General features: G+C 65.1%; 43 protein-coding genes, 1 tRNA gene and 1 pseudogene (1 of these 45 running past the window's edge). 21 read left to right on the plus strand and 24 right to left on the minus strand.

What is annotated here, in order from left to right; genetic code table 11:
- Together HL671_RS28215 and chpT are read right to left on the minus strand one after the other, a co-directional pair.
- Positions 1-657, minus strand: a 657-nt coding sequence (locus HL671_RS28215) for an Hpt domain-containing protein (RefSeq protein ID WP_172240804.1), incomplete at its 3' end; no start/stop codon positions are given.
- Positions 658-905: 248 nt separating this feature from the next.
- Positions 906-1,568, minus strand: a complete 663-nt coding sequence (gene chpT, locus HL671_RS28220) for a histidine phosphotransferase ChpT (RefSeq protein WP_012046407.1) — start codon at positions 1,566-1,568, stop codon at positions 906-908.
- 227 nt (positions 1,569-1,795) lie between these two features.
- On the opposite strand from chpT, the gene cysQ reads away from it, so the two are divergent.
- The gene (cysQ, locus tag HL671_RS28225) at positions 1,796-2,632 is read left to right on the plus strand and encodes a 3'(2'),5'-bisphosphate nucleotidase CysQ (protein ID WP_172240964.1); all 837 of its coding nucleotides are present in this window, start codon (positions 1,796-1,798) and stop codon (positions 2,630-2,632) included.
- An 18-nt stretch (positions 2,633-2,650) separates the two neighbouring features.
- Here cysQ and HL671_RS28230 read toward each other — a convergent pair whose 3' ends face one another.
- Entirely contained in the window at positions 2,651-3,163 is a 513-nt protein-coding gene (locus tag HL671_RS28230) for a YHS domain-containing (seleno)protein (RefSeq protein WP_246579688.1), read from the minus strand.
- Between the two features lie 119 nt (positions 3,164-3,282).
- On the opposite strand from HL671_RS28230, the gene HL671_RS28235 reads away from it, so the two are divergent.
- The 3 genes from HL671_RS28235 to HL671_RS28245 all read left to right on the plus strand — a co-directional run bounded on the left by HL671_RS28235 (position 3,283) and on the right by HL671_RS28245 (position 5,664).
- The gene (locus tag HL671_RS28235; protein ID WP_041750983.1) at positions 3,283-3,948 is read left to right on the plus strand and encodes a DUF1134 domain-containing protein; all 666 of its coding nucleotides are present in this window, start codon (positions 3,283-3,285) and stop codon (positions 3,946-3,948) included.
- 132 nt (positions 3,949-4,080) lie between these two features.
- Positions 4,081-5,355 carry a coiled-coil domain-containing protein gene (locus HL671_RS28240; protein WP_012046411.1) on the plus strand — a complete coding sequence of 425 codons (1,275 nt, stop codon included), beginning with the start codon at positions 4,081-4,083 and terminating at the stop codon, positions 5,353-5,355.
- 234 nt (positions 5,356-5,589) lie between these two features.
- Positions 5,590-5,664, plus strand: a tRNA-Val gene (locus HL671_RS28245).
- A gap of 827 nt (positions 5,665-6,491) precedes the next feature.
- Here the strand turns inward: HL671_RS28245 and HL671_RS28250 are convergent.
- The 7 genes and pseudogenes from HL671_RS28250 to boxC form a co-directional block, all read right to left on the minus strand.
- A complete protein-coding gene (locus tag HL671_RS28250) occupies positions 6,492-7,367 on the minus strand; it encodes a hypothetical protein (protein ID WP_307769041.1) in 876 nt (291 codons plus the stop codon).
- A 94-nt stretch (positions 7,368-7,461) separates the two neighbouring features.
- A pseudogene (locus HL671_RS28255) lies at positions 7,462-8,097 on the minus strand (SphA family protein); the annotation flags it as partial.
- A gap of 219 nt (positions 8,098-8,316) precedes the next feature.
- Positions 8,317-10,014: a methyl-accepting chemotaxis protein gene (locus tag HL671_RS28260; RefSeq protein WP_172240810.1), complete on the minus strand. Its 1,698-nt coding sequence runs from the start codon at positions 10,012-10,014 to the stop codon at positions 8,317-8,319.
- A 435-nt stretch (positions 10,015-10,449) separates the two neighbouring features.
- The gene (locus HL671_RS28265; RefSeq protein WP_172240813.1) at positions 10,450-12,051 is read right to left on the minus strand and encodes a benzoate-CoA ligase family protein; all 1,602 of its coding nucleotides are present in this window, start codon (positions 12,049-12,051) and stop codon (positions 10,450-10,452) included.
- A 59-nt stretch (positions 12,052-12,110) separates the two neighbouring features.
- Positions 12,111-13,292: a benzoyl-CoA 2,3-epoxidase subunit BoxA gene (gene boxA / locus HL671_RS28270; protein WP_012046477.1), complete on the minus strand. Its 1,182-nt coding sequence runs from the start codon at positions 13,290-13,292 to the stop codon at positions 12,111-12,113.
- Positions 13,293-13,355: 63 nt separating this feature from the next.
- Positions 13,356-14,792: a benzoyl-CoA 2,3-epoxidase subunit BoxB gene (gene boxB / locus HL671_RS28275; RefSeq protein ID WP_041751700.1), complete on the minus strand. Its 1,437-nt coding sequence runs from the start codon at positions 14,790-14,792 to the stop codon at positions 13,356-13,358.
- A 50-nt stretch (positions 14,793-14,842) separates the two neighbouring features.
- Positions 14,843-16,531, minus strand: a complete 1,689-nt coding sequence (boxC, locus tag HL671_RS28280) for a 2,3-epoxybenzoyl-CoA dihydrolase (protein ID WP_012046479.1) — start codon at positions 16,529-16,531, stop codon at positions 14,843-14,845.
- A gap of 147 nt (positions 16,532-16,678) precedes the next feature.
- On the opposite strand from boxC, the gene HL671_RS28285 reads away from it, so the two are divergent.
- Positions 16,679-17,707, plus strand: coding sequence for a helix-turn-helix transcriptional regulator (locus HL671_RS28285; RefSeq protein ID WP_172240816.1), 1,029 nt, complete (start codon positions 16,679-16,681; stop codon positions 17,705-17,707).
- A 30-nt stretch (positions 17,708-17,737) separates the two neighbouring features.
- Here HL671_RS28285 and HL671_RS28290 read toward each other — a convergent pair whose 3' ends face one another.
- The 4 genes from HL671_RS28290 to HL671_RS28305 form a co-directional block, all read right to left on the minus strand.
- A complete protein-coding gene (locus tag HL671_RS28290) occupies positions 17,738-18,625 on the minus strand; it encodes a helix-turn-helix transcriptional regulator (protein WP_063719767.1) in 888 nt (295 codons plus the stop codon).
- A gap of 176 nt (positions 18,626-18,801) precedes the next feature.
- Positions 18,802-19,746, minus strand: a complete 945-nt coding sequence (locus HL671_RS28295; RefSeq protein ID WP_172240819.1) for an alpha/beta fold hydrolase — start codon at positions 19,744-19,746, stop codon at positions 18,802-18,804.
- A gap of 135 nt (positions 19,747-19,881) precedes the next feature.
- The gene (locus tag HL671_RS28300; RefSeq protein WP_172240822.1) at positions 19,882-20,982 is read right to left on the minus strand and encodes an NAD(P)-dependent alcohol dehydrogenase; all 1,101 of its coding nucleotides are present in this window, start codon (positions 20,980-20,982) and stop codon (positions 19,882-19,884) included.
- An 80-nt stretch (positions 20,983-21,062) separates the two neighbouring features.
- The gene (locus HL671_RS28305) at positions 21,063-22,535 is read right to left on the minus strand and encodes a benzaldehyde dehydrogenase (RefSeq protein ID WP_012046484.1); all 1,473 of its coding nucleotides are present in this window, start codon (positions 22,533-22,535) and stop codon (positions 21,063-21,065) included.
- 353 nt (positions 22,536-22,888) lie between these two features.
- Here HL671_RS28305 and HL671_RS28310 point away from each other — a divergent pair, with 353 nt between their 5' ends.
- Complete coding sequence (locus HL671_RS28310; RefSeq protein ID WP_172240825.1) at positions 22,889-24,652, plus strand: sigma-54-dependent Fis family transcriptional regulator; 1,764 nt, start codon at positions 22,889-22,891, stop codon at positions 24,650-24,652.
- A 65-nt stretch (positions 24,653-24,717) separates the two neighbouring features.
- Here the strand turns inward: HL671_RS28310 and HL671_RS28315 are convergent, their stop codons facing one another.
- Together HL671_RS28315 and HL671_RS28320 are read right to left on the minus strand one after the other, a co-directional pair.
- Positions 24,718-25,551 (minus strand): protein-L-isoaspartate O-methyltransferase family protein, encoded by an 834-nt coding sequence (locus HL671_RS28315; RefSeq protein ID WP_012046486.1) that lies wholly within the window; start codon positions 25,549-25,551, stop codon positions 24,718-24,720.
- Between the two features lie 16 nt (positions 25,552-25,567).
- On the minus strand, positions 25,568-29,005 hold the full coding sequence (locus tag HL671_RS28320) for an AAA family ATPase (RefSeq protein WP_172240828.1): 3,438 nt from the start codon (positions 29,003-29,005) through the stop codon (positions 25,568-25,570).
- 816 nt (positions 29,006-29,821) lie between these two features.
- On the opposite strand from HL671_RS28320, the gene HL671_RS28325 reads away from it, so the two are divergent.
- Both HL671_RS28325 and HL671_RS38535 read left to right on the plus strand, forming a co-directional pair.
- Positions 29,822-30,268: a hypothetical protein gene (locus tag HL671_RS28325; RefSeq protein WP_172240831.1), complete on the plus strand. Its 447-nt coding sequence runs from the start codon at positions 29,822-29,824 to the stop codon at positions 30,266-30,268.
- 705 nt (positions 30,269-30,973) lie between these two features.
- The gene (locus HL671_RS38535; RefSeq protein ID WP_244424211.1) at positions 30,974-31,318 is read left to right on the plus strand and encodes a hypothetical protein; all 345 of its coding nucleotides are present in this window, start codon (positions 30,974-30,976) and stop codon (positions 31,316-31,318) included.
- Positions 31,319-31,551: 233 nt separating this feature from the next.
- Here the strand turns inward: HL671_RS38535 and HL671_RS28335 are convergent, their stop codons facing one another.
- Together HL671_RS28335 and HL671_RS28340 are read right to left on the minus strand one after the other, a co-directional pair.
- Positions 31,552-32,067, minus strand: coding sequence for a hypothetical protein (locus HL671_RS28335; protein ID WP_172240834.1), 516 nt, complete (start codon positions 32,065-32,067; stop codon positions 31,552-31,554).
- Between the two features lie 137 nt (positions 32,068-32,204).
- Positions 32,205-33,752: an acetolactate synthase large subunit gene (locus tag HL671_RS28340; RefSeq protein ID WP_172240837.1), complete on the minus strand. Its 1,548-nt coding sequence runs from the start codon at positions 33,750-33,752 to the stop codon at positions 32,205-32,207.
- Between the two features lie 271 nt (positions 33,753-34,023).
- Here HL671_RS28340 and HL671_RS28345 point away from each other — a divergent pair, with 271 nt between their 5' ends.
- Together HL671_RS28345 and HL671_RS28350 are read left to right on the plus strand one after the other, a co-directional pair.
- Positions 34,024-34,596: a L,D-transpeptidase gene (locus tag HL671_RS28345; RefSeq protein WP_012046493.1), complete on the plus strand. Its 573-nt coding sequence runs from the start codon at positions 34,024-34,026 to the stop codon at positions 34,594-34,596.
- A 121-nt stretch (positions 34,597-34,717) separates the two neighbouring features.
- Positions 34,718-35,455 carry a DUF2927 domain-containing protein gene (locus HL671_RS28350; protein ID WP_083780801.1) on the plus strand — a complete coding sequence of 246 codons (738 nt, stop codon included), beginning with the start codon at positions 34,718-34,720 and terminating at the stop codon, positions 35,453-35,455.
- A 135-nt stretch (positions 35,456-35,590) separates the two neighbouring features.
- Here the strand turns inward: HL671_RS28350 and HL671_RS28355 are convergent, their stop codons facing one another.
- The 3 genes from HL671_RS28355 to HL671_RS28365 form a co-directional block, all read right to left on the minus strand.
- Positions 35,591-36,742, minus strand: a complete 1,152-nt coding sequence (locus HL671_RS28355) for a M48 family metallopeptidase (RefSeq protein WP_172240840.1) — start codon at positions 36,740-36,742, stop codon at positions 35,591-35,593.
- Positions 36,717-37,850 carry a DUF898 family protein gene (locus tag HL671_RS28360; RefSeq protein ID WP_172240970.1) on the minus strand — a complete coding sequence of 378 codons (1,134 nt, stop codon included), beginning with the start codon at positions 37,848-37,850 and terminating at the stop codon, positions 36,717-36,719. Before HL671_RS28360 ends, HL671_RS28355 begins: the two co-directional genes overlap by 26 nt.
- A gap of 216 nt (positions 37,851-38,066) precedes the next feature.
- Complete coding sequence (locus HL671_RS28365) at positions 38,067-39,239, minus strand: isovaleryl-CoA dehydrogenase (RefSeq protein WP_012046497.1); 1,173 nt, start codon at positions 39,237-39,239, stop codon at positions 38,067-38,069.
- A 223-nt stretch (positions 39,240-39,462) separates the two neighbouring features.
- Here HL671_RS28365 and HL671_RS28370 point away from each other — a divergent pair, with 223 nt between their 5' ends.
- The 9 genes from HL671_RS28370 to HL671_RS28410 all read left to right on the plus strand — a co-directional run bounded on the left by HL671_RS28370 (position 39,463) and on the right by HL671_RS28410 (position 51,018).
- On the plus strand, positions 39,463-40,758 hold the full coding sequence (locus HL671_RS28370) for a cytochrome P450 (protein ID WP_012046498.1): 1,296 nt from the start codon (positions 39,463-39,465) through the stop codon (positions 40,756-40,758).
- A gap of 222 nt (positions 40,759-40,980) precedes the next feature.
- Positions 40,981-42,252: a cytochrome P450 gene (locus HL671_RS28375; protein WP_172240843.1), complete on the plus strand. Its 1,272-nt coding sequence runs from the start codon at positions 40,981-40,983 to the stop codon at positions 42,250-42,252.
- Between the two features lie 340 nt (positions 42,253-42,592).
- Complete coding sequence (locus tag HL671_RS28380; protein ID WP_172240846.1) at positions 42,593-43,138, plus strand: thiamine pyrophosphate-binding protein; 546 nt, start codon at positions 42,593-42,595, stop codon at positions 43,136-43,138.
- Positions 43,138-43,719 (plus strand): thiamine pyrophosphate-dependent enzyme, encoded by a 582-nt coding sequence (locus HL671_RS28385; RefSeq protein ID WP_172240849.1) that lies wholly within the window; start codon positions 43,138-43,140, stop codon positions 43,717-43,719. The genes HL671_RS28380 and HL671_RS28385 overlap by 1 nt, the downstream gene beginning before the upstream one ends.
- A 162-nt stretch (positions 43,720-43,881) precedes the next feature.
- Positions 43,882-45,048: an acyl-CoA dehydrogenase family protein gene (locus HL671_RS28390; RefSeq protein WP_012046502.1), complete on the plus strand. Its 1,167-nt coding sequence runs from the start codon at positions 43,882-43,884 to the stop codon at positions 45,046-45,048.
- A gap of 9 nt (positions 45,049-45,057) precedes the next feature.
- The gene (locus tag HL671_RS28395) at positions 45,058-46,170 is read left to right on the plus strand and encodes a CaiB/BaiF CoA transferase family protein (RefSeq protein WP_012046503.1); all 1,113 of its coding nucleotides are present in this window, start codon (positions 45,058-45,060) and stop codon (positions 46,168-46,170) included.
- Positions 46,171-46,172: 2 nt separating this feature from the next.
- Positions 46,173-47,018 carry an HTD2 family dehydratase gene (locus HL671_RS28400; protein WP_085972736.1) on the plus strand — a complete coding sequence of 282 codons (846 nt, stop codon included), beginning with the start codon at positions 46,173-46,175 and terminating at the stop codon, positions 47,016-47,018.
- A 152-nt stretch (positions 47,019-47,170) separates the two neighbouring features.
- Positions 47,171-48,793, plus strand: a complete 1,623-nt coding sequence (gene mdlC / locus HL671_RS28405; RefSeq protein WP_172240852.1) for a benzoylformate decarboxylase — start codon at positions 47,171-47,173, stop codon at positions 48,791-48,793.
- A gap of 329 nt (positions 48,794-49,122) precedes the next feature.
- Complete coding sequence (locus HL671_RS28410; RefSeq protein WP_172240855.1) at positions 49,123-51,018, plus strand: hypothetical protein; 1,896 nt, start codon at positions 49,123-49,125, stop codon at positions 51,016-51,018.
- A 376-nt stretch (positions 51,019-51,394) separates the two neighbouring features.
- Here HL671_RS28410 and HL671_RS28415 read toward each other — a convergent pair whose 3' ends face one another.
- From HL671_RS28415 to trhA, 3 genes are all read right to left on the minus strand, one after another.
- Positions 51,395-53,110, minus strand: a complete 1,716-nt coding sequence (locus HL671_RS28415; RefSeq protein ID WP_210264139.1) for an outer membrane beta-barrel protein — start codon at positions 53,108-53,110, stop codon at positions 51,395-51,397.
- A gap of 479 nt (positions 53,111-53,589) precedes the next feature.
- Positions 53,590-54,384 (minus strand): SDR family oxidoreductase, encoded by a 795-nt coding sequence (locus HL671_RS28420; RefSeq protein ID WP_172240861.1) that lies wholly within the window; start codon positions 54,382-54,384, stop codon positions 53,590-53,592.
- Between the two features lie 23 nt (positions 54,385-54,407).
- Positions 54,408-55,103 carry a PAQR family membrane homeostasis protein TrhA gene (gene trhA, locus HL671_RS28425; protein WP_012046510.1) on the minus strand — a complete coding sequence of 232 codons (696 nt, stop codon included), beginning with the start codon at positions 55,101-55,103 and terminating at the stop codon, positions 54,408-54,410.
- A gap of 191 nt (positions 55,104-55,294) precedes the next feature.
- Between trhA and HL671_RS28430 the strand changes: the two genes are divergently transcribed.
- On the plus strand, positions 55,295-56,758 hold the full coding sequence (locus HL671_RS28430; protein ID WP_172240864.1) for a YcjX family GTP-binding protein: 1,464 nt from the start codon (positions 55,295-55,297) through the stop codon (positions 56,756-56,758).
- Positions 56,755-57,671, plus strand: the 5' portion of a protein-coding gene (locus tag HL671_RS28435; protein WP_172240867.1) for a YcjF family protein. It continues 112 nt past the right edge of the window; the window shows 917 of its 1,029 coding nt (coding positions 1-917); the start codon lies at positions 56,755-56,757; its stop codon lies beyond the right edge, outside the window. Before HL671_RS28430 ends, HL671_RS28435 begins: the two co-directional genes overlap by 4 nt.

Consider the following 57,671-nt stretch of genomic DNA (forward strand, 5'->3'; position numbering starts at 1 on the left):
GGCTTTGGGCTCCGCCTTTGCCTCGACCTTGGCCGGCTCGGCCTTCGGCGCGGGCGCGGCCGCTTTGGGCTCCGGCGCCTTCTCATGCGCGGGCGGCGTCTCGATCGCAGTCTCGCGGAAGGCGCGCTCCAGCTCGTCGAGCGACACCTCGCCCGGACGCAGCGGACGCTCCAGGGTCTGGTCGATCAAGGAGCCCTGCGTCACCGCGGGCGCGGCCGGCGGCGCTGCGGGCGCGGCCGGCACGAGCGGCGGCGCAGCCTCGCCAGCGGCCATCGCGGCCATGCCACGCTCGACCATCGCCTCGAGCTCGCTGATCAGATCGCGGTCCTCGCCTTCCGGCTCGGACTCATTGGCCTCGAGCTGCGCCAGCAGGTCCTTGATGCGGTCGATGGTGGTGAGGATCAGCGTCACGGCCTCGCCGGTCACCGGCATGCCGTCACGGAATTTGCCCATCAGGGTCTCGGCGGCGTGCGCCAGCGCTTCGAGCCGCGGCAGGCCGAGGAAGCCGCAGGTCCCCTTGATCGTGTGCACCAGGCGGAAGATGTTATCGAGGATCTTGGCGTTGTTCGGCTCCTGCTCGAACCGCACCAACTGATTGTCGACGGTGTCCAGGCTCTCGCTGGTCTCCGTCAGAAACTCACGCAACAGGTCATCCATGAAACTGGCCTTCGCACGCAACGGTACGCGACATGACGCGACCTTCAAACCGTGGCCAGTTTCGGTGCAAAGCGTTTAATATTAGTTGAGTAAGCGCAAATGAACGGACTCAACAAAGAGATAAGGCGTATCCGGACAAGTCCGGATACATCGGCAAGAGTTCATTAACCATGAAGAACGGTTCTGGCGCCTGACCGCACCGCTGCGATCGCAGCCAGGACGCGATCGCAGCCAAGACGGCCCGTCGATCAAGCGGCCTGCACGACCATCGCTTCGCCATCGGCCGCGAGCGTCACCTTGAGGCCGCAGGCATCGGCAAGCAGGCGCGTGTAATAAGGCTGCACGGCGTGGGCATCGATGGTCGACTGCTGCGCACCGGCGAGCAGGTTGACGATGTTCTGCGGCAGCCGGGCATTGAGCCCGGTCGCGGCGACGCGGAAGCTCATCGTCTCGCCCTCGCCGATCGGATCGACCGTGAGGACGCCGCCGCGCGGAATCGTCTGCTGCGCCACCACCATCATGTTGAGCAGCAGCTTGACCCTGTTCTTGGGCAGCAGCAGCCGTGGCAGGTTCCAGGTGATCGAGGTCTTGGCGTCCTCGATATGGCCGCGCGCCATGGTCTGCGCATCGCCGAGATCGATCTGCGCGCCGGCCGAGCCGGCGGCCCCGAAGGCGAGCCGGCAGAACTGCAGGCGGGCCGAGGCCGTCTTGGCGCTCTTGCGGATCAGCTCGAGCGCGAAGTCGCGATCCTCGGGCTTCGGATTGTCGTCCAGCACCTCGAGCCCATTGACGATCGCGCCGACCGGACTAATCAGATCGTGGCAAACCTTCGAGCAGAGCAGCGCGGCAAGTTCGAGGGTGTCGGGAGCGGGAATCGGATCTGCGATCTCTGAAGACGAGGTGCCGGACATTCGGTGTTCCTGAAATCCGCGAACTTTGACGAATCATGCTTGCCTGTTGGCTTGATACACTGCGACAGCATGAACCGCCACCGAGCTTAGAGCATGCCACGGGAAAGTACGTAGCGGTTTTCCAGGCAGTCACCGCTCAATAGAACGTCAGATGGCAGTATCCGGATGCGCCCCATGGGCGGTCCCAGACGAGGAATTCGACCATGCAAGCTGCTTATGGCACGGCGATGACGGCGGGTCCCACGCCAGGAACCGTCGACGTCGCGGCGGCCGCCGCCCTGATGACGCCCTTGACCGAGCTCGTGGTCCAGGCGGCGCATGCGATCATGGCCATCAACCGCCGCGCAATGGCGGTGACGGACAAATCCGACGGTTCGCCGGTCACCGAGGCCGATCTCGCGGCCGATCGCGTCATCGCCGACGGCCTGGCGCGGCTGGCGCCGGACATCCCCGCTCTGTCGGAGGAGCGGGTCGGGGCGAGCGCGCCGCCGTTCAAGGGCAGCTTCTTCCTGATCGATCCGCTGGACGGCACCAAGGAGTTCGTGGCCGGCCGCGGCGAGTTCACGGTCAATCTGGCGCTGGTGAGCAACGGCCGTCCGCTGCTCGGCATTGTCTGCGCCCCGGCGCTGGGCCTGATCTGGCGCGGCCTGGTGGGACGCGGCGCCGTGCGGCTGTCTTACGACGACACCGGACTGAGCGCCGCCGTGCCGATTCGCACCCGCCCGCTCCCAGTGGCGGGCGAGGCCTGGGTGGCGGCGGTCAGCCGGTCGCATGGCGATGCCCGCACCGAGGCCTTCATCGCAGCGCGCCCCGGCGCGGTGCGGCTGCCGCTCGGCTCCGCCGTGAAATTCGGCCGGCTGGCCGAAGGCATGGCCGACATCTATCCGCGGCTCGGCCCGACCTCGGAATGGGACGTGGCGGCGGGGCATGCCGTGGTGACGGCCGCCGGCGGCACGGTGACCAGCGACACCGGCGCGCCGCTGCGCTTCGGCGAGCGCAAGGACGATTTCATCGTGCCCGCTTTCATTGCCTGGGGCGACCCTGCGGCCGTGCCCAAGCCCTGAGGGGGCTGCCTTGCCGTGTCATTGCGGCAGATCCTGCTCGAGCGTCGGCCAGCGCGCCTCGGCGCGGGGCAGATAGCGCGCCGGATCGGCCACGAAGGCATCCCGGCTGTCCTCGCGGTTGAACAGGAACAGCCGGTCCTCGATGACGGCAAAGAAGCGCGGATTGCCGGCCACGGTGACGCCGCGGGCGACATCGGTCGGGTCATAGCCGCCGAATTGCGGACCGTAGACCTCGGGATGAGCCAGGAACGAGGCGCGGTTGCCCTCGTTGCGGAACCGCCAGACCACGCCCCCCTGCGCCGCCTCGAAATCGGGCAGCCCGATCAGGGCCTGGCCGTCGACGAAATAGGAGACCGGGTCAAAGCCGTCGATCGCCAGCCCGCTGAAGCGGTTGGCGATGATTCGCTGGGTCGTGGCCGCGGGCGCCGCGAGCGGCGCCAACAGCAGCGGCGCGAGCGCGATGACGGCGATGGCACGGCGAAACAGCGGCTTTGACCAGCTCCAGTTCCATTGTTGCCGTTGTGCCGTCATAGTTGGTGCCGATAACATGGGAGTCCAAGGGGCTGAGGCCCTTTCCCGACAATCGCCCGATGTGGTTGGCGTCAGGTTAAGGCGATGGTCGGACAGCCGTTAGCAGGGGATTTCCATCGATGAGTTTCGCATCACGCCTCGCCGCCACGACGCTCGCGGCCGTCCTGGCCATGACCGCGTCGGTCGCCGCGCAGCAGGCGCCCCCGCCCGCGGCGCCGCCCTACCAGGCTGCGCCGCCCTATCAGCAGCCGGCCCCGCCCTACCAGCAGCCGGCGCCCCCGCCGCGCCCTGCTCCGAGCCCCGACAGCTTCAATCCGGACGAGCTCGTCAATGCCGGCCACCGCTTCTTCGGCAACGTGTCGCGCGGCCTTGCTTCGGTGATCGAGCGCGCGGTCAGCCAATGGGGCCTGCCGAACGGTTACGTTCTCGGCGAGGAGGGCGCCGGCGCCTTCGTCGCCGGCCTGCGCTATGGCGAAGGCACGCTCTACACCAAGAATGCCGGTGATCTCCGGGTCTATTGGCAGGGCCCGTCGCTCGGCTTCGATTGGGGCGGCGACGGCGCGCGCACCATGACCCTGGTCTACAACCTGCCCGCCACGAGCGCGATCTATCAGCGCTTCGTCGGCATCGACGGCTCCGCCTACATCGTCGGCGGCTTCGGCATGACGGCGCTGACCGCCAACAACATCGTGCTGGTGCCGATTCGCTCGGGGATCGGCCTGCGCCTCGGCGCCAATGTCGGCTATCTCAAATTCACGCCGACGGCGACCTGGAACCCGTTCTGAGACCGCCAGCTGATACCGCGGCGCCACGTTCTCCCGCGACGGATCAAGGTTAACACGGCAATGGGCTGGCTTTGAGCCAGCCCGCCGTGGCATTGTGATTCTGTTAATCATTCTGACCGGGAGTTGTGCGTCATGGTCGAGCCGATCATGTATTTCGCGATCGGTTTTCTGATCGCCATGCTCTGCGCCCTGATGGTCGTGCCGCTGGTGCACAATCGCGCGGTGCGGCTGACGACGCGCCGGTTGGAGGCGGCCACGCCGCTGTCGATGGCCGAGATCCAGGCCGACAAGGACCAGCTGCGCGCCGAATTTGCGATGTCCGCGCGGCGGCTCGAGCTGAGCGTCGATGCACTCAAGAACAAGGCCACCAGCCAGCTCGCCGATCTCGGCAAGAAGACCGACGCCATCAACCGCATGAAGATCGAGCTCGGCGAGAAGAACGCCGCGATCTTCGCGCTGGAGGCGCGCGAGAAGGCGCTGAAGGACCAGCTGCGCGCCACGGAAGAAGAATTCGCCGCCAAGACCGAGGCGCTGCGCGCCGCCGAGCAGGCGCTGAAGGACAAGCAGGCCGAACTGGTCCGCCTCACCACCGAGCTGAACGACAAGTCGCTGCTGGCCGACAGCCGCCAGGTCGAGCTGGTGTCGGTGCGCGCCCAGGTCGAGGAGTTGCGGACCCGCGTGGCCGAGGCGGAGAAGGAATTCGCCGCAACCCAGGCCCGCCTGGCGCTGGAGCGCGACGAATCGGACACCGCGACCAAGGCGCTCAACGATGCCCGCGCGCGGGTCGAGAATCTCAGCCAGCGCGTCACCGAGCTCGATCGCCAGCTGATCGTCCAGGTCAAGGAAGCCGAGATGCTGGCCACCCGCGTGGCCGACCTCGAAGGCCGGCTGGCGACCCAGGGCAAGCTGCTCGCCGAGCGGGAGTTCGAGAACAATCAGCTGCGCGAGGCCAATGCCGCCGCCGACCGCGCGCTCAAGGAGCTGCGCGACGAGATCGCCGGGTTCGGCAGCGGCAAGTCGGCCGCGCTGGAACGGCTCAAATCGGAGAAGGCGGCACTCGAAGAGCAGCTGCAGGCGGCGCGCGATGAGCGCACCAAGCTGCAGCGCGAGATGAATGCGATCCAGCAGCAGGCCGAAAGCACCTGGGCCCAGGAGCGCATGGAGAACGCGCTGCTGCGTGAGCGCATCAACGACATCGCCGCCGAGGTCGCCAAGCTGGCGATGCAGATCGAGGGCCCCAACTCGACCATCGAGGCCATGCTGGCCGCCGAGCCGGTCTCCGCCAAGCCGGCCAACGCCAATGGCGCGCCGGCCCCCGCCGCGGCGGGCGCGCAAGGCGGCACGCTGGCCGACCGCATCCGCGCGCTGCAGTCCCACGCCTCGCGCGCCCGGCAGATCGGGGCTTGAAGTGCGACCGATCGCGGCCGGACCTGCCTGTCGTCCCTCGGCAGGTAGGAGACGGACCGGAAAAGGCACCGATTTCCGCCGCGATCGAGGCTTTGCGGCCATCCGCAGCAGTTTTCCTCGCCCGGAACGCCGCAAATCCTTGACACCCCCTGCCCGCGCTTCGTAAATCGCGGGCTCCGACGGACTGCTTCGGTGGCTGCCTCCAAGCCTCACGGCCAGCAGCCCCCAGGATCCGGGCGCATAGCTCAGCGGGAGAGCGTTCCCTTCACACGGGAGAGGTCCAAGGTTCGATCCCTTGTGCGCCCACCATTAAGTCCGACAATTCAGTGACTTATACTAACCGCTCCCTTACGGTGTGCCCCAACTCAGCCGGGGCATTCTGGGCACACGATAATTTTAGCGATCGACGTCGTTTTCGCCGGCCCCATGCCACAAGTGCGTTGCCTGCTGCACGAGCGAGGGGATTGGCTCGACAAGACGTCGAAGCAAGCGATTTGGGCGCTGGGTTCAGGGTGAACTTCGTCGAATTTTCACGTCGACGGCGACGAGAGTGGGATTCGAACTCCCGCTCAATTTTCGAATCTGGACCTAACCTTTTCGCTAGGAGCGACACCGTCCACAGCCACGTGGCGTACCCAAATCGTTTGAAAAACCGGCGGTGCGATCCGCGTCGACCAAGGCTCGGAGTTCGTTTCGCGCGATCTCGACATCTAGACTTACCAGAAAGGCGTCGTGCTGGACTTCTCGCCGCCCGGCAAGCGGGATGAAGGCATTCTGGGTCGGTTTGCCGGGCGCGATGTAGTGCCACTCGATCTCACTTTCCTGAAGCGCGCAGCATGGCCATGCCGGTCAGCTAGGTGCCGCCGTCGGGCAAGGGGAGCCGAGTCACCTTCAACCAGCGAGCTTCGCTTGCAAAGTCCGGAAATGGTCCTTCGCGACGTATCTCGCTGCTGCACGAGTTTTGGCCGCCCTGGGAGCATGGCGGGCAGTGCGTGGCACCCCAGCCGATACCAAAAGATGAGAAACGTGGTCGGGTTGCAAGTCGGCCGGCTGGGTGCCTACAAGGCCAAAATATGAGGCGAGAGGACTTTCTTCGTAGACACCGCGCAAAGTCGGAGAGCCGCCAACAACGGATTTCACGGCCTCGATAGGAAAATCGGCGTCCGCAAGGTCAAAGTGTAAGCCGGCTTTGGAACCCACGATACTTCGGCTGTGACCCCAAACAGCCGATTGTCGTCGTCGTCCATGCGATCGAGATCCAGCCGAACGACCGGCTGCGTGAAGGGGCGAACCACGCTTGCGTTGAGTAAGGTCGCCCCTTCGAAATGCTGGATGCCGATGCGCCCAGTGAACTTCCAGTTGTTGGGCCACTGGTAGTAACCTCCGACATACCCGATCGAGTAGGAGCGGATGCTGGCGAGGTCGCTGGCAACGACGGTCTGGTTGTTCTGGAATCCCGTAAGGAGTCCGCGGGTGGCGTCCTCGTCGAGGGCATAGTCGAATTCGAGGATCGAACTGAAAGATGTCGTCGCCAGGGGGCCTGGAGGAAGCGACTGCGTCAATGTCGTCTGCAATGTCACGGACGGCAGAAAGCCGCCGTTCTGGTCGTAGAGTTGCGCCTGCAAGCCGATGTTCCAGCTCGACGTGACGAAGTCCGACCAGCCTCCACCGTCGAACCGGGTCGAGTTGCCGGATACCCCGCCGTAGATCGAAAGGCTGTCCGTGACATCGACCGTCAAGGGCAGATCGACGCTGACGGCCGTGGCCGCCGGGATGCTGATGGATGCGGCCGGCAGCAGTCTGCTCAGGAGAGAGGCCGGGCCGAACCCCAGTCCCAGCGATCCCGCGGGGATGCGGGCATAGCTGGTGCGCATGTCCAGGTAGATTGCGGGCGATGTGGAATGATCCGCGGGGTCAGCCCCGGCTGCCTGACGAACGGCGAGAACCGAGAGCGCGAGAGCTCCGCCCACCGCGAGCTTCGCACGATCACCCCTGCTGCCCCTCACGATCACCTCTCCCGGCTCAGACCGGAAACTCGCTGCCGGTTCATCAGCGACGGTCGGGCGACACAGGGCGCGAGCATACCGCCGGGGTTCATCCGGTCAATTATCTTCGACGGGCTTGCCCCTTCTGAGATGATGTCGTCGCCGGCGCGACCTCGGATATCGAGAACGTCAGCCAGGTGTTCCAGCCGGACGGCCGGTTCGCGGCGTCGAACTCGCCATATCCTTTCAACCCGAGGAAACCCTGGTTGGCTCCAATCGGGAACACGTATCCGATCTGGGATCCTATACCGATTACGCGAGAGCGGAAACCTCCGAGCACCGGGGGCTGGCCCACGTCGTCGGTCACCTGCTGATAAGCATAGCCGACAAGGCCGACGAAAAGCTGCTTGGAGAGAAATTGCGAAACGCCCCAGTCAAAGTGAAAATCTATGCCGCTCTGATACTGAGTGTCGACGTTCTTGAAATTGTAGGTGAAGCCGGCAACGCCCGACAGCTCCATCGCAGTGGCGGGGTTCATGTATGTGTAGCCACCACCGACATCGAATGCGCCATGACCAAGGCCGATGTTCGCAAGTCGAGACGGACTGTAGTCACCCACGGGACGGTTTCCGGTTGCGTACACCATGTAGTTGTTGACGCCTTCGCTCCACTTCAGTTTCAGCGTTGGATAAAGGTCGCCGTAAGATGTGAGTGCGTCCTGGAGGTTTCCTTCGCGCGAGATCACGTTAGGCCCTGCTGCGATGCCCCGTGGGCTGCATCGCCAGTATGCCTGAAGTGCTCCCCATTCAAGTCCGCTGATTTCAGACGTTTCTCTTTTGCTCGACGACTTGGCTGTCCCAGGCCGGCCAGTGCCTAAGCTCGGCTCTGCCGCATCTCTCCATTCGTCCGGAACAAGCCCCGTGCGTCTGTCTCGCGGGAGCCGGGCAAAGACCCGGCTCCGCCTGACCTTCGCACCTTAGGCAGCCCGCACCGTCGACAGGAAACGGCCAATCTCGACCTTGAGTCGCTCGCTGTCGCGCGAGAGCGACTTCGCCGCCGCAAGCACTTGGCTCGACGCAGACCCGGTTTCAGAAGCGCCGCGTTGCACATCGACGACATTGGTCGATACCTGCTGCGTGCCCGCGGCAGCTTGCTGGACGTTGCGGGAGATTTCCTGCGTTGCGGCGCCCTGTTCTTCCACCGCGGCGGCGATGGTGGACGCAATCTCCGACAACTTTTCGATCGTCGTCGAGATCGCCTTGATCGCATCGACCGACTCGTTGGTCGCGGCCTGGATGCTGCCGATCTGCTGACCGATTTCTCCTGTTGCCTTTGCAGTCTGCTCCGCCAGGGCCTTGACCTCGGTTGCAACGACCGCGAATCCGCGGCCCGCTTCGCCGGCCCGAGCCGCCTCGATGGTCGCGTTCAGCGCGAGGAGATTGGTCTGGCCCGCGATCGTGTTGATCAGTTCAACGACGTCGCCAATACGGCCTGCGGCCTTGGACAGTTCGGCGACTTGATCATTCGTCTTTCGCGCCTGATTGACCGCATCGTTGGCCATACGGGCGGACTCCTGCACCTGCCGGCTGATCTCCGTGACGGAGGATGACAATTCCTCGGTGGCCGAAGCCACTGACTGGACATTGGTCGAGGCTTCTTCCGAGGCTGCAGCAACCGTCGTCGACAGTTCCTGAGAGCGCGAGGCGGTCGTGCTCAAACTGCCGGCAGAGGCTTCCAGCTCGGTTGATGCCGAGGAGACCGTATCCACGATTTCACCGACAGCGTGCTCGAAGCGGTCCGCGAGATCGAGCATGTCGCGGCGGCGCTGTTCTGATGCCTTCCGTTCCGCCTCCTCTTGTGCCTGCTTCAGCCGAGCCACTTCAAGCCCGTTGGTCTTGAACACCTCCACGGTCTTGGCCATCTCGCCGATCTCGTCACGGCGCGCGATCTCGGGCACCTCCGTCGTCAGATCGTTATTGGCGAGCCGCCCCATGGCCTCCTTGAGCCTTGCAACGGGTCCTGACAATGACTTCAGTCCAATGAACAAGGCGGCGAGAACGCCGATGAGGAGACCTGCCCCGCCAACCAGCAGAACGTTGCGAGTGGTTGCGGCAGCCTCCGCTCTGAGCGCCGCACGCTGCTTGTTCACCCGGTCAACTGTCGCCAAGGAGAACTTCTGAAGCTCATCAAGCAATCGATCGATCGATGGGTCACATTCCTTGTGTGCCCGCTCGCCCACTTTGGCATTTTCTTGAGCTGTCGTCGATTTCGCGGCCGCTAGCAGAATCGGATCGCACGCGGCAAATGTGGCCTGAAACCGTGAGGCGAAGTTTCGGATTTCATTCGCTTGAATCGCGCTATCTTTGGCGGCCGCCTGCAACAGTCCCGCGATCCCGTCACGTGCCTCCACTGCGGTCTTCATCCGACTCGCATTCGCCTCGTCTGTCGTTTCCGTGAGGAGCGCGTAGAGAGCCGCATGATACGTCTCGGCGCGGCGCTGAGCCCGGACGAGACCGATATTGGCTGACTGGTCCGAGATCAGCTCGGAAAAGTCCTCGACCGTGCCAGCCAGCTGGACGGTACTATAGGCAACGATCCCCACAAGTGCCGAACCAAGCACCGCGACGATGAGACCGAGTTTCCAGACGATTTTGAGATTATCTAAGAGCTTCATTGCCCTTCACTCCGCATCCTTGCGACGATATGTCACGTAGACCCGGCACGACTTAAGGACAGCAAGCTTAACATGTACCAAATTCCGAAACCGTAGTGCTACGGACCCGCGAGCGTTTCAGGCGGTGATTTCGCGCTCTCCGTAGATTCACGGAGAACATTGGTGTGTAGGTAGGCCAACTACACGGTCCGTGGCTTACTACTCCTGGTCGAAAATCGACGAACCGTCCGGGCGCTACGATTGAAACAGTTTCGGTCGCCTGGCCGTTGGCTCTCGTCCGGTGACGAGGATTGGATCCTCGTCGCGATCAAGTCGGCTCTGATCAAGCCGAAGCGCACGGGTCTGGCCTGATCCCTGAACCTCATCAGCAAATCGGACCGCCGCCGGTCGATCGGGACCCGCCGACAGTCCGTTGCGCCCTGCGGGCTCGAAACCTCAGCCTGCGGCCTGCTGCTCCAACGCGCGCAGCTTGAAGCGCTGGATTTTTCCGGTGGCGGTCTTCGGCAGCTCGTCGACATATTCGATCATGCGGGGATATTTATACGGCGCCAGCCGATCCTTGACGAACGCCTTGAGCTCGGCGTCGTTGGTGGTCGCGCCGTGCTTGAGCACCACGAACGCCTTGGTCTTGGTCAAGCCTTCGGCATCGGGCACGCCGATCACGGCCGCCTCGAGGATCGCGGGATGCTGGACCAGCGTCGCCTCGACCTCGAACGGGCTGACATAGATGCCGGAGACCTTGAGCATGTCGTCGCTGCGGCCGGAATAGGTGTAGGTCCCGTCGGCGTTGCGCACATATTTGTCGCCGCTCTTGGTCCAGCCGCCCTGGAAGGTCTCGCGCGTCTTGGCGCGGTTGCCCCAATACATCATCGCTGCCGACGGACCGCGGATATACAGATCGCCGGGCTCGCCATCCGGCACCGCCCCGCCATCGTCGCCGCGCAGCTCGATATCATAGCCCGGCACCGGCCAGCCGGTGGTGCCGTAACGAACGTCATCGGGGCGGTTCGAGATGAAGATGTGCAGCATCTCGGTCGAGCCGATGCCGTCGACGATGTCGACGCCGAAATGCGCCTTGAAGCGCTTGCCGATCTCGGCCGGAAGCGCCTCGCCCGCCGAAGACACCAGCCGCAGCGCCACCTGCTCGCGTGACGGCAGCGCCGGTGACGCCAGCATGCCGGCGAACCCAGTGGGCGCGCCATAGAACACGGTCGGCCTGAAGCCGCCGACCGCGCCGGTCCAGCGCTTGAACACCTCGTCCGGCGAAGCGCGGTCGGGCATCAGCAGCGTGGTGGCGCCGACCGACATCGGGAAAGTCAGCGCATTGCCGAGACCATAGGCGAAGAACAGCTTGGCCGCGGAGAAGCAGATGTCTGTCTCGGTCAGATGGAGCACCGCCTTGCCGTAGAGTTCGGCGGTGAAATACGGGTTGGCGTGCGAATGCACCGTGCCTTTCGGACGCCCGGTCGAGCCCGAGGAGTACAGCCAGAACGCCGGATCATCGCAATGCGTGCGGGCCGGACGCGCCATCGGCGCCTGGGTTTCGACCACGGTTTCAAGCGCGATCTCGCCGAAATCGAGCGAGGCGATCGGATGCGACACGATCACCTTGCGGACCTCGTGATCGCTCTTGGTCAGAGCGCCCTTGATCGCCGGCAAGACGTCGCCGCTGGTCAGCACGGCCTGAGCGCGCGAATGTTCGAGCATGTAGGCGTAGTCGTCCGCGGTCAGCAGCGTATTGACTGCGACCGGCACGATGCCGGCATAGATCGCGCCCAGAAACGCCGCCGGCCAGTCGGTGCAGTCCTGCATCGCCAGCAGCACGCGTTCCTCGCGCTTGATGCCGAGATCGCGCAAGGCGGAGGCGATGCGGCGGACGCGATCCTCCAGATCGCCGTAGCTCAACGTCCCGCGGTTATCGACGAACGCCGCCTTCGTTCCGCGGCTGCTGTTGAGCGCCAAGAGATGCGCGGAAAAATTGAATGCCTCCGGCGGCACCGGCACGTGCGGCGAGGACTTCTCCGAGATCTGATCCATGTTCCTCCCCCTGAGGCGGCGACTTTGCCGCTTGCGATCCCCGCTCTTGCCGGCGGTTACTAATAGGTTTCGACGTGATAGCGCCCCTCGGCGCGCATCTGGCTGCGCAGCTCATGCCAGCGCAGTTCGGAGCCGCGGCAGATGTCGTCGAGCGCCGCATCGACCCCCTGCTCCATGCCCTTGAGGCCGCAGACATAGATATGGGTGGCGGCGGACGCCAGCAGGCCCGAGACGGCCGCCTCCTCGCGCCGCAGAAGATCCTGCACATAGACCTTCTTCTCGCCCGGCACGCGCGAATAGGCGAAATGCTTGCGGAGCAGACTCTCCGGCACCTTCTGCAGCGGCCCGAAATAAGGCAGGTCCTGCGGCCTTCGCGCGCCGAAGAACAGCATCATGCGGCCGGAGGCGCCGGGCATCGCCCGCCGCCGCCATTCGGTGAAGCCGCGGAACGGTGCCGACCCGGTGCCGGTGCAGATCATGATGATGTTGGCCGCCGGATCGTTCGGCATCAGGAAGGTGGCGCCGAACGGGCCGGTGACCTGCACCTTGTCGCCCTTCTTCAGATCACAGATGTAGTTCGAGCATACACCATTCGGCTCGCGCTTGACCGTGAGCGCGAGGTTGTTGGTGTTGGGCCGCTCGCCGTGGCGCGGGCTTGCGATCGAGTAGAGCCGGATCCGATGCGGCTTGCCGTCGGCGTCGAGGCCCGGCGGCACGATGCCGATCGACTGGCCCTCCAGCACCGGAAACGGCTGGTCGGCGAAATCGAGGATGACGTGATGAACGTCGACATCGGATTCGTCGTGCGTCAGCCGGTAGTTGCCGGTGACGGTGGCGACCGCCGCGGCGTCGCGGTTGTAGAGGTTGATCGCGGGCTTGGCCGCCGAAGCCGGTGCGACGGACTTGCCGCCGGCGCCGGTATGGGCGGCATCGATCAGCGCCAGCACCTCGGCATCGACCGCCTCGCCCTCCGCGCCCGACGCGAGCTCCGCCTGTTTCGGCAACTCGTTCCAGGAGTACTGATCGTCGATCGAATAGGCCTGTGCCACGATCCGCCAATTGTCGATCGATCCGGTCGGACAGGGCTGAATGCAATCCATGCAGAAATTGCACTTGGTCGCATCGACAACATAGTTGTTGTTGTCATGCGTGATCGCATCCTCCGGACAGGTCTCCTCGCACGTATTGCAGCGGATGCAGATTTCCGGGTCGATCAGGTGCTGCTTGAGGGGCGCGTTCATGGCTCACACCGCAGGGAAAAGGCGGCCGTCCCACGGAAGGTGGGACGGCCTGATGTCGCGAGATCAGGCGGCGATCTGGACGTATTCGAAATCGCCGGGCTTGTTGTCGATGCCGACCTTCGGCGCGGCGATCCAGCTCGCATAGCGGCCGGGCTCGAAGCAGGGCTTCATCAGCGAGGTGATGTACTCGCCGTCGGCCAGCGACGGCAGGTATTGATCGCGGACCTTGGCCCAGTCGGAATCGGACAGGATGATGCCCTTCGGCGACACGTTGACGTTGCGGAATTCGCCGATCTTGCGGTGGAACGCGACATGCGGCAGGTCGAGGCGGAACTTGATGCCTTCCTTCTCGATGATCTTGTTCCAGCGCTCGACGCCGCGCGCGCAATCCTCCGAATAGTCGTCACGCAGCCGCATGTTCAATGCGGTCAGCGCAGGCTCGTCGACCTTGACGATCTGGCCGTCGACCAGCTTGAGTACCGGATAGGTCGCGTTGGTGAGCTCGTGGTCGTCGTCGATCTTGGTCTCCTGGAAGCGTCCCTTCAGGCCGGCATTGTAGAAATTGGCCGAATTGGTCGAGATCTCCGCACCGAACAGATCGAGCGTGAGCGAATAATGCAGGTTGAGCTTCTTCTGGATCGTCGGCAGGTCGATGACCCCGAGCGCGCGGATCTTCTCGATCGCATAGGGATCCTCGATGCCGGCCGCCTTCATCGCCTCGCAAGTGCGCTGCAGGGTGCGGCCGACGCCGGTCTCGCCGACGAACATGTGGTGCGCTTCCTCTGTCAGCATGAAGCGGCAGGTCCGCGACAGCGGATCGAAGCCGGACTGCGCCAGGCTTTCGAGCTGCATCTTGCCGTCGCGGTCGGTGAAGAAGGTGAACATGAAGAACGACAGCCAGTCCGGCGTCGCCTCGTTGAAGGCGCCGAGCATGCGCGGCGAATCCGCATCGCCCGAGCGACGGCGCAGCAGCTCGTCCGCCTCGTCGCGGCCGTCGCGGCCGAAATATTTGTGCAGCAGATAGACCATGGCCCAGAGGTGGCGGCCCTCCTCGACATTGACCTGGAACAGGTTGCGCATGTCGTAGAGCGACGGCGCGGTGGCGCCGAGATGGCGCTGCTGCTCGACCGAGGCCGGCTCGGTGTCGCCCTGGATCACGATCAGGCGGCGCAGCATCGCGCGGTATTCACCCGGAACGTCCTGCCAGGCGGGCTCGCCCTTGTGCTTGCCGAAATTCACCTTGCGGCCTTCCTCCTGCGGCGCGAGCAGCACGCCCCAGCGATATTCCGGCATCTTGACGTAATCGAACTTGGCCCATCCCTTCGGATCGACGGAGACGGCGGTGCGGAGATAGACCCGCGACTCCTGGAAGCCGATCGGTCCCATGTCCTTCCACCAGTCGATGTAGCCGGGGTGCCAGCCTTCGAGCGCGCGCAGCACCGTGCGGTCCTCGGCGAGCCCGACATTGTTGGGAATCCGCGTCGAGTAGTCGACATTCATGGTGTCCAGCATGGGTCCTCTCCCTCTCCGATATTGTCAAACCGCGCGCGTCAGACGCGCCTCAGATCGTAGGTCGGGCGTTGCCCGGTGCCGTAGCGCGCCAGCGCGCCCTCCTCGCCGACCGCATTAGGCCGCTGGAAGATCCAGTTCTGCCAGGCGGTGAGCCGCGCGAAGATCTTGGACTCCATCGTCTCGGGCCCGGCGAAGCGCAGATTGGCTTCGAGACCGGTCATCGCATCGGGCGAGAAGCTCGCGCGCTCTTCGAGGAACACGCGCACCTCGTCCGCCCAGTCGATGTCGTCCAATGCGAAGGTGACGAGCCCCAGCGCCTCGGCCTCGTCGGCGTCCAGCGCCGTTGCGATCTTGGCTTCGAGCTGCGCCGGCTTGTCGGGCGTGGCCAGGAAGCGCGACTGCAAGCGGGTGAGGCCATGCGACATCGGATAGGCGCCGAAATTGGCGCGCGTCAGCTCGATCGTCGCTGCCGGGCGATTGTCGCCCTGGAACTGGCCGAGCAGCATGTAGCTGCGGTCAGCGGCGAAAGCGAGCTCGGCGAGCGTGCCGACGAAGCAGGAGCCGGGCTCGATCAGCGCCACCAGGGTCCGCGAGGTCACATCGATGCGCTTCAGGACGCGCTTCCAGTAATGGCGGATCTCGTGCACGAACCAATTGTCGCGATGCGCTTCGAGCAGATCATCATAGGCGCGGGCGACCTCGGGATCGCCCTCGGTCTTGAAGATGACCGTTCCGATCTCATAGGCATTGTTGCGCAAGTGAAGAATGGCGTCGTCGAGCTCGCGGGCGCATTGCAACGGCCAGAACGCAGCTCCGAGCGCCACGATCTCCGCGGCGGACTTGGCTGACGCCGCCTCGGCCACACGCACCGTGATGGTGGCGAGCCGCTGCGCCGCCTCGATGTCGAGCCGGACGAAGCCGTAGTCGATGCCGTCGGCGCGGAATTTGCGATCGAGCTGCGTGAGCTTCACGCCCTCGGCGGGACCGCTGCGCGGCGACTTGGTCGCCAGATCGGACGCCGTCGCCTTGACACGCTCTTCGAGCTTCGACGGAGGCACCAGTTCGTCGATCAGGCGCCATTGCACGGCGCGGCGCCCCTTGATCCCCTCTTCGATGGTGCAGAACACGTCGGCGTGGTCGCGGCGCACCATCCGCTTGTCGACGACGCGCGTCAGGCCTCCGGTGCCCGGCAGCACGGCGAGCAACGGCACTTCGGGCAGCGACACCGCGGTGGAGCCATCATCGACCATCATGATGTGGTCGGTCGCCAGCGCCAGTTCGTAGCCGCCGCCGGCAGCCGTGCCGTTCACCACCGTGACGAAGCGCTGGCCGGAATATTGGCTCGCATCCTCCATCGCGTTGCGCGTCTCATTGGTGAACTTGCAGAAGTTGACCTTGTGCGGATGTTCCGAACCGGCCAGCATGCGGATGTTGGCGCCCGCGCAGAACACGCGGTCTTTGGCCGAGCGCAGCAGCACGACCTTGACGTTGGGATGCTCGAAGCGGAGCCGCATCAACGCGTCGGCAAGCTCGATGTCGACGCCGAGATCGTAGGAGTTCAGCTTGAGCTGATAGCCCTCGAACAGCCCGGCATTCTCGTCGACATCCATCGCGAGCGTCGCGGTCTCGCCCTGGACCGACAGCTTCCAGTGGCGGTAGCGCGACGGTTCCGTCTGGAAATCGATGAACGCTTTTCCGTTTGCGAGCTTCCGCGGTGCGCCAGCCATGGCCGTTTCCCCTGCATGATTTTGCATGTCTGGGTCGCTCTTATAGTGCATTATTTTGCATTGTCTAGCTCTAATCTGCAGGAATATGCAGAATAGCGCTGAACTTTTAGTCGACGAGCTTTCGATTGTGTATTATTATGCATTTTTATGAGCAGGATCAGACCCCTTCAGCGCCGCTCGGCGCCGCCGCAGGACCAGCGCCAGGACAGCTTCCGCGTGGCAGGCGAGGCGGTCCCCGATCGATTCCTCAGCGAGCTCGGCGCGCGCGTGCGCACGATGCGCGCGGTGCGAGGGATGTCCCGCAAGGTGCTGGCCCAGACCTCCGGCGTGTCAGAGCGCTACATCGCCCAGCTCGAAAGTGGCCAGGGCAATGTCTCGATCATGCTGCTGCGCCGGCTCGCCGAGGTCGCCGGCGTCCAGCTCGAGGATCTCGTTGCCGATCCCGCCGGCCGGCCGAAGGATTGGGTGCTGATCCGCGAACTGCTGATGCAGGCGCCGCCGGTCGTGATCGACGACGTCAAGGCGCTGCTGACGGGCCGCCCGCTCGATCGGCCGACCCAGGCTGCCAACATCCAGGTCGATCGCGTCGCGCTGATCGGGCTGCGCGGCGCCGGCAAATCGACGCTCGGACGATTGCTGGCCGAGCAGCTCGGCTGGCGCTTTGTCGAGCTCAACCGCGAAATCGAGCGGGACGCCGGCTTCTCCGTCAGCGAGGTGTTCTCGCTCTACGGCCAGGACGCCTATCGCCGGTTCGAGCAGGCCGCGCTGGCGCGCATCGTCGCGGAGCCCGGGCCCATGGTGCTCGCCGTGGGCGGCGGCATCGTGTCAGATCCGGTCACCTTCGAGCGCCTGCTCGCCGAGTACTTCTGTATCTGGATCAAGGCCAGCCCGACCGAGCACATGGAGCGGGTCCGTGCGCAGGGCGATGTCCGGCCAATGGCCGACGACAGCAGCGCGATGAGCGAGCTCGTCACCATCCTGAAGAGCCGCGAGGCCCTGTACGCGCGGGCCCGCGCCTCGCTCGATACGTCGGGCGCCCGCGTCGAGGACTCGGTGCAGGCGCTGCTCCGGATGGTCCGCAATTATTGCGCAGCCGGCTGCCCCTATGTGGCCCGCAATCGCATCGCGGCAGCGGGCGCGAACGGGCCGGTATGCGAGGCGGCCGCGGAGCGCTAGATCACGCGTGTCTGTGGAAACGCAGCATGATTAGACGATGCCGAGCTTGGCGATGCTGTCGACCAGATCGCGCGTGGTTTCGTCGGGGGTCCGGCCGCTGGTATCCACCATGAGCTCCGCCTGCGCGTAAAGCTCCTCGCGGCTTGCGAGGATCGACTTCAGCTCGTCCATCGCCTGCGGATTGCCGCTCATCGGACGCAGATCGCCCTGGGCGCGGACCCGCTCCATGTGCTCGTCGGCGCGGGCCTTCAGCCAGATCGTATGGAAGTGCCGCAGCAGGAAGGCGAAGGTCTCGGGCTCCGCCACGATGCCGCCGGCCACCGCCAGCACGACCTCGTCGGCGGTCGCCACGACACGCTCGAGCGCGCGCCGCTCCAGATGGCGATATCCCTCCTGGCCATACAGCGCCAGGACCTCGTTGACGGGGATGCCGCTGACCTCCTCGATCTCCCTGTTCAGCTCGACGAAGGGCAGTGCCAGCGCCTGGCCCAGCCGCTTCCCCAATGTCGTCTTGCCGGCGCCGCGCAGACCGATCAGGCATAGCCGCTTCTGCCGCAGCTGCGCCGGCTGGCTCGGATCGAGGATCCGCATCACCTGCCGACGCTGCTCGCGCTTGGCCTCGCGGAACAGCTCGGCGCAGCGGACCACCTCGGAGGTCCAGGGATCGTCGGATCCCACCAGCCATTCCATGCGGTGATCGAGCGCTTCGGAGATCCGCCACAACAGCGCAATCGAGATGTTGCCGCTTCCGCTCTCGAGCTGAGCGAGGTAGCGCAGCGACACGCGCGACAATTCGGCCAGCTTGTTCCGGGAGATGCCGCGGCGTTCCCGCGCCTTCCGCACCCGTTCTCCGACCAACGACAAGAATGCAGCCGCACGTCCGGACGTATCGGGTGGCTTGTCGTCGGGGCTATTCACCGTTCCTCGGCTCGAGACGTCAGCAATCGCTGCGACACTAAGCCTTTATCCAGCCCATGTGAACCTTGCAGGGGCTCGCGGCCGGCGTCCTCAACAAGCGCGCTTCAGACGTGATCGTCCGCCACCCCACCCGGGTGCGGCGGAACCGGCGGCGGCTGACGAGGTCTCCGGAGCCTTCAGCGTCCAGTCGCCTCCTGCGATTGCCGGAAGGCCAGATAGTCGCTCGCGCAGCGGTCGACCGCCTCCATCTGCGGGACATGCCCGACATTCTTCAGCAGGATCGAACGCGAGTTGGGGATCAGCCGCTTGAACGTCCGCAGCGCGGACGGCGGAACAAGCCGATCGGAATCCCCGAACACGATGAGGGTCGGCGCCGTGATCTTGGGAAGCCGCTCTTCGAGATTGTAGCCGGAGATGTCCTGCATGATCCGGGCAAAGATACGCGTGTGGAGCGCATAATTCGCCGCGGCGCGGCGCCCCAGGGCCTGCCAGACACAATACGGAAGCCTCGGCAGCTTGAACATCGCGAGGTGCATGACACCACGCAGCTCCGACGGCGAGCGGCAACAGAGGACATATTCACCGCGCCTGAACGCCTCCATCGGCAGAGAGTGATCGAGCTCAGACGTTCCCGCGGCGGAGATCAGCCACAGGCTCTCGACCATCTCAGGGCTGGATGCGGCGACCCCGGCACTGATCCAGCCTCCCATGGAGTGGCCGCCGAGATGCACCCGATGCAGGCCAAGGGCCTTGATGATCTCGCGGAGATTGTCGACCTGAGCCGAGATGCCGTAGTCGGCCCGCTCCGGCTTGTCGCTGTCGCCAAACCCTGGGAGATCCGGAAGGATGACGCGGTAATGCCCCGTCAGCTTGCCGGCGACGTCCAGAAGCGTGCCGCGGTCGACGCCCATTCCGTGAAGCAGAACGAGCGGTTCCCCGCTGCCGGCCTCCCAATATGCGATGTTGATTCCGCGTATGCTCAGCCGCTTGTCGGCAAATCCCATGATCCGCAAACGCAATGCGAGGAGCTGTCTGGCGGTGAATTCGGGGACAATGAAATCAAGAAACGCGATGGCAAGCAAAATCCCCGCAACGGCAGCAACGAAGACAACGATGAGCAATCTATTCTCCTGAATGGGTCATGGTGTTGTAATCGCCGGCCCGGCAGCAGCGTGGATGACGTAGTCGTCAGCTCGCCATTCACGCGATGGTCTGCAGCCGAGCCCGATGGCACCGCGCCGAAGATGACGATCCGATCAGCTCATGCGCACGATCGGCTTGATGGTCTTGCCCGTCTCGGAGTCGTGAATGGCCTCGTTGATCTGGTCGAGGCTGTAGAACTTCACCAGCCGGTCGAACGGGAAGCGTCCTTGCGCGTTCAGCTCCGCCAGCATCGGGATGAAGACCTCAGGCACGCTCTCACCTTCCACGATGCCCATCAGGCGGCGACCGCCGCTCATGAAGTGCACCTCGTCGAGCGTGATTTCAGTTCCCATCGCCGAAGCGCCGAGAATGCCGCACGTGCCCATCGGAGCGAGGCTCATCACAGCTCCGCGAATGACTGCAGCCATGCCGGTCGTATCCAGCGCGAAGTTGACGCCATAGCCGGTGATCTTCGTGATCTCTTCGGTGGCGTCGACCCTGGTCGGATTGATGGTGTGGGTGGCGCCGAGCTCGCGGGCCATGGCCAGGCGATCATCATTGGTATCGACAGCGACGATCGTCGCTGCACCCACCACCCGTGCCGCCATCAGTGCCGACAGGCCGACTGAGCCCGCCCCGAACACGGCAAAGGATTTTCCGGCCGAGATCTTCAGCGCGTTCATCACGGCCCCGGCGCCGGTCTGGATGCCGCATGCCAGCGGCCCCAGCAATTCCAGATCGAACTTCGCATCGACCTTCACCACATTGGCCTCGTGACAGATGGCGTGGCAGGCGAACGACGACTGGCCGAAGAAGTTGCCGTTGATGCGCTCGCCCTGCTTGGAAAGGGCACTCGTGCCATCGGCACGGGCAGCAAAGAAGTTGCGCGGAAAGAACTCGTGGCAATAGCTCACATGATGGTCCTGACAGCTCGGGCAGCGGCCGCAGGAGTTGAAGGTCATGACGACGTGATCACCGACATCGACCTTGGAAATCGCGCGGCCGACCTTGGTCACGATGCCGGCGCCTTCATGGCCGAGCACCACGGGCAGCGGCGTCGGCAACATGCCGTCGCGGACGACCAGGTCGGTGTGGCACACCCCGGTGGCCACGACCTTGACGAGAATTTCGTTGTCGCGGGGATCTTCGATGTCGAGCGCTTCGATGCTCAGGGGAGCGCCCTGAACGCGGGCGACGGCGGCTTTGATCTGCATGATGGACTCCAAGACAGGAAACGGGACACGTCTCGCCAGCCGGTCCGGAACGCCCCGGACCGGCAGTTGATCGTTCAAGGTCAGAATGGATAGGCTGAGGCCTGCGCCTTGGTGGAAATCCACTGCCACTGCGTGAATTCCTCGATGTCGGCCGGCCCGCCGATCCGACTGCCATTGCCGGACTTGCCGCGTCCGCCGAAGGGCGCAAACGGACCACCATTGACCGTCTGATCATTGATATGGAGCTGGCCCACATTGAGCTGCTCGCCAATCGCCATGGCGCGCCCGAGATCCGACGAGATCACGCCCGCTGCCAGCCCGTAGTCGGATGCGTTGGCGAGTGCGACGGCCTCCGCGTCGGAGGAGAACGAGACGACGCACGCGACCGGACCGAAGATCTCCTCCTCGAAGGCCAGCATGCCCGGCTTCACGCCTGCCAGCACGGTCGCCGCGTAGAACCGTCCCTGATGGGTGCCGCCGGCCAGCAGCTTCGCTCCCTTGGCAACGGCATCGTCAACGATCTTCTGGATCGACGCGACCTGATTGTCGCTGATGATGGGACCAAGCGCGACCTGTCCCGTGGACGGGTCACCGACGGGCAGGTGCGCCGCCTTGGTGACCAGCCGCTCCGTCAACGCATCCGCCACGCTGTGATGGGCGAGGATGAGGCCCGTCGCCATGCAGATCTGTCCCTGGTGCAAGAAGGCTCCCCAGGCGGCGTTCGACGCGGCGATATCCAGGTCGGCGTCATCGAGCACGATCAGCGCATTCTTGCCGCCCAGTTCGAGCTGCACCTTCTTGAGATGACGTCCTGCCACTTCACCGACTTTCGCGCCGGCAACGGCCGAGCCCGTGAAGGAGATCATGGCGATGTTCGGATCCCTGCACATCGCCTCGCCGGCCTCGGCCCCGCCAGGCACGACCTGCAGCACGCCTTTCGGAAGTCCCGCATCTTCGAAGATGCGGGCGATGATGATGCCGCCGGCGATGGGCGTGCGCGGATCCGGCTTGTGCAGCACCGCGTTGCCGCATGCGAGCGCGGCCGCGATCGCGCGCACCGACAGCACCAGAGGGAAGTTGAAGGGAGAGATGACGCCGACCACGCCATGCGGCACACGCCGCGCATGATTGCTGCGGCCGTCCATGGCCGGCAGCATCACCCCCATGGGCTGCGTCGCCAGCGTCGCCGCATGACGAATGAACAGCGCGCCGTGCTCGATCTCGATCCCGGCCTTGGGCTGGATCGAGCCGGATTCGCGCATGATCCAAGGAATGAGTTCAGCGCTGTTGGCCTCCAGCAGGTCCGCGGCCTTGTTGAGAATACGGGCTCGCTCGGCGGGCAGCGTCCTGGCCCAGGCCGGCTGGGCGGCGCGCGCCTGCTGCGCCGCGCGGGCAATGTCGTCCGCGCCGCCGACGCCGACCATGGCGATCACGGCGTCCGTTGCCGGATCGCGGACGTCGATGACGCCCGCGGATGTCCCGGCCCAGTCGGCAAAGAACGCCCGGCCTTCCCAGCGGCCCGCATCAAGAAAGGTGTCAGTCTGAATGCTCAACGTCCCATCCTCCGTTAGCTCGCGAACGATCATGGGGCACGCGAGAACGGAGAGGACGGAGCTGTTCAACCAGGCACAACGTCGGTTCGACGCCGCGCCGGTGCCATCGCCAGGCCCGAGCCTCTGACTTCCTCCCGCGTCCGCTGTCGTCGCAGATCGCAAAACGTAGCTCGCAAGGACCGTGCCAGGCCGCCGGGACGTTGTGGCGCACGTCGTCAAAACCGAAATTCTTTTCTTATCTTCAAAGGCTTCCCGGCACGCTTTCGCGGACAGGAGGGCCTGGTTGCCTCCGCTGTGGATTCATGAAAACATGAATCCGGAGTTGGTTGGTTAAGAAAATGATGAAACTTTAGATGGCGGGAAGACGTCAGGATCGGAAGATCTCACTCGCGGAAGCCGCTCAACAACAGGGGCAACGGCCGGACCGAGGCACCAGCCGCGCGCTTGAAGATGGCGCCAGTCCGACGCTGCGGGACCTGACCGAGGTGCTGCATTTTGCACTCGGGGATGGTCGCATCTGGCTGAACGATCAACGCATGGTGCTGATGCAGTCGCTGGTGCTCGGACGCCTTCGCGCCGAGATCATCGATGCGTTCGGCTTCGAAACGGCGCGCGCTATCTTCATGCGGGTGGGCTTCATGCAAGGCGTCCGCGACGCCGAACTGATCAGCCAACGATTTCCGCAGGACGACCTGACCCGCGCGCTCGCTGCAGGCCCCCGCGTTCATACACTGGAAGGCTTCGTCAAGGTGACGACGAAGCATTTCGAGTTCGACCGGACCAAGGGCACCTATTACGGCGAATTCCACTGGGACGATTCCTCCGAGGCCGCCGAGCATGTTGCGGGCTACGGACTGGCGTCCGAGCCGGTGTGCTGGATGCAGACCGGCTATCCCTCGGGCTACACGTCCAAGCTGCTCGGCCGCACCGTCATCTTTCGCGAGATGGAATGTGCCGGAATGGGTGCGCCGCGCTGCCTTGTAATCGGGCGGGAGGCGGAGGCGTGGGGCAAGGACGCTCCGGAGCGCGAATATCTCGGACTCGAGTGGCGCGCACGCCGTCGATCACCGGCGCCACCCCGAGTTCCGTCCCGGGCAAGTCGGCCGGCGCCAGCAATGGACGGCGGCGTCGCCGTAGGCGTGTCGACAGGCTTTCTGCGCACACGGCTGATGATGGAAAAGGTGGCGCCGACCGACGCCACGGTGCTCGTCATCGGCGAATCCGGCGTCGGCAAGGAGCTGTTTGCGAACCAGCTCCACGACATGAGCGCCCGGCGAAGCGGCCCCTTCATCCCGATCAACTGTGCGGCAATCCCCGAAACGCTGGTGGAATCGGAATTGTTCGGCGTCGAACGCGGCGCCTTCACCGGCGCAATCGCGTCCCGGCCCGGCTATTTCGAGCGCGCCTCGGGCGGCACGCTGTTTCTCGACGAGATCTCCTCGCTTGCCTATTCCGCGCAAGGCAAGCTGCTGCGCGCATTGCAGGAGCGCAAGATCGAGCGGGTCGGCGGAGGCAAGACGATCCCGGTCAATGTGCGCGTCGTGGCCGCGGCGAACGTGGATTTGTCCGAGGAGGTTCAGGCCGGACGCTTCCGCCAGGATCTGTATTTCCGGCTCAGCGTGTTTCCGATCCTGATTCCGCCGCTGCGCGAGCGTCGCGACGACATTCCGCTGCTGATGTCGCATTTCCTGCGGCTGTTCAACGCGAAACACGGGCGCAAGGTCCTCGGCTTCACCAGGGCTGCGACCGACGCGTTGCTCGGCTACGGCTTTCCAGGCAATATCCGTGAATTGCAGAACCTCGTCGAACGCGGTGTCATCTTCGCCGATGACGAGCGCCAGATCGACCAGCATCATCTGTTCATCGGCAATGAGCGCCTGTCATCGGCATTGCGGCTGACGGACATGGGACGCGTCGAGCAGGTTCCCGAGTCCGCAGCCGACGCAGGGCGACGTCAACCGTCGTCGCCAGGATCGGAGGTGGAGGCGCTCCGCCACGCGGAGCACGCGCTCTATGCGAGAGCGCTCGCCGCGGCCGACGGCAACGTCTCAGCTGCGGCACGCGCGCTCGGAATGAGTCGTGCCAAGCTCGAATATCGCCTCAGAAAACAGCGGTGAACCGCAATCGCCTGTGGATCAAAGCCCCTTCTCGGCGAGCGATCCCGGCGTAATCCACCAGTCGCTCACGACGATCTGCGGGTCTTTCTCCGGAGCGGCGTTGTCGAAACCTGCGAGGGCAAGCCGCGTTCAATGTCACGACAAAACAGCGGCGAGAGAGCGGAGGCCTGCGCCCACCACGCTGTCAACTGCGCGTCGCCGTCCGGATCGCCGCGCCCTGCGCACGGAAAGATCTCGATCCCGCAGATCGTATCTGCTCGATATCCGCCTGGCGACCGTGCGATCTTGACCACCCGCCCCTGCCTGTCCGGCCCCGTCAACGGCACCAGAAGACGACCGGTCCGTCCGAGCGAATCGATCCACGATTGATGTGGATAGCCGAACCCGGCGTGGACGACGACGACATCGGCCGGCCCGGGTATCGCCTCGAACCCGTCGCCATGCACGACCTCGACATTTCGCCAATCGCGCAGATTGGCTTCGGCGCGCGCGACGAACGCCTCTTCACAGTCGATCGCAATGACCGTTCCACGCCTGCCGACCAGCTCGGACAAGATCGCCGCGTAGTAGCCCAGCCCACATCCGATCTGCACGACGCGCTCGCCTTCCTTGATGTCGAGCACGTCGAACACATGCGCCCACAGGCTCGGCAGCCCCGTATCGAGCTGGCGGCTCTCATCGATGGCGACGAGCACATCCGAATACAGATGGATCGGATCCGCGCTTTGCGTGCTCCAATAGTCGCGCACCGTGCCGCTCCGGATGCGCCACGGTCCCTGGTCCAGGAAGCGCTCGCGGGGAACGGTGGCCAAGGCCTGCACCAAGCGCGGCGATGTGATCTTCTCGTTGCGCGCAATTTCATCGGCGTAACGCCGGCGGGCCGCCGCAACATCGCTCATCGAGCCGGTCTCCTGATCACATCGACCTCAGCTCGGCCAGCAATGTCGACGCCTTTGTGACGTCGGCGGTGCTGACTCCTTCGTCGATCTTGCCGACGATCGGCGCGAGCAAGTCGAGCGCCAGCTGATGCTTGCCGATGTCGCGCCAAAGCATCGCCTGGCTCACGGCGGTTCGGAGCTCCCACGCCACCGCGTTCTGCTTGCGGGCGATATCGAGCGCGAGCGCGTAACAATCCTCCGCATCCTGCAACGCCGTCGGGCTATCGAGGGTCTGGGTAATCTCGCCTTGCAGACGATAGACCTCGGCGAGGAAAAATCTCTCTTCGTTCCGCTTCGCGATTGAGAGCGCATCATCCAAGGCTCTCAATGCAGCGTCTGGACGGCCGGCGCCAAAATACGCACTCGCGAGCATACTCTCGAACCATGATGTCGCAAGCCAGGAACCTGTCGCCTTATAGGCATCAAGGCCCGAGCGTATGAGGTTCAATCCCTCATCGATCTGACCGAATTGAGCGAGCGCCCAGCCCTGCAGGATGGTCGCCTGGTGCCTCCAATGCAGAAATCCGTGTTCGGACGAGACCACCAGGGCCCTCTTGGCATAGTCCATCGTTCCTTGGACGTCCTTGAGGTGCTGGCACAGATAGGCGCCGAACTCCCACGCGAACGCGAGCGAGAATGGATGCCGCTTCTGCTCCGCATAGGAGATCGCCTGCTCGATGGCGCGGCGCGCCGTCTCCGGGCGACCGAGAAACCACTCGACATATCCGCGATAGGCCAACAGGACGATGCCGGGATCGATCGCGTGGATCTCGGCCAGGTGATTATGCAGATTGGCGTCATAGAGACGAATGCCCTGGTCGACGTGATGTCGCGCTTCGGCGAACCGACCTTGGTAGAGCATGGTTTGCGCGGTCGCTCGTTGGGCCTCGATCAGATAACCCGTCTTCTCAAGAGCTTCCTCCGCGGTCTCGTCCGGGTCCGTGCGCGTCGCGAAGGCCAGCAGATCACCACTCAGATTGTCAGCTCTCGCCAAATTGGCGCGAATAAAATGATAGACCCAGAGGCCGCGCATCGAGGCGAAGATGGTGGGCTTGTCGTTGCACTGCTGACCAAGCGCGAGCGCCCTTGTATAATTGTCCTCGACCTCCTGCACCGAATAGCCCTTGCCTGCGATCAAGGCCGCTCCCAACGCCACGCGCAGAGCGAGCTCGGATTCGTCGCGCTCCTGCATCTGCGGACTGCTCCGCACCACTTCGAGACCGCGTCGGAGGTGGCCGATCGCTTCAAGATTGGCGCCGGCCTTCGCAGCCTGCCTGCCGGCCTTCAACCACAGACCGACCGCGACCTCGCTCTGCCCCGATTCCGTGAAGTGATAGGCCAGAAGCTCGGGTTCGCGCTCGGAACGCTCCGGGTACATCTCGGCAAGCACGACCGCGATCTTCGCGTGAAGCTTCTTCTTCTCGCTGTGCAACAGGCTCGAATGGGCCGCATTCTGAATCATCACATGCTTGAAGAGGTAGACCGAGTCCGGCGCCTGGGCCCGGCGCACGATCAGACCGGCATCTTCGAGGTGAACCAGCGCGGCGTTGAGCTGCTCCTCGGCCAGATCCGCCACGGCGCGGATGATGCTGTATGAGAACTCCCGGCCGATTGTTGCGCCGATTTGCGCGACGCGCTTGAACGGCCCCATGCGATCGAGCCGGGCCATCAGGGAGTCGGTCAGCGTGGCGGGAATGGCGAGCTGACGAAACGCACCGGAAGCGAACTGCTGCCCGTCCTTCTCGCCCTCGGCACTCGACTCCAGCACCGCCTTTGTCAGCTCCTCGACGAACAGCGGGACCCCGTCGGTCTTGACGATGATTTCGTCGACGAGCTCCTTTGGCAGCGTCTTCGGACCGGCGACCCGCTCCACCAGGATCGTCCGCAGCTGCAGACTGAGCCGGTTGAGCGTCAATGTCGTAATGTGGGAATGCGCGGTCCAAGCCGGCTGAAACTCGGGCCGGGATGTGATGACGATCAGAACGGGTTCGTTCTGAATGCGATCGGCGAGCAGCTCGAGCGCTTCATGAGACGTCGGATCGATCCAATGCGCATCTTCGAGGACAACCAACAGCGGCTTGTCACGGGCCAGCCCGATAAAGTAGTCCGCCAGCGCACCGACCGTCGCGTCTCGCTGCTGCTGGGGAGAGAGCACGAGGGGCGGGTAGCGATGATGCGTAGGGATCGACAATAAGGCCGCAAGCAACGGGGTCACCCGAACCGCCTCAGTACCGCAAGCGAGGATTGCCGCTTCGAGCCGGGTCAGGACGTTCTCCGACGAATCGTCGTGATCGAGTCCGATCGCAAGCTTCAGGTGCTCAGCGAAAGGATAGAGCGCCGTGCTGGTGTAATAGGGAGAGCACTGAAACGAGACCTGCCCATGCGGCTCGCCGGCGATCTGCTCCCGCAACTCCTGCACGATGCGCGATTTTCCGATTCCCGCTTCGCCCGACAGAATGACGACCTGACCACCGCCCCTTCTGGCCTCCTGCCAGCGCATGAGCAGCAGCGCGATTTCTTCCTCACGGTTCACGAGCGGCGTCAGCTTGGCTCCGACCGCCGCAGCGAACCGGCTCTCTACGCGCGACGGGCCGACCACTTTCCAAGCCTGGATTCGCTCCGAGATCCCCTTGAGCAGATGCCCACCGAGGCTTTCATAGTGAAACCTTGCATTCACGAGAGACTTGGTCGACGAGGCGATGATGACGCCGTTGGGCGGCGCCAGTCCCTGCAATCGGGCGGCGAGGTTGGGCGTTTCCCCGACCGCGGAATCGCGCTCCTCGGTGCCCTTGCCGATCAGATCGCCGACGACGACCGGGCCGGTCGCGATCCCGATCCGGACGGCAAGCGCTCCCGTGAAGACGCGGTTCGGCTCCTCGGACTGCGCTGAAATCGCGCGCACGATCTCGAGCCCGGCGCGAACGCCGCGCTCGGCATCGTCCTCATGCGCATTCGGGTAGCCGAAATAGACGAGAATGCCATCTCCGATGTAGCGGGCGACGAACCCCTCATAACGTCCCAACACGGCGACACAAGTCTCGCGGTAGGCGGCGATGATGTCGCGGACATCTTCGGGATCGAACCGTTCCGAAAGCGACGTCGACCCCACGAGGTCGCAGAACATCACGGTCAGCTGCCGCCGTTCAGCGCCGGACGTGACGCCGGAGGCTCTACGGCCATTGACCACAAGAGTGCTGCCGGCGCCGTTGTTGAGAGCCGCGATCGCGCGCTGGAGTCGCCGGCGGTCCCCGATGGGCAGGCCAAGTTGTGCCAGATCGGATTCGGTGAGATCGGCAACGACATCCAGGTCGATGCACTGCCGCTCGAACAGGCCGACATATTGGCCAAGGCCAATACTCTCGAGCCAGTTTTTCAGACCGCTCTGGACTTCAACGCTTGGTTCTTCCTCAGCCATTACCAATCCGTGCGGCCGTATGATCGGACACCAAAAGATAGCACCGCAAGTACATTATGCAAAAGTTCAGAACTGTTTCTGTCTCGGACAGACTTCAGCGCTAGTGGACAGTCTGCGCGCCGCACTTGATCTTGGATGCATTTGGCAACACCAGGCAGGTTACGCCATCCTATCGGATCACGCCGTCGAGGTCTTGGATTTCGGGCCGATGACAGAGCTTTTGGCCCGCCTGGCGCGACCATGAGGGGACAGCACGCCCCGGCCCGGCGCCATGCCTTCACGGCCACGCGATGGCTCGGTGGCCGGACGGACATCTCGCTCCAGACACTTATATAATTCACTCAGCGAAAGTCGCCGCGCCCCGGCTCGCCCGCCGCGACCCGGCAACTACAGCCGTGTTGCCACGTCACCAGCTCAGATCGAGCTGATAGATTCCCACTCCGCGCGCTCAAAGACTGAGCAGAACAGCACACACGCTGAGGAGCGGTGCCGAGCCGCTGCCCAGCCAGGGGAGCTCGACCATATCACAGCGGCCGCGACCGCCCGACCTCCATCTGCAGGTCGTGCGATCGCGGCGGCATCGTCCGCCCGCCTCTCGTTCTTTGTTCGTTCTTGATAGCGATCGGCGCTCCCCGTCCAGAGGCCGCCAGTCTTAGCGGGACCCGACAGAGATCCTCCGTGACACGCGGCCGCCGACGCTCAGCGCGGCAGCGATCCGTTGGCTTGCCGGATCTGTCTCTCCGACAATGCACCCCATGCCTGCACCGTCGACCGGTCGGACTTCGATGCGCTGCACCTCCATTTCTGATGCAGCCCATGACCACCACCGATGTACTGACAACATCCGCATTCGGTGTTGGACCCCCTGTCGCCATCGACGATCATGGCGGGACAGAACTCGCTGGCCGCGCCAGCAAAGACAGCTTGCAGCAGCGTCCGTTCGCAAAGGCCCGACGCGATATCGCGCCCAAACTTCAACGGCCGATGATGCCCGGCAATCCAACGCAGATCAGTCAATCTCGTCTTGATTCTTTCCTCGCCAGCAAGCAACGTCCCGGGGTTCATTTGGCTAGAATCAGTTCAAAGGGAATTGCAATGGCCCTCAAATACCTAGACCCCAAACTTTTGAGCGAGAAGCAGAAGGCGGAGTTGAGGAAAGTCCTCAACACGCAACTCAAGGAGATCCAGGACAAGCTGAACGAAATCGATCAGCTGAGCGACAAGCCGAAAGCACCCAAGAAGACCAAGAAGACCAAACGGTAAGGCCCAGCACAGGGCGAGAGGCGGCGCGGCTAGACCGGCGCGGGTGGGCATTCGGAGCTGAGCGGCTCATCCCGACAAATCTTGTTTGCTGAGGATGATGTTTGCTGAGGATGGCATTCGTTGCCGGACACCCATCCTCGTCGGCTTTGGTTCAGCCCGTCCATGTTGTTCGCGCGCGGTCAGGCCGCGTGTCGGCAAGTCAACCGCAAACCTCCTACCTCCCCCGGCCTCGCTCTCGCTTTGTTCATGACTGGGCTCCGGCCCTCGCCTCGAGGCCGAACTGCTGATCGCCAACGCGCTTGGTGGCCATCGGTGAGCGCCGCACGTCCTTTTTTCGGCTTCATCAAACCGAGCTCCCACGACCTCCTCGTCGAACCGTTCGCCATCACCTGATCGCATCAATTGTCGGGCTGGACCTCGCGAGCGGCCGCTTGTCGCAAATGCGTCATCTGATCCGGCAGCGGGCCGTCATCGAGCTCGCGGATGGGCCTGCCGGGCATCGGCGGGGCTCATGATCGCCCGGTGAGGCCATGATGACGTGATCGGCATCCTGCTTCCGGTTTGCCGGCGGGCCGGTGCGCAGCGCAAATCGCGAGCGACGGCTTCGGCCCTGACCATCGAACGGCCCCGCGAGGGTCGAACACCCGGCGGCATCACGCGAATTCATGTGCATAAGCCCCCTGCGTCCACCGCAGGCGCCACAGAATGCGCCTGCTGCTGTCCGTGGCGGCGGCGCAAGGCGGCTTTTGCAGGGCGGAACTCTCACGTTTTCCTGATTCCCGCGTCAGAACGCCGCGGGACGAATTCGCCTATGGTCCCGCGCGTTTCCAACCCACGGAGGTTTTCCGCATGCGTAAACTGATCATCGCCACCGCCGCGCTCGCATTCGTCTCGTCGGCTGCTCTTGCCCAGTCGACCGAGAAGCCGATGACGACCACCGGCCAGGCGGCCAAGGGTGGCGACGCCATGAGCGGCGGCGACGACATGAAGATGAGCAAGACGAAGAAGAAGGCGGCCAAGAAGACGTCCGGCGACGGCATGTCGAAGTAGCCCCTCAGCGCGGGCGTGCCTCTCTTGGGCACGCCCGGCGCCCGCCGCCCCGCGCGGCAGATGCGTCGCCCCTCGCTCCTCTTCCATCCAATCCAGGCCGCGCTCGATCCGCCACCGGCCGCAGCACCACCGACTGATCCGGCCAGATCATCACGCGCAGGCGCGTCATGACGTGAGCTGTTGTTGCAGCGAGATCGTGCCGAAATCCGGTTGTCGCTTTCCCGGATCACGCTCTATGAAGCGGTCAGTCCGAGCTGCTGCAATCGCCCGGCGAACCAGGCCGACAGCGGCGGATCGATCCGCGCGCCGACATAGACCTCGGGTGTCAGCACGCTGCGGCGGTCGAGAATCAGCAGCACGCCGATCCAATAGGCAAACCAGAGGTGCGGATCGGTGAGCGCCATCAGCTTGTGACGGTCATGCGCCAGTGGCTGATGATTGCCGGCCTTGCGCACCTCGACCGCGAGCAGATTGTCGGGGACGCCCCGCTTGTGCACCACGACGTCTGGGTAGATCGACTTGGCCAGGTCGTCGTCGGTCGAGACGATCGACCCCCTCGGCAGCAGCATGGCGCGATCGCCGAGGCGATTGTAGTCACAGTCGACATCCCAGCCCAGGAAGTTGCGCTCGATATGCACCGCCAGGCGGTGCGTCAGGGTGCGTTCGCCGAGATCCCGATCGAGGATAAAGCGCTCGCGCGCGTAGAACTCCTGCAGCGCAGATATCAGCCGGTTCAATTCGCTGTGCATGCCGCCCAAACAGAACAAACGATGGAGACGCCCCCATCAACACGTGATCGGGCTGAGTCGCCAACCATCAAAATGCGGCAATGACGCTGCCATCAACCGGCGGCCGATTTGCGGCCGCCGGTTGCGGGCGAGGACGCTTACATCTGCACTTCGATCAGGCGCGGGCCAAATTCCGCATTCGCCTCGGCCAGCGCCGCATTGAACTCGTCGGCCGTGGTGACGGCGCGGCCGGGAACACCCATGCCCTTGGCCATGGCGACGAAGTCCAGCGTCGGTCGGTCGATCTTGAGCATGTCCTGGGCGCGCTGGCCGGGTTGGCCGGCCCCGACGCCGTCGAACTCGCCGCGCAGGATCTGGTAGATCCTGTTGGCGAACACCACCGTCACGACGTTGAGGTTCTCGCGCGCCTGGGTCCACAGCGACTGGATCGTGTACATCGCACTGCCATCGCCGACCAGGCACATGACCTTCCGATCCGGACAGGCGACCGCGGCGCCGGTCGCGACCGGGGTCGAGAAGCCGATCGAGCCGCCCATGTTCTGCAGCCAGTCATGCGGCTTGGCGGCTGCGGTCGGCGGGAAGAAGCCGCGCCCGGTGGTGATGGATTCATCGACGATGATCGCATTCTCCGGGATCGCATAGGCGATCGCCTGGGCGATCGTCGTGTGATTGAGCGCCCCGGTCGGCTTGATCAGCTCGGCGAGCTGCTGCGGCTTCACGTCCTGGGCCTTGGCGCCGAGATGGTCGGCGAGCGCCTCCAGCGCGGCGGCGGAATTCTCGCCCCAAGCGGTCATGCGGTGCACCTCGGTGCCCTCGGCCTTCAGCACGCTCGGCTTGTTCGGATAGGCGAAGAAGGCGACGGGATCGTTGGCCTCGACCAGCACGATGTGCTTATAGTTTTTCAGGATCGGCAGCGCCTGCTCGATGACATAGGGAATGCGGTCGATCGAGAACCGTCCCGCCCCGCGTGCCATCCGCGGATGATAGGTCTGCCCCATCACCCGGCAACCGGTCTTGCCGGCGATGCGCTGGGCGAAGGCGAGACCCTGCTCGGTCAGCGCGCCGGCGGTCATCAGCACCAGCGTCTCCGGACCGTGGGCGTGCAGGATCCTGGCCGCCTTCTCGACGGCGTCGGCCGAATAGCTCGGGCGCTGCGTCTCCGCCGGCACGTCGGCGATGCCGTCAGCGTCGTTCCAGGCGGTGTCGGCGGGCAGGATCAGGGTCGCGATCTGCGGCGGCGCACTCCGGGCGGCGGCGATCGCGGCGGCGCCGTCGGCGGCCACCGCCTTGGCGCTTGGCGACGTCCGCACCCAGTCGGACATCGGCCGCGCCAGGCCCTCGATATCGGAGGTCAGCGGCGCATTGAAGCCGATATGGTAGGTCGCGTGCTGGCCAACGATGTTGACGATGCCGGAACGTGCCTTCTTGGCATTGTGCAGATTGGCAAGACCGTTGGCCAAGCCCGGGCCGAGATGGAGCAAGGTGGAGGCCGGCGTTCCCTTCATGCGGAAATAGCCGTCGGCGGCGCCGGTGACCACGCCCTCGAACAGGCCGAGCACACAGCGCATGCCCTCGACCCGGTCGAGCGCCGCGACGAAATGCATCTCGGAGGTACCCGGATTGGTAAAGCAGACGTCAACGCCCCCCGCGACCAGGGTCCGCACCAGGCTTTCCGCACCGTTCATCATGTTCTCCCGTTGATCCCGCGCGTTGTCTTGCAAGGTGAGGCAGATCAATCATTGTTCGCCTGCGGCGTCAAAGGGCGCAGCCGCATTGCAGCCATCGCGGCCATGCCGATGCCGGGCGTCGCAGGCCGGAGCAGGCAGGACCGGGATCGCCGTGGGATTTGGGCCACGGGACCAGCACCGCCGGCCAGCCTCACGGCGCCGTGGGTTGCGAAACACGGACGTTTATGGCCTGTCTGCGATGCAATTGGATTGATCTCAGGGGATGGAAATGAAGCGGTCTATTGCTTTTGGAATTGCTGCGGTCGCGTCGCTCGCGAGCACCGCAATGGCGCGTGCGGAGTTCTTCGATTCGCGTGACGTCTTCGGCGGCGGGCCGAACTTCTTCCAGGGCGGCGTCAGCCCGATTCCACGGGAGACGGTAATGTTCCAGGGCCAGTATGCGCCCGGCACCATCGTTGTGAGCACGTCAGAGCGCCGGCTCTATCTGGTGCTGGGGAACGGCCAGGCGCTGCGCTACGGCATCGGCGTCGGCCGTGACGGGTTCCGCTGGAGCGGCGTGCATCGCATCACCGCCAAGAAGGAGTGGCCGGCCTGGACCCCGCCGGCACAGATGCTGCGCCGCCGTCCCGATCTGCCGCGTCACATGGCGGGCGGCATCGAAAACCCGCTCGGCGCCCGCGCGATGTATCTCGGCTCCACGCTGTACCGCATCCACGGCTCCAACGAGCCGGAGACGATCGGCCAGGCGGTGTCGTCGGGCTGCTTCCGCATGACCAACGAGGACGTCGCTGACCTCTATGATCGCGTGGCGGTCGGCACGACCGTGATCGTCAAGAACTGAGAGCTGGACCCACCCGATGCCGCGCCGGCGGACCGCTGATGCCGACCACGGACCCGCCCGCACCGGGCGGGCGTTCCTGCGGCTGGCGGCCGCCGCGCTGAGCCTGCTTGCGGTGACGACGATGCCGCTGCCGGCCTCGACGGCGGAGATTCCGGCGATCGCGGCCCGCCAGCGTGCCGAGAAGAAGAGCTTCACCGACGCCGAGATCACCGACGGCTTCTTCAAGACCGCGTTCGGCGCCGAATATCACCTCGCCGGACGGGTCGACCGCATCAGGAAGTACAGCACTCCGGTCCGGGTGTTTGCCGATGGCCGCCGCGCCGACCGCAAGGCACAGCTCGCCAGGGTGATCGGCGACATCGCCGCGCGCGTGCGCCATCTCGACATCGCGATGACCGAGACCGACGGCGACGCCAATGTCCGCGTCAAGCTGGTGCGCGACCGCGACCTCTACCACACGATCAGCCAGTCTTATGGCAGCGAGCGCGCGCGCGAGATCAAGAGTTCACTCGACCCGCAATGCCTCTCCGGCTTCCGCAAGAACGAGGCCTTCGAGATCGAGCATTCCGACGTCATTCTGACGGTCGACAACGGCGATTTCGTCTTTCTCGACTGCGCCTATGAGGAGCTGTTGCAGTCGCTCGGGCCGATCAACGACACCGCGAGCGTGCCCTGGACGATGTTCAATGACAACGTCTCGATGGGCTATTTCGACGTCTACGACCAGTACATCCTCAACCTCCTCTATGATCCGCGCGTCAAGGCCGGCATGACGCTCGCCGAAGTCAAGGCGGTGCTGCCGGACGTGCTCACCGACGTCCGCGTCTGGGTGAAGAAGGTCAACAATCTCCCGGAATGAGGAGCGCAGGAGTTTGGGGTGGAAGCGATCGGTTGTGAGGCCGGACAGCACCTCGATCCACCATTGTCGTCCCGGGGAAGTCCGGACTCGCGATCCGGCAGGCTGAGTGACAGCTTCTTCCAGCGCAGCGCCAACTCAGGACGGCCTGCAAATCCCCTTCAACGCGCGCCACTCCTCGGCGCTCAAGAGCGGCGGGCCGCTGGTCGGGCGGTTCTCGGCGCGCATGCGGGCCAGCCGGTCCTCACTGAGGGGATGGCTCGCCCAGAGCGACAGCGTGCCGTCCTCCTTGCCGGTGATGCGAACCATCAGTTCACCCATTGGTCGCGTCGGACGTCCGAGCTTATGCATCACCTGGATTGCGAAGCTGTCGGCGGCCTGCTCCGCCTCGCGCGAATAGGACGCGTCGATCATGGCGCGCGAGGCGAAGATCGCGGCGCCAGCGCCGGTGACGTCGCCGAACAACAGGCCGATCAGGAACGAGCTGCCGCCATTGTGGATCAGCTGCCGCAGGTTGTCGCGGTGTTTGAGATGGCCGAGCTCATGGGCCAGGACGCCGGCGACCTCGTCCGGGTCGTTCGATTTGTCCAGCAGCCCGCGAAACAGGAAGATGCGTCCGCCCGGCAGCGCGAACGCATTGGGAATCGGCGTATCCAGCACCTGCGAGGCGATGCCGTCGTCGAGGCCCGCCGGCCTGCGCAGCGCCGTGACCAGCTTGGCGAACGCCGCCTGCCCAGCCGCCTCGCTGCAGAGCTTGTCGCCGAACAGCGCCTGGATCTGCACCACGGCCGCCTCGCCGAGATGCCGCTCCATCCTCGGCGGCACCAGGGGTGTCAGCCGGTCGGCTGCAAAAGGCAGCACCACCAGAACGACCGCGACGATCGAGGCCGCGGCCGCCAACGACCAGCCGACGATGCGCGCGATGGTGCCGCGGGTGATCCTGTTCTCGTCGATGCGGCTGCAGCGCGCGCACAGCTCCGCCGCCAGCGCCGGGTCGCGGATCTCGAGGCGGGCCAGCGGTGACGCCGACAGGCAACTGACGCGCAGCGTGCCGGTTGGACCATCGACCCGGCGGATATCCTCGTAAGGCCACGACACGAAATTGTCGGGGCTCCGCAACACGAGCTGGTTGGCAAGGCCGAGGATGACGGTTTGACGGCGGTTCGACAGTCCGTCGAAATAGGTCGCGGGGCCGCTCGGCGGAGCAGCGTCCTGCGCAGCCGACGTGACGCCGACGACACCATCTGCGGGGGTGGGCTCACGATCAGAAGCCGGCGACGTCGAGCCCATCGGCAAACCCTTCGCCCAGCGCGCTGGCCAGATCGCCCTTGGCGGCGACATTGGCCATGGCCTCGATGCCATACACCCGAACCGAGTCCAGCGCGACCGCCCACATGTCGCGCACCAGATACAGCCGCATCACGACGTTGACCGCCAGGATCAGCGCGATGTAGCCAGGCACCATCGCGACCACGAGGAGCATCTGAGTGGCCAGCGCCTGGGCCTGCGGCAGACCGTCTTTTCCCAGCCCGAGCAGGCTCATGCCGAGCGCAATCACGGCGCCCAGATAGATCACGTAGACGAGCGACAGCAGGATGAACCAGCCGATCACCTTCCAATAGAGGCCGTGGAACGCATTCACGGGAAGGCTCGATTCCAGGCGCACGCCGCCGAACCGGATGCCCGACAGCCACCAGCGCCACTCGACGGCCTTGAACTGCGCATAGACGAAGGGCAACAGCGGAAACAGCAGGATTGCGAATGGCGCAATCAGCCACAGATACCAGGCTTGCTTGAAGAACTCCCAGCCGCGGCCTTCAAAATCACCGCGCAGATCGCCGTAATGCGAATGCCGCATCTTGTAGCGTTCGAGCGCAGCCGCCCGCCACGGCCACGCCAGTCCGAGCGTCAGCACGGCCAGCAGCGTCCACAGCATCGCGCGCCCGGCATAGGCCCAGCCCGAGCCATCCATCCAGAACCGCACGCCGCGCCACACCGTGCGCGTCAGGCGGTAGCGACGCGCGCGATAGATCGCGAACTGGCCGAACGCGTAGAACGAGATCAGCAGCGGAATGCTGGCGAAGCCCTCGTAACGCTCGGCCTCCACAGTGACGAGAAAGTAGGCAAGGTAGATCGGGACCAGGATGGCCATCGCGAACAGGAAGCCGATCAGGAGCTCCTTGCCGCGACCGGTATATTCGGCGGAATCGCCGTCGACCGATGTGTTGACCCACAGGTGCCGGCGAATGTCGGTGGCCAGCCAGAACCGGTAGAACCCGAGCGTAATCAGTTCGATGGCCGCACCGCGGCTGACCAGTCGAAAGAACTCGCTGCGCGCGCCGGAGAAAGTGACAGAGAGCGGCGGAAGCGGCGGAGGCTGCTGCGGAACGAAACTCATCTGGTTCACGGCTCACGACTCCGACACACGCAACGACATGCAAAATACCTCGGAGATTCGTCGCCGCGGCGAATCCGAGGTTCGAGGTTGGTGACGCATTTTGTACGCAAGTCGGCCGGAAAAAAACACCGGCCGGGGCGACACGCGAATAAATATCTGCAGCCCAGCCGATGGGCGAGCGCAGGCATCCGCCTGCGTCGCCGATACGGCGGCGGCTTATGACGTCTTGTCGAACAATTCCCGCCCGATCAGCATGCGGCGGATCTCGCTGGTGCCGGCGCCGATCTCGTACAGCTTGGCATCCCGCAGCAGCCGACCAGTCGGATAGTCGTTGATATAGCCGTTGCCGCCCAGCAGCTGGATCGCGTCCAGCGCGCACTGCGTCGCCTTCTCCGCGGCAAACAGAATGGCGCCGGCGGCATCCTCGCGCGTGGTTTCGCCGCGATCACAGGCCTTGGCAACCGCATAGACATAGGCGCGCGCGGCATTCATCGTCGTATACATGTCGGCGACCTTGCCCTGGACCAGTTGGAAGGTGCCGATCGGCTGGCCGAACTGCTTGCGCTCATGCACGTAGGGCAGGACCACGTCCATGCAGGCCTGCATGATGCCGAGGGGACCTGCCGCCAGCACCGCGCGCTCGTAGTCAAGCCCTGACATCAGCACGTTGACGCCGCGGCCGACCTGCCCCAGCACGTTCTCCTCCGGCACTTCGCAGTCCTCGAACACGAGCTCGCAAGTATCCGAGCCGCGCATGCCGAGCTTGTCGAGCTTCTGCGCCGTGGAGAACCCCTTCATGCCCTTCTCGATGATGAAGGCGGTGATGCCGCGCGGTCCACCTTGCGGATCGGTCTTGGCATAGACCACCAGCGTCTCCGCCACGGGACCGTTGGTGATCCACATCTTGCTGCCGTTGAGCACGAAGCGGTCGCCGCGCTTGTCGGCGCGGGTCTTCATCGACACCACATCGGAGCCGGCCTGCGGCTCCGACATCGCCAGCGAGCCGACATGCTCGCCGGAGATCAGCTTGGGCAGATATTTGCGCTTCTGCGCTTCGTTGCCGTTGCGGCGGATCTGGTTGACGCAGAGATTCGAGTGGGCGCCGTAGGACAGGCCGACCGACGCCGAGGCGCGCGAGATCTCCTCCATGGCGATGCAGTGCTCGAGATAGCCCAGGCCGGCACCACCATACTCCTCCTCGACCGTGATGCCGTGCAGCCCGAGTTCGCCGATCTTGGGCCAGAGGTCACGCGGAAACTGGTTGGAGCGGTCGATCTCGGCCGCGCGCGGGGCGATTTCGTTTTGCGAAAAACCGGCCACCGTGTCGCGGATCGCATCGGCGGTCTCGCCGAGGTCGAAATTGAACATGCGTTGCGCGTTGGCGATCATGACGGCGGCCTCCTGCTCATCTTCTGCTTTGCAACAAATCGGCGTAGCCATATTCCGTGACGTGGCGCTTGTCACGCCCGGCGTCCAGGAAACAGCAGCGCCGCAGCGCAAGATCCCTCCTTGGGGCCTCCGTCAAACTCCCCGCTTGCCCAGCGCGCCCGGGCAGGATGTAATCGCGCCCAATATCGTCGGACATCAAGAATCCGGCCAGGAGGAGACATCCATGCTCGGGACGACCATTACGGCCGACATCCGAAGGCCTGTCGCGACAGGCGAGCGCGCCATCGACGAAGCCAGTCGCCGCGCCGCGTCGCTGCCGCTCGACGCGTTCGATCCCGGCAATCCCGAGCTGTTCCGCAGCGACACGCACTGGCCCTATTTCGACCGGCTGCGCCGCGAAGATCCCGTGCATTACTGCAGGGACTCGATGTTCGGTCCGTATTGGTCGATTACCCGCTACGACGACATCATGGAGATCGAGACCAATCACGCCGTGTTCTCGTCGGCCTCGGCGCTGGGCGGCATCACCATCCGCGACATCGATCCGGAGCTGCGCCGCGAGAGCTTCATCGCGATGGACCCGCCGCGCCACGCCGCCCAGCGCAAGACGGTGGCGCCGATGTTCACGCCGACGCATCTCGACGAGCTCGCGATCAACATCCGCAAGCGCTCCGCCGAGTGCCTGGACAATCTGCCCCGCGGCGAAGTGTTCGACTGGGTCGATCGCGTGTCGATCGAGCTGACCACGCAGATGCTGGCGGTGCTGTTCGACTTCCCCTGGGAGGATCGCCGCAAGCTGACGCGCTGGTCGGACATCACGACCACGATCCCCGGACCGGACGGGCTGGTCGCCACCGAGGACGAGCGCCAGGCCGAACTGATGGAGTGCGCCCGCTATTTCGCACGGCTCTGGCAGGAGCGGCAGAACCAGCCGCCGAAGAGTGACCTGTTGTCCATGATGGCGCATAGCGACGCGACGCGGAACATGGACCCGAAGAATTTCCTCGGCAATCTCGTATTGCTGATCGTCGGCGGCAACGACACCACGCGCAACACCATGTCCGGCAGCATCTATGCGCTCAGCCAGAATCCCGATCAGTACCGCAAGCTGAAGGACAACCCGGCCCTCATCGACAGCTTCGTGCCCGAAGTGATCCGCTGGCAGACCCCGCTGGCCCATATGCGCCGCACGGCGCTCGAAGACATCGAGTTCCGCGGCAAGCAGATCAAAAAGGGCGACAAGGTGGTGATGTGGTACGTCTCGGGCAACCGCGACGAGACCGCCATCGCGCGTCCCTACGACTTCATCATCGATCGCGCCCGTCCGCGGCAGCATCTGTCATTCGGCTTCGGCATCCACCGCTGCGTCGGGCTGCGGCTTGCCGAGCTGCAGCTCAAGATCATCTGGGAAGAGATCCTGAAGCGCTTCGATCATATCGACGTGATGGACGAACCCAAGCGGGTCTATTCCAGCTTCGTCAAGGGATACGAGACATTGCCGGTCAGGATTGCGGCCTAGAGTCAACTCGACGATTTGAAACGATGACGATCCACCGATCTCCGTCATGATGAGGAGCCGAAGGTGACGACGTGTCCGTCATAGCCCAGCGGGCGACGGCGGACGCAATCCGGACCTGTTTCCGGCCCCGGACTGCTTCCGCGTCGCTCGCAATGCCGGACGGCAGGCCATACCTGATCCATTGTTAGGGTTTGGAGCATTTCTCCAGAAAAGGACCACCCCATGACCGCCCAGGCCGCGCTTCGTTCCGACCATGCCGATCTGCTGCGCCAGGCGCGGCTGGAGGCCTATTCGACGCCGATCGAGGACTTCCATCCCGGAGCACCGCGCCTGTTCCAAAGCGACACGATCTGGCCGTGGTTCGAGCGGCTGCGCAAGGAAGCGCCAGTGCATTACTGCACCAAGGCGCCGATCGAGCCGTATTGGTCCGTCACGCGCTACCACGACATCATGCATGTCGACACCAACCATGCGATCTTCTCCTCCGATGTCAGCAATGGCGGCATCATGATTCGCGACGTGCCGCCCGGCTATGAATGGCCGAGCTTCATCGCGATGGACGAGCCCCGCCATGGCGAGCAGCGCAAGACGGTGTCGCCGATGTTCACGCCGGATCATCTCGACGAGATGGCGGTGCTGATCCGGCAGCGCTCGGCCAAGGTGCTGGATTCGCTGCCGCGCAACGAGACCTTCAACTGGGTCGAGAAGGTCTCGATCGAATTGACGACGCAGATGCTCGCGACCCTGTTCGACTTCCCGTTCGAGGAGCGGCGCAGGCTGACGCGCTGGTCCGACGTGTCCACCGCGCTGCCCAAGAGCGGCATCGTGTCGTCGGAGGACGAGCGCCGCCGCGAGCTCGCCGACTGCGCCGAAACCTTCGGCCGGATGTGGAAGGAGCGCCAGGCCAATCCCGGCCGCGACCTGATCTCGATGATGGCGCACAGCGAGGCGACACGGCACATGACGCCGGACAATCTGATGGGCAACCTGATCCTGCTCATCGTCGGCGGCAACGACACCACGCGCAACACCATGACCGCCTCGGTGCTGGCGCTGAACGAGAACCCGGCCGAGTATCAGAAGCTGCGCGACAATCCGGCTTTGATCGACACCATGGTGCCCGAGGTGATCCGCTGGCAGACGCCGCTGGCGCATATGCGGCGCACAGCGCTGGTCGATACCGAGCTCGGCGGCCAGAAGATCAGGAAGGGCGACCGCGTCGTGATGTGGTACGTCTCGGGCAACCGCGACGAGGAGGTGATCGAGACTCCCGACGCCTTCATCATCGACCGCAAACGGCCGCGCATCCACCTCTCCTTCGGCTTCGGCATCCACCGCTGCGTCGGCATGCGGCTGGCCGAACTGCAGCTGCGCATCGTCTGGCAGGAGATCCTGAAGCGCTTCGACCGTATCGAGGTCGTCGGCGAGCCGAAGCGGGTCTATTCCAGCTTCGTCCGCGGCTATGAGTCGCTGCCGGTGCGCATCCCGGGGTGAGCGCTTCCGAGCCTCACCCTGATGAGCCCGCCCGGAGGCGGGCGTCTCGAAGGGCGAGGCCGGGACAGCGGCCTCATGGGTCGAGACGCGCCGCCAGCAAGACTGTTTGTGTTGGCCCGCCTCTCGCGCGGCACTCCTCACCATGAGGTTTGGAGTTCCGCCTGTTGGGCGGCGGCGCCACTCATGGTGAGGAGCCGCGCAGCGGCGTCTCGAACCATGAGACCGCCAACTCCCTATAAGAATCCGGCATGGCCGGGTGAACCAAATTCAATGGGCCCCGGTCGCCATTTCTGGCTAAATCATCCGCTGCACCATCGGTGCGCATGAACCGCAGGACGCCATGGCCGCTTCCGACACGCCGACGACAGGTCCCGACTGGCCGCTCGCCATCTACGAGGCGCTAAAGGCGGCCGATGTCCGGCAGCTCTGCTACGTGCCCGATGCCGGCCATTCCCGCCTCATTCGCCTGGCGCATGACGATCCCGCGATCGCCACCACTGTCCTGACCACCGAGGAGGAAGGCGTGGCGCTCTCCGCCGGCGCCTGGCTCGGCGGCCAGCGCGCGGTGCTCCTGATGCAGTCGAGCGGCGTCGGCAATTGCGTCAACATGCTGTCGCTGCTTTCGAGCTGCCGGTTCCCGTTCCTCACTTTCGTGACCATGCGCGGCGAATGGGCCGAGTTCAATCCGTGGCAGGTGGCGATGGGCAAGGCGACGCCGGCTGCCTTCGACATCATGGGCGTCACCGTGTTCCGGCTGGAGCGGCCTGACGACGCCGGCGAGATGGCGGCCGCAGCCGCAAGACTCGCCTTCGACAGCAATCAGGCCATCGCCGTGCTGATCTCCCAGCGCATGATCGGCGCCAAGAAGTGGACGGAGGGCAAGTGATGAACACAGCGCTCGACCGTCGCGCCGCCGTGCAGGCGCTGCTGCAGGACCGCGGCGACCTGCTGGTGATCAGCGGCCTCGGCTCGTCCTCCTACGACGTGTTTGCGGCCGGCGATCATCCGGCGAACTTCTATCTCTGGGGCGCGATGGGCGGCGCGGCCATGATGGGACTCGGCCTCGCGCTGGCGCAACCGTCGCGGCCGGTGGCCGTCATCACCGGCGACGGCGAACAGTTGATGGGGCTCGGCGGCCTTGCGACCGCGGCGGCGAAGAAGCCCAGCAATCTGTCGATCATCGTGCTCGACAATGCGCATTTCGGCGAGACCGGCATGCAGATGAGCCATTCCGGGCTCGGCGCGAGGCTGGAGCTGATCGCCTCGGGCGCGGGCTTTCCCTCCGTGAGCACGATCGCCGATCAGGTTGCGCTCGATGCCTTCCGGCCGAAGCTGCACGACCGCGCAGGTCCGCATTTTGCGCGCGTCGTCATTTCCACCGATCACGTCGACCGCGCCCTTCCGCCGCGCGATGGCGTGTTTTTGAAGAACCGCTTCCGCGGCCATCTCGGCTATCCGGTCAGCTAGACCATGGTTGCCACGCACCTTTCATGTGTCGCAGCAGGCAAGGCTGACCAGCCGCAACGCTGGCATTCCAAGCTTGCCAAGCACCGCACGCTTCGTCATAGGCTATCATCAACACATAGAGGGAGACCGCGGGACGTGTGATCACGGCCCGCGGAGCAAGGAATGACAGAACAGCATCAGCACGACGACTACGCAGACATCCGCGACGCGGTGGCGAAACTCTGCGCCCAGTTCCCCGGCGAATATTGGCGCAAGCTGGATCGCGAGATGGCCTATCCGTCGGCGTTCGTCGATGCGTTGACGCAGGCCGGCTATCTCTCCGTGCTGATCCCCGAGGAATATGGCGGCGCCGGCCTCAAGCTGTCGGCTGCGGCCGCGATCCTGGAGGAGATCCAGCGCGCCGGCTGCAATGGCGGCGGCTGCCACGCCCAGATGTACACGATGGGAACCGTGCTGCGGCACGGCTCGGCCGAGCAGAAAGCCAAATGGCTGCCGAAGGTCGCGAGCGGCGAATTGCGGCTGCAGGCGTTCGGCGTCACCGAGCCGACCTCGGGCACCGACACCTCGTCGTTGAAGACCTTCGCCAAGCGCGACGGCGATAGCTACATCGTCAACGGCCAGAAGATCTGGACCAGCCGAGCCGAATATTCCGACCTGATGATCCTGCTCGCGCGCACCACGCCGAAGGACCAGGCGCAGAAGCGCACCGACGGACTCTCCGTCTTCATCGTCGACATGCGCGAGGCCAAAAAGGCCGGGCTCACCATCCGCCCGATCCGGACGATGATGAACCACGCCACGACGGAGGTGTTCTTCACCGACATGCGGGTGCCGGCGGAGAATTTGATCGGCGAGGAAGGCAAGGGCTTCCGCTACATCCTCTCCGGCATGAACGCCGAGCGCATCCTGATCGCCGCCGAATGCGTCGGCGATGCGAAATGGTTCATCGCCAAGGCGACCAACTACGCCAAGGAGCGCGTCGTGTTCGGCCGTCCGATCGGCCAGAATCAAGGCATCCAGTTTCCGATCGCCAAGGCCTATGCGTCGATGCGCGCGGCCGAGCTGATGGTCAAGGAAGCCACCCGCAAATACGAGGCTGGGCAGGATTGCGGCGCCGAGGCCAACATGGCCAAGATGCTCGCGGCGGACGCGTCGTTCGAGGCGGCCAACGCCTGCATCCAGACCCATGGCGGCTTCGGCTTCGCCGAGGAGTATGACGTCGAGCGCAAGTTCCGCGAAACGCGGCTGTATCAGGTGGCGCCGATCTCGACCAACCTCATCCTGTCCTACGTCGCCGAGCACGTGCTCGGCATGCCCAGGTCTTACTGAGGTCCTGCGATGCTGCCGCTTGAAGGGATCACTGTCGTCGCCGTCGAGCAGGCGGTGGCCGCGCCGTTCTGCTCGTCGCGCCTGGCGGATGCCGGCGCTCATGTCATCAAGATCGAACGGCCCGAAGGCGATTTCGCCCGCGGCTATGACGCCGCGGCGAAGGGGCAGAGCAGCTACTTCGTCTGGCTCAACCGCGGCAAGGATTCGCTGGTCGTCGATCTCGCCAAGCCGGACGGCCGCGCCGAGCTGGAGAGGCTGATCGCAAGCGCCGACGTGCTGCTGCAGAACCTCAAGCCCGGCTCGATGGACAGAATGGGCTTTGCCCGCGAGCGGCTGCGCAAGGACTATCCGAAGCTGATCTGCTGCACCATCACCGGCTATGGCGACTCGGGTCCTTATGCCGATCGCAAGGCCTATGATCTCCTGATCCAGGCCGAGAGCGGTCTGGCCTCGATCACCGGCGGCCCGGACGGTCCGTCGCGGGTCGGCATGTCCATCGTCGATGTCGCCACCGGCGCGACGGCGCATGCCGCGATCCTGGAGGCGCTGATCAAGCGCGGGCGCACCGGCGAAGGCGCCGACATCCGGATCTCGATGTTCGACGTGATGGCCGACTGGCTGACAGTGCCGCTGCTGAACGCCGAAGCCGGCAATGCGCCGAAGCGTATCGGCCTCGCCCATCCCTCGATCGCGCCCTATGGCGTGTTCACCTCGAAGGACGGCAAGGACATCCTGATCTCGATCCAGAGCGAGCGCGAGTGGAAGACGTTGTGCGCCAAGGTGCTGGATCAGCCCGGCCTGCCCGACGATCCGCGCTTCGCCGACATGGTCGCGCGCGTGCGCAACCGCGCGCTGACGGATGGCATCGTGGCGGAGCGCTTCGCAGCGCTGACGCGGGCCGAGCTGCTGGCCAAGCTCGCCGCTGCCGACATCGCCTTTGCCGAGGTCAACAGCATGGCGGACCTCGCAATGCATCCGCATCTGCGCCGGATCGAAGTCAATACGCCGAACGGCGTCGTCTCCTATCCGGCGCCCGCGGCGATCGTCGTCGGCGACGACAGGCATTATGGCGCCGTGCCAGGGATCGGCGAGGCGGCCTCGCCGCATCAGCGAAAGGGATGATCATGACGGATGAGCTCGATCTCGATCACCTCCGGCAATGGGTCGGCCGCAGCGCCGAGGCAACCGACATCGTCACCGCGCAACTGACCAAGGGGCTGCGCGCCACGCTGTTCCAGGATATCGGCGAGCCGCAAACCGGCGACATCGCGCCGTACACAGTGCATTGGTGCCTGGGCCAGCCGGTGTTCCCGCATGATCAGCTCGGGCCCGACGGCCACCCGACCCGCGGCGGCTTCCTGCCGCCGGTGCCGCTGCCGCGGCGGATGTGGGCCGGCGGCGAGGTGCAGTTCATCGATCCGCTGCGCGTCGGCGACGTCGCCACGCGGGTCTCGACGATCACGGATGTCAGCCTGAAGAGCGGCTCGACCGGCCAGCTCTGCTTCGTGGCCGTCGAGCATGTCGTCTCGACGCCGCGCGGCACAGCAATCCGCGAGCGCCAGGACATCGTCTATCGCGACATGGGCGGCGCGCAGCCTGCGTCGCCCAAGGCGCCCCCGCCGCCGGTGGCGCAGCACAGCGAGAGCCACGTCTCCGATCCCGTGCTGCTGTTCCGCTACTCGGCGCTGACCTTCAACGGCCATCGGATCCACTATGACCGCGACTACGTCACCAAGGTCGAGGGCTATCCGGGGCTGATCTTCCACGGCCCGCTGCAGGCCGCGCTGCTGGTCGAGTTCGCCGCCGGGCTGAAGCGCAAGCCGCCGGCCAAGTTCGCCTATCGCGGCGTGCAGCCGCTGTTCGAGGGCAGCGAGTTCTCCGTCAACGCCAACGACAGGGATGGCGGTCTGGAGCTGTGGATCGCCAACGCCGAGCGGCAGCCGACGATGAAGGGCACGGCGGTGTGGTGAAACAGTCTATCGTCATTGCGAGCGAAGCGAAGCAATCCAGAGTTCCGCGACGACTCTGGATTGCTTCGTCGCTTCGCTCCTCGCAATGACGGCATGTGAGGAAACGCCTTTGGCCAAGACAACAAAAACAACGACNATGTGAGGAAACGCCTTTGGCCAAGACAACAAAAACAACGACCAAGCCCGTCACCGTCAAGCAGGCGACATTCGAGCTGCTGCGTGCCTTCGGCATCAAGAAAGTCTTCGGCAATCCCGGCTCGACCGAGCTGCCGTTCCTCAGCGACTGGCCCGATGACATCGACTACGTGCTCGGCCTGCAGGAGGCTTCCGTCGTCGGCATGGCCGACGGCTATGCGCAGGCGACGCGCAATGCCGGCTTCGTCAATCTGCATTCGGCCGCCGGCGTCGGCAATGCGCTCGGCAACATCTACACCGCGCATCGCAACCAGACGCCGCTGGTGATCACCGCCGGCCAGCAGGCGCGCGCGATCCTGCCGCTGCAGGCGTTCCTCTATGCCGAGCGCGCCAGCGAATTTCCGCGCCCTTACGTCAAATACAGCGTCGAGCCGGCGCGCCCCGAGGACGTGCCGGGCGCGATCGCGCGCGCCTACTACACTGCGATGCAGCCGCCCTGCGGACCGACCTTCGTCTCGATCCCGATCGACGACTGGATGCATCCGGCACAGCCGGTCTCGGCGCGCAAGGTCAGCCGCGAACTCGGCCCTGACCGCGCCGCAATGGACGAGCTGGTCGCCGCCCTGACAGCGGCGAGGAACCCGGCGCTCGTCGTCGGTCCCGGCGTCGACCGCGCCGGCTGCGTCACGCTGATGGTGCAGCTCGCCGAGAGGGCGAAAGCCGGCGTCTGGGTGAGCCCGTTCTCGGCGCGCTGCTCGTTCCCCGAGCGGCATCCGCTGTTCCAGGGCTTCCTGCACGCCTCGCCCGGGCAATTGTCGGACGCGCTCAAGCCGCATGACCTCGTGCTCGTGATCGGCGCGCCGGTCTTCACCTTCCATGTCGAGGGCCATGCCGCGATCTTCGACGGCGCCACGGCGATCTATCAGATCACCGACGACGCCGACGGCGCGGCGGTGCCGCCGATCAGCACCAGCATCATCGCGACGATGCGGCCGGCGCTGTTGCTGCTGCTCGAGCTCCTGCCCGAGACCAAGCGCGCCGCGCCGCAGGCCCGCGTGCTGCCCGAGGCCCCCAAGCCATCCGATCCGATCCCGGTCGACTACCTGCTGCATACGCTGGGGCAGGCGCTGCCCGCCGGCGCCGCACTGGTCGAGGAGATCCCCTCGCACCGGCCGCTGATGCACAAATTCATGCCGATGCCCGGCGCGGATTCGTTCTACACGATGTCGAGCGGCGGCCTCGGCTACAGCCTGCCGGCGGCGGTCGGCATGGCGCTTGGGCGGCCGAAGGACCGCATTGTCTGCCTGATCGGCGACGGCTCGGCGATGTACTCGCTGCAGGCGCTATGGACCGCGGCACAGCGCCGGCTGCCAATGACTGTGGTCGTGATCAACAATTCCGGTTACGGCGCGATGCGCTCGTTCAGCCAAGTCATGCAGGTGCGCAACGTCCCCGGGCTTGAATTGCCGGGGCTCGATTTCGTCAAGCTCGCCGAGGGCATGGGCTGCGACGCGGTCCGCGTCAGCCGTTCGGCGGAGCTTCCGGCCGCCCTCGCGCGCGGCCTCGCCCATGACGGCCCCAGCCTCGTCGAGGTGATGGTGGATTCCGCCGTCCCGCTGCTCTACGCGCAGAAGAGCTGACACGCGGTTCGAACAGCGGACAAAGAGTCAAGATATCGACCTTGCGACAATTCGCCTCAACGCGGATGTCGGCAGCGTGATCTGCCGCCGAATGCGCATGATCGGGCCGCAACCGTGACGCTCGCTGTCGTCCGACAAGCGATTGTTTCGAAAGCTTTCTGACGCGCTGCGCCATCTCGCCGCAGCGCCGCTGCCGCAAAGGCCGCGAAATCCTGCCGTCAGCTGGCAGACAGCCGCCATGTTGGTTGCAAGGTCCGACCATTCTGCAAACCAAAATCATTACCAAAAGGTTCCGTCATCTGATCCAGCGTACCAATGGAGTTGAGCTGATGATGGATAAGAACATTCAAACCGCATCATCGAGGAAAGACCTCTATCGGCACGTCAGCGTGCTGGCTCTCATGGCCGCCTTGGCCGTGACCACGCTGCCGCGTGACGCCAACGCCCAGGCGGCGATGACGACCGCGCTCGCGACCTCGGCCACGACGAAGGCGGCGCAGGACGCGGCTGCGAAGGCCGCGCAGGACGCAGCCGCCAAGGCCGCAGCCGCAGCCGCCGCGAAGGCGGCCCAGGATGCCGCCGCCAAATCTGCGGCCGCTGCCGCGGCCAAGGCGGCGCAGGATGCCGCCGCAAAGCAGGCCGCGAAGGCTGCAGCCGACGCTGCGGCCAAGGCCGCCGCAAACGCGGCTGCAAAGGCGGCGACCAATGCCGCAGCCAGTGCAGCCAGCAAGGCCGCGACCACCGCCGCCACGGCGGCGACGGCCGCGAACGCGGCCAAGACAACGGTCGCAGTTGCCACCACAGGCACCGCCGGCACCACGAACACCACGACGGTGACCGCCAAGAACGGCGCCGCGACCGCAACGGCGACAGCAACCGGCAACGGCACAGGCACCGGCTTCGGCACCTCCACAGCCGCCGCAAAGCCCGCAGCCGCCACGACGGCCACGGCGACGACTGGAACGGCGACGAAGGGCGCTGCGACGACCGGCACAGCGGCAGCCACCACCACGAAGACGGCAGCCGCGACCACCACGAGCACGACGGCTGCGGCGGCCAAGCCGGCAACGACCTCGTCAACGACAACCACGACAGTCGCCGTCGCGAAGACGACCGCCGCCCCCGCGGCGGCCGCGGCAACCCCCGCCAAGGCCGCAGCCGCAACGAGCAGCAACGACGCGGTCGCCAAGGCCAACGCCGCAGCGCAAGCTGCTGCGCAGACCGCAGCCACCGCCGAAGCTCAAGTCGCCGCCGACCGCAAGGCGATCGACGTCGCACGCCAGGCCGAGCAAAATGCGCGCGGTGCGGCGATCGAAGCGCAGGAGCAGGCGGAGAAAAATCCGACTGCAGCCAACCAGGCTGCTGCCACCGCAGCTGCCGCGAAGCTGACGGCGGCCTCGTCGACGCTGCAGGCCGCCTTCCAGAAGCTCGACAAGGATATCGACGTCTCCAACGAGGCCAAGGAGGCCGCGAACGCCGCCAAGGATACGGCGCGCGAGACCGCCGAAGCGGCCGGCAAGGCCGCCCAGCAGGCCGGCCAGGCTGCAGGCAACGCCAACAATGGCGGCGCTGCGGCCAACAATGGCGGAGCCGCTGCCAACAACGGCGGAGCCGCGGCCAATAACGGCAACGGCAAGGCCAACAACAACAACCAGCAGAACCAGGAGGCCAAGGAAGCCGCCGAGCAGGCCGCGCTGCAGGCTGCACTCAAGACTGGCGAGCAGGCCCGCGCGGTGGCGCAGCAGAAGACCCAGGCCGCGCAGGCCGCCGCGACCCAGAACCAGAAGACGGTCGAGGCCGCGCTGAACCAGAAGATCGGCGCGCTCGATGCGGCGGTCGAGGCGGCCGAGCAGAAAGTGAATGCGGACCGGCAGGCGCTGGAGCAGGCGCGGCAGGCTGCGCAGCAGGCCAAGCAGGATGCGCAGGAGGCAGCCGAGCAGGTTGAACGCGCCAACAACGCCGCCAACCAGGCCGCGCTGGCAGCTGCGAACGCCAAGGCGCAGACCACCGCGAACGCCTTCAACCAGGCCAACGCGACCCTGAACGCTGACAATCAAGCCCTGACCCAGGCGCGCGAAAGCGGCGAGCAGCAGGAGCAGGCGCTGCGGGCGGCAGCCCAGCAGCAGATCCAGGCCGGCTACACCGCTGCGCAGCAGGCGACCCAGGCCGCCTGGGCCGAGGCGCAGCAGATCGGCAACGCCGCGCTTGCCGCGCTCGAGCAATAAGGCCACTGCGCTCCGCGCCGCCTGCCCGGCGGCGCGGACCAGATAAACGACAACAAGGCCGCAACCAGCCGCATGCCGACCCGGCCGGGGATGACGGTCACGCGTTGGGACTTAACCTCACCCCACCGCATGATCTGCCCCGGCCTCCCCCATCCGCCGGACATGCATTGCCTTCAGGCCCCGCCCCCCTGCGGGGCTTTTTCTTGCGTCCAGCCCCGGCAAAGTCGCGACGAGAGCCCGCCCCGCTCAACGATATAGGCTGATCACGACGGCCCTCTTGCAGAGGAAGCCGGCTGGCGCGCCACGCATGGCGATTGGCGCGGGACCATCGCGCGGCGGTTGGTCAGAAGCCTTCGCGCGGGGCCCGACGCCGCCATCAATACTGGAAGCGCACGCCGACGACGCCGACCACGGCCATGAAGTTGTTCATGACGATATTGGAGCGCGTCCATTCGGTGCGGACCTCGCTCTTGAGCTGAATGTTGCGATTCATCTTGTAAGTGCTGCCGGCCGCCAGGAAGGTCCGCTGATCGGTCCGGCCGATGCCGACGAACTGATCCTGGCCGTAGCCGCCGCGCAGGGTGCCGATCAGCCACGGCTCGAACTGATGGTCGACCTGCAGGATCACGTCCCGCGACAGGATGCCCGAGACGTTCATCGCCGGCGTCTCCGAGGCCTGCGACCGCGCCACCAGCACGAACGTCGTCGTATCGGTCGCGGCCCAGGCAAGGGTCGCATCCGCGATCACGCCGTTGATGTTCGGCATCGCCGGCGAGTCCATGCGACGCGTGAGATAGCCGACCGAGGCCTCGCCGGTCAGCGATCCCATGTTGACGACAGCGCCCGCACGCGCCGCAAGGCCGGTCGAATCGCGCCGCTGGCCGTTGAAATCGACCTGCAGATCGTGATTGCGGCGGTCGAAGCTCATATCGACGAAGGGTGAGATGTTCGGCGTCAGCACATAGGTCACGCGGAGCTGCGCACCTGGTTGAGTGTAGTTGCGGTCCTGTGTCCGCAACGGGATGTTGGTCGTGATCATCGCGTCGTTGAACACGACCCGATCGAGCGATCCCTTGAACGCGATCTCGCTCGCCCCGAGCTTCTGCAGAACGCCTGCGCTGCCGCCGAAGCTGGTGACGCGCGGCAACTTGAGCAGTCCCGGGATCGTCAAGGCATCGTTGACGAACCGGGCCTCGCCAGTGATCGCCGTCCCATCGATGACGTCGTAGCGCCCTTGCGCCCGCGCCTCGAAGGTCGGATGGCTGATGCCACGGACATTGGTGTCATCGGTATAGGCGCCGCGGAAATCGGCGTTGAGCTGATGCCGCTCCCATTGCGAGCGGAGCGAGACGTCGGTTGCCACGATCGCCACCGGCGATCCGGCTCCCCGGGCTCGCCGTGTCGGATTGCTGTCATAGCCAGCCAAGATCTCCACCGCCGGCTTCACGAGGAAGGATCCGACCGTCACGCCGGTCGGATCATAAGGTTTGGCGTCGGCCGCCACCGGTTGCGGCGTCACCGTGGTGAGATTGCGATCGGGCAAGACGTCGCGGTTGCGGATCACGCCGACCGGCTGGCTTGCCGCGACGGCCGGCAAGGCCGGTGCGACCGCGACCGGCTCCGCCGGCGCTGCTGAACCATGTGGTGCTGCATTTTGCGACGGGGCCGGTTGCGCTGCTGCCAGCTGCACTCCGCGCGTGACGTCACGCGCCGCCACCGGCGCGCTCAGACCACGCGCCGGCTGGAACGCAGCGGATTTGAGTGTGAAGCTGCCCGGAGACACGCCGGACTTGCCCGGAGCCGCAAGCGCCGGCGCACCGGACTCAGGCACGGGACGCAATAACGCGCCCACGTTGCGCGGGTCTTGGCGCATCGCCAGCATCCGGCTGTCATTGGCGATGCGCGGGACATTGTAGTAGATGCTGCGCGCGGTGACGTGACGGAAGAACAGCCGATCGGCCCGCCCGGGAACGACATCCGTCGGCTTGACCGTGATGGTCTGCTGCGCCGAGGCGGCATCGGCCACCATGACCGTGAGCAGCAGCACCTCGACCAGCGTGAGCGTAACCCCGCGCTGTGATCGCGTCACCATCAGCCGCTTCGTCCGCACGGCGAACGCGCCGGTCTTGTGGGATGAATGAGTTTGCACGGAAAGCCGAAGATACACAGGTCTCGCGAGAACGTCGGGATGCGCCCGACATCGTCCGCAACATGTGCAGCCAACGCGCTCCCCTTGTGACCAGATGACTGGCAAAGGTCGGCGGAAATTTTGCCGAGCCGGGGAGATTTCATGTGGCAATGAGGAGCATTCGCAACACGCAGGATCGAAGCGATCTGCAGACGCCATCGGCGCTCGCTGAACGAACTAATTAGTCATTTTTTGGTTCGACCGCCCTGCCGGCGCCGTAAACCGAACAATGCGGACCGACCACGCGAATCGGGCTCCGCGAAAACGAGAGGTCGTGTCTTGAGTTGTCAGGACCGGATGCAGGACCCGCCACGCCGTCACAGCCAAGGCCGGTGTGTTTGCCAAGGGGCGCGGTCAGATCATCGACGACAATGATCGCGAAGCTACTTGCCGAACTCTTCGCGCATCTTGGCCTGGATCTTGGCCATGCCGCCGAGCCAGCGATCGTAATTCTCGGTCTTCTTACGCATATAGCCGAGCACCTGCGGATGCGGCAAAATCAGAAATGTCTCGTCAGCGAGCCCCTTCAGCGCATCCTGCGCCACCTGCTCGGGCGTCAGATCGCCGTCACCGGATTGCGGGCCCTTCGGGATCGACCGCAGCATGTCGGTGTCGACGCCCTGCGGGCACAGGATCGAGACCTTGATGTTGTCAGCCTTGTGCGAGATCGCGAGATTCTCGGCGAATCCCACCGCGGCGTGCTTGGTGGTGGAATAAGGCGCGCTGCCGACCTGCGACAGCAGGCCCGCCGCCGAGATCGTGTTGAGGAAATAGCCGCCACCGCGAGCCTTGTAGCGCGGGATCAGGTGCCGCGCCGCGTACACATGCGCCATCACATGGATCGCCCAGCTGCGCGCCCACGGCTCATCCGTCGTGCCTCCGACATTCACTGCGAGCGGGTCGAAGCCGCCGCCGATGCCGGCGTTGGAGCAGAACAGCGCGATCGGGCCGAACTGCCGCTCGGTCTCCTCGATCACACGGCTGATGTCGGTTTCCTGCGAGACATCGCATTTGAACGCCGCGCCCCCGACGCTCTCGGCAACCGCCTTCGCTGCAGTCTCGTCGAGGTCGGCCACGATCACCTTGGCCGCGCCGGCCCGCGCAAAGGCCTCGCACAGCGCCTTGCCGATGCCCCGGGCTCCGCCGGTGACCACCACGATCTTGCCGGTCACCTGCATGCAAAGCCCTCCCCGCGGAATTTCTATGTCAAGACCAGATCGAGCACCGCGGTATAATGGAAGCCGGCGCCCAGCAAGACGAAACCATGCCAGATCGCGTTCTGAAAGCGCAAGCGCCGCCAGGAATGGAAGATCACGCCGAGGCTGTACAGAATGCCGCCGGCAAGCACGCAGGCGAGCACCGAGGTCGGCATGACCGCGATCACCCGGTCGTACATCATGATGCCGCTCCAGCCGAGCGCCAGATACAGCCCGATCGACAGCGTATCGAACCTGCCCGGCCAACGCAGCTTGAGCACGATGCCAAAGATGGCGACGCCCCAGACGCCGAGCAGCAGCGCGGCCGAGAACAGCGTATCCTTCAGCGCCGCGATGAACGGCGTATAGGTCGCGGCGATCAGCACATAGATCGCCGAGTGATCGAACCGGCGCAGCACCCATTTGGTCGGCGACACCGGCCACAGATTATAGGTCGCCGACAGGATCAACATCGACAACAGGCCGGCGACGTAGACCGACACCACGACGATGTCGACGGGACTGGCATAGATGGAGGTCAGGACGACGAGCACGGTCGCAGCGACCAGGCCGAAGCTGATCCCGACCGCATGAACGATGCCGTCGGCAATCATCTCTACCTTGTCGTAATTCCAGCGGACCGCGCCGGCGGCGGCGTGGACGGAGGTCGAGGCGAACTGTTTCAGTTGGAATACGGTCATGGAGGAACCTGGCGCTGGCTTGCCAAGACAAACTTGCCCGGACGATTATGGTTTCCAGAGGTCAACGATCCGTTCAATCGCTGTTTCTATCCGCAAATGCCGCGGACATGTGAGCTTGATTTCAGCGTTTTTCATCGCCACCTGTCAAAAATCGCTCACGCGCTTTTCAACTGGCGAATTCTTTCCTCCTCATGGTGTCTTTTTCCGAAATCGTCGAGGAAGCGCGGCTCTCCGCCCGTGCCCTGCTCGATTATGGCGAGAGCTTCTTCAACCCGACGATCCGGCTCGGCGTCACCGGATTGTCACGGGCCGGCAAGACCGTGTTCATCACGGCGCTGATTCACGGCCTCATTCGCGGCGGTCGCATGCCGGTGTTCGAGGCGCTGTCCTCCGGGCGCATCGCGCGCGCCTTTTTGGCACCGCAACCGGACGATGGTGTGCCGCGCTTCGCCTATGAAAGCCATGTGCGGGCGCTGGTCGCCGAGCGGCGCTGGCCCAGTTCGACGGTCGACATCAGCGAGCTCCGGCTGGTGATCGAATTTCAACGCGGCAACGGCGCGGAGCGGACCCTGACGCTCGACATCGTCGACTATCCCGGTGAATGGCTGCTCGACCTGCCGCTGCTCAACAAGAGCTATGAGCAATGGGTTCGCGAAAGCCTCGCGCTGTCGCGCAGCGAGCCGCGGTCGCACTTGGCCGGAGCGTGGCACGCGCATCTGGCGACGCTCTCCGCCGAAGGTCGTGAGGACGAGCCCGCGACGCTCGAGTCAGCACGCCTGTTCACCGACTACCTGCGCGCCTGCCGGGACGATCGCTTCGCGATGAGCCTGCTGCCGCCGGGGCGTTTTCTGATGCCCGGCAATCTCGCGGGATCCCCCGCGCTGACCTTTGCGCCACTCGATGTGCCGGCGGACGGCCGGGCACCGGATGGCTCGCTATGGGCCATGATGGCGCGCCGCTACGAGTCCTACAAGGATATCGTGGTCCGGCCATTCTTCCGCGACCATTTCGCGCGGCTCGATCGCCAGATCGTGCTGGTCGACGCACTGGCGGCGTTCAACGCCGGACCGGAGGCGTTGCATGATCTCGAAGCCGCCCTGACCGGCATTCTCGACTGCTTCCGGGTCGGGCGCGGCTCGGTGTTGTCGGCACTCTTCCGGCCGCGCATCGACCGCATCCTGTTCGCGGCCACCAAGGCCGATCATCTGCACCATACCAGCCATGATCGACTCGAGGCCGTGCTGCGGCGGGCCGTCAACCATGCGGTCGCCCGGGCGGAGAGCACCGGCGCCGAGATCGACGTGGTGGCGCTCGCCGCTGTCAGGGCGACGCGGGAGGCGCTGGTGGCGCGTGGCCGCGACAAGCTGCCGTCCCTGCTCGGCACCCCCGCGGCGGGCGAAAGCGCCAATGGCGAGATCTTCGACGGACAGACCGAAGTGGCGACGTTCCCGGGCGAGCTGCCCGCCGATGCCGAGGAGCTGTTCAAAGGCGGCGCCTATAGGGGCCTGTCGAGCGCCGGCGCCGACGGTACCGATTTCCGCTTTCTGCGCTTCCGCCCGCCGCTGCTGGAGCGGGAGGCTGGCGGCGAGCCCGCGCTGCCCCATATCCGTCTCGACCGCGCCCTTCAGTTCCTGATCGGAGACCGGCTGCAATGAGCGAACGCGCCAAGCCCCGCCGTCCCCAGACATTCCGGCTCGACGATCCGGACGTCGTTGTCGTCGATGCCGAGGATGCGGCCCGGCCCGGCCGCGGCACAATTCAGATCACGCCAGAAGCCGACCCGGCGCAATTGCCCGTCCCGGTCGAACTCGCTCTGCCCGCGCGGCGCGGCTTCCGCTGGGGCGCCCTGTTTTGGGGATCGGTCGCCGGCCTCGTCCTGCTCGGCCTCGGCCTCGGGGTCACGCATCTGATCGAGGATCTGTTCGCGCGCAGCGAGGCGCTCGGCTATGTCGGCGCCAGCCTTGCCGCAGCCGCCGCCGTCGCACTTGCCGCCGTGATCGGCCGCGAGACCTACGGCCTGGTGCGTCTCGCCACGATCGAGAAGCTGCATCAGCGCGCCGCTGCCGTGCTGATTTCTGACGACCGTGCCGAGAGCCGCGCCGTGGTGGCCGAGCTGCTGCGTATCGCCCACGCCAATCCGCGGCTGGCGCGTCCGCGCGCCGCGCTCACCGGCCATGCCGACGACATCATCGATGGCGCCGACATGATCAAGCTCGCCGAGCGCGAGCTGATGGCGCCGCTGGATGTCGAAGCCAGGCGGCTGGTGTCGCTGGCAGCGCAACGCGTCTCGGTCGTGACCGCGGTCAGCCCACGGGCACTGATCGACGTGCTGTTCGTGTTTGTGGCCAGTTTGCGGATGATCCGGCAGCTGGCGCGGCTCTATGGCGGCCGCCCCGGTGCGCTCGGCATGATCAGCCTGTTGCGCCATGTCATCGCCCATCTCGCCATCACCGGCGGCATGGCGGCAAGCGACAGCCTGATCCAGCAGGTGCTGGGTCATGGCATCGCCGCGAAGCTGTCGCAGCGGCTTGGCGAAGGTGTGCTCAACGGCCTGCTCACGGCCCGGCT

This window comes from Bradyrhizobium denitrificans (assembly GCF_013179005.1).
Lineage (GTDB): Bacteria > Pseudomonadota > Alphaproteobacteria > Rhizobiales > Xanthobacteraceae > Bradyrhizobium > Bradyrhizobium denitrificans.

Excerpts from the sequence above, each read along its gene's own strand:
- boxC (WP_012046479.1), bottom strand. The coding sequence starts at position 16,531 with ATGGCTGGCGCACCGCGGAAGCTCGCAAACGGAAAAGCGTTCATCGAT.
- HL671_RS28355 (WP_172240840.1), bottom strand. The coding sequence starts at position 36,742 with ATGGGCTCGACGTCGCCGGCTTCTGATCGTGAGCCCACCCCCGCAGAT.
- HL671_RS28350 (WP_083780801.1), top strand. The coding sequence starts at position 34,718 with ATGCCGCTGCCGGCCTCGACGGCGGAGATTCCGGCGATCGCGGCCCGC.
- HL671_RS28325 (WP_172240831.1), top strand. The coding sequence starts at position 29,822 with ATGACCACCACCGATGTACTGACAACATCCGCATTCGGTGTTGGACCC.
- HL671_RS28345 (WP_012046493.1), top strand. The coding sequence starts at position 34,024 with ATGAAGCGGTCTATTGCTTTTGGAATTGCTGCGGTCGCGTCGCTCGCG.
- HL671_RS28315 (WP_012046486.1), bottom strand. The coding sequence starts at position 25,551 with ATGAGCGATGTTGCGGCGGCCCGCCGGCGTTACGCCGATGAAATTGCG.
- HL671_RS28235 (WP_041750983.1), top strand. The coding sequence starts at position 3,283 with ATGAGTTTCGCATCACGCCTCGCCGCCACGACGCTCGCGGCCGTCCTG.
- cysQ (WP_172240964.1), top strand. The coding sequence starts at position 1,796 with ATGACGGCGGGTCCCACGCCAGGAACCGTCGACGTCGCGGCGGCCGCC.
- HL671_RS28260 (WP_172240810.1), bottom strand. The coding sequence starts at position 10,014 with ATGAAGCTCTTAGATAATCTCAAAATCGTCTGGAAACTCGGTCTCATC.
- chpT (WP_012046407.1), bottom strand. The coding sequence starts at position 1,568 with ATGTCCGGCACCTCGTCTTCAGAGATCGCAGATCCGATTCCCGCTCCC.
- HL671_RS28385 (WP_172240849.1), top strand. The coding sequence starts at position 43,138 with ATGAACACAGCGCTCGACCGTCGCGCCGCCGTGCAGGCGCTGCTGCAG.
- HL671_RS28360 (WP_172240970.1), bottom strand. The coding sequence starts at position 37,850 with ATGAGTTTCGTTCCGCAGCAGCCTCCGCCGCTTCCGCCGCTCTCTGTC.
- trhA (WP_012046510.1), bottom strand. The coding sequence starts at position 55,103 with ATGACCGTATTCCAACTGAAACAGTTCGCCTCGACCTCCGTCCACGCC.
- HL671_RS28240 (WP_012046411.1), top strand. The coding sequence starts at position 4,081 with ATGGTCGAGCCGATCATGTATTTCGCGATCGGTTTTCTGATCGCCATG.
- HL671_RS28390 (WP_012046502.1), top strand. The coding sequence starts at position 43,882 with ATGACAGAACAGCATCAGCACGACGACTACGCAGACATCCGCGACGCG.
- HL671_RS28420 (WP_172240861.1), bottom strand. The coding sequence starts at position 54,384 with ATGCAGGTGACCGGCAAGATCGTGGTGGTCACCGGCGGAGCCCGGGGC.
- HL671_RS28400 (WP_085972736.1), top strand. The coding sequence starts at position 46,173 with ATGACGGATGAGCTCGATCTCGATCACCTCCGGCAATGGGTCGGCCGC.
- HL671_RS28370 (WP_012046498.1), top strand. The coding sequence starts at position 39,463 with ATGCTCGGGACGACCATTACGGCCGACATCCGAAGGCCTGTCGCGACA.
- HL671_RS28265 (WP_172240813.1), bottom strand. The coding sequence starts at position 12,051 with ATGGATCAGATCTCGGAGAAGTCCTCGCCGCACGTGCCGGTGCCGCCG.
- HL671_RS28335 (WP_172240834.1), bottom strand. The coding sequence starts at position 32,067 with ATGCACAGCGAATTGAACCGGCTGATATCTGCGCTGCAGGAGTTCTAC.
- HL671_RS28285 (WP_172240816.1), top strand. The coding sequence starts at position 16,679 with ATGAGCAGGATCAGACCCCTTCAGCGCCGCTCGGCGCCGCCGCAGGAC.
- HL671_RS28340 (WP_172240837.1), bottom strand. The coding sequence starts at position 33,752 with ATGAACGGTGCGGAAAGCCTGGTGCGGACCCTGGTCGCGGGGGGCGTT.
- HL671_RS28230 (WP_246579688.1), bottom strand. The coding sequence starts at position 3,163 with ATGACGGCACAACGGCAACAATGGAACTGGAGCTGGTCAAAGCCGCTG.
- boxA (WP_012046477.1), bottom strand. The coding sequence starts at position 13,292 with ATGAACGCGCCCCTCAAGCAGCACCTGATCGACCCGGAAATCTGCATC.
- HL671_RS28395 (WP_012046503.1), top strand. The coding sequence starts at position 45,058 with ATGCTGCCGCTTGAAGGGATCACTGTCGTCGCCGTCGAGCAGGCGGTG.
- HL671_RS28300 (WP_172240822.1), bottom strand. The coding sequence starts at position 20,982 with ATGCAGATCAAAGCCGCCGTCGCCCGCGTTCAGGGCGCTCCCCTGAGC.
- HL671_RS28380 (WP_172240846.1), top strand. The coding sequence starts at position 42,593 with ATGGCCGCTTCCGACACGCCGACGACAGGTCCCGACTGGCCGCTCGCC.
- boxB (WP_041751700.1), bottom strand. The coding sequence starts at position 14,792 with ATGAATGTCGACTACTCGACGCGGATTCCCAACAATGTCGGGCTCGCC.
- HL671_RS28365 (WP_012046497.1), bottom strand. The coding sequence starts at position 39,239 with ATGATCGCCAACGCGCAACGCATGTTCAATTTCGACCTCGGCGAGACC.
- HL671_RS28310 (WP_172240825.1), top strand. The coding sequence starts at position 22,889 with ATGGCGGGAAGACGTCAGGATCGGAAGATCTCACTCGCGGAAGCCGCT.
- HL671_RS28430 (WP_172240864.1), top strand. The coding sequence starts at position 55,295 with ATGGTGTCTTTTTCCGAAATCGTCGAGGAAGCGCGGCTCTCCGCCCGT.
- HL671_RS28375 (WP_172240843.1), top strand. The coding sequence starts at position 40,981 with ATGACCGCCCAGGCCGCGCTTCGTTCCGACCATGCCGATCTGCTGCGC.
- HL671_RS38535 (WP_244424211.1), top strand. The coding sequence starts at position 30,974 with ATGCGCCTGCTGCTGTCCGTGGCGGCGGCGCAAGGCGGCTTTTGCAGG.
- HL671_RS28410 (WP_172240855.1), top strand. The coding sequence starts at position 49,123 with ATGATGGATAAGAACATTCAAACCGCATCATCGAGGAAAGACCTCTAT.
- HL671_RS28415 (WP_210264139.1), bottom strand. The coding sequence starts at position 53,110 with ATGGTGACGCGATCACAGCGCGGGGTTACGCTCACGCTGGTCGAGGTG.
- HL671_RS28320 (WP_172240828.1), bottom strand. The coding sequence starts at position 29,005 with ATGGCTGAGGAAGAACCAAGCGTTGAAGTCCAGAGCGGTCTGAAAAAC.